The organism is Pseudoclavibacter sp. AY1H1 (assembly GCF_002931055.1).
Lineage (GTDB): Bacteria > Actinomycetota > Actinomycetes > Actinomycetales > Microbacteriaceae > Pseudoclavibacter.
Genome location: NZ_PSXX01000001.1, coordinates 113,597 through 171,267 on the forward strand (window position 1 = coordinate 113,597; position 57,671 = coordinate 171,267).

General features: G+C 68.6%; 46 protein-coding genes and 1 tRNA gene (2 of these 47 running past the window's edge). 26 read left to right on the forward strand and 21 right to left on the reverse strand.

Annotated features, from left to right (window positions below; translation table 11 throughout):
* The 3 genes in view from C5E05_RS00530 to C5E05_RS00540 are tightly spaced (at most 5 nt apart) and all read right to left on the reverse strand, a layout consistent with a single transcriptional unit that may run on beyond the window.
* A protein-coding gene (locus C5E05_RS00530; protein ID WP_104341185.1) for an Mrp/NBP35 family ATP-binding protein crosses the window boundary here: on the reverse strand, positions 1-654 show its 5' portion. Its footprint begins 471 nt before the window's first position; only the first 654 of its 1,125 coding nucleotides appear in the window; it begins with the start codon at positions 652-654; its stop codon lies beyond the left edge, outside the window.
* A 5-nt stretch (positions 655-659) separates the two neighbouring features.
* A complete protein-coding gene (locus C5E05_RS00535) occupies positions 660-1,337 on the reverse strand; it encodes a DUF1003 domain-containing protein (protein WP_104241594.1) in 678 nt (225 codons plus the stop codon).
* Complete coding sequence (locus tag C5E05_RS00540) at positions 1,324-2,664, reverse strand: magnesium transporter MgtE N-terminal domain-containing protein (protein ID WP_104242117.1); 1,341 nt, start codon at positions 2,662-2,664, stop codon at positions 1,324-1,326. Before C5E05_RS00540 ends, C5E05_RS00535 begins: the two co-directional genes overlap by 14 nt.
* 96 nt (positions 2,665-2,760) lie before the next feature.
* Here C5E05_RS00540 and C5E05_RS00545 point away from each other — a divergent pair, with 96 nt between their 5' ends.
* Positions 2,761-3,534 (forward strand): general stress protein, encoded by a 774-nt coding sequence (locus tag C5E05_RS00545; RefSeq protein WP_146080978.1) that lies wholly within the window; start codon positions 2,761-2,763, stop codon positions 3,532-3,534.
* Positions 3,535-3,555: 21 nt separating this feature from the next.
* Here the strand turns inward: C5E05_RS00545 and C5E05_RS00550 are convergent, their stop codons facing one another.
* Positions 3,556-5,136 carry an aminopeptidase P family protein gene (locus tag C5E05_RS00550; RefSeq protein ID WP_374953438.1) on the reverse strand — a complete coding sequence of 527 codons (1,581 nt, stop codon included), beginning with the start codon at positions 5,134-5,136 and terminating at the stop codon, positions 3,556-3,558.
* 67 nt (positions 5,137-5,203) lie between these two features.
* Complete coding sequence (locus C5E05_RS00555; protein WP_104341187.1) at positions 5,204-6,259, reverse strand: endonuclease/exonuclease/phosphatase family protein; 1,056 nt, start codon at positions 6,257-6,259, stop codon at positions 5,204-5,206.
* Positions 6,260-6,345: 86 nt separating this feature from the next.
* Here C5E05_RS00555 and C5E05_RS00560 point away from each other — a divergent pair, with 86 nt between their 5' ends.
* The gene (locus C5E05_RS00560; RefSeq protein ID WP_104340820.1) at positions 6,346-7,221 is read left to right on the forward strand and encodes a PHP domain-containing protein; all 876 of its coding nucleotides are present in this window, start codon (positions 6,346-6,348) and stop codon (positions 7,219-7,221) included.
* Between the two features lie 107 nt (positions 7,222-7,328).
* On the opposite strand, the gene C5E05_RS00565 is transcribed toward C5E05_RS00560, so the two are convergent.
* A complete protein-coding gene (locus tag C5E05_RS00565) occupies positions 7,329-8,828 on the reverse strand; it encodes a DEAD/DEAH box helicase (protein ID WP_104340821.1) in 1,500 nt (499 codons plus the stop codon).
* Positions 8,829-9,027: 199 nt separating this feature from the next.
* On the opposite strand from C5E05_RS00565, the gene C5E05_RS00570 reads away from it, so the two are divergent.
* A complete protein-coding gene (locus C5E05_RS00570; RefSeq protein WP_104241590.1) occupies positions 9,028-9,759 on the forward strand; it encodes a ferritin-like fold-containing protein in 732 nt (243 codons plus the stop codon).
* A gap of 138 nt (positions 9,760-9,897) precedes the next feature.
* On the opposite strand, the gene C5E05_RS00575 is transcribed toward C5E05_RS00570, so the two are convergent.
* Positions 9,898-10,221, reverse strand: coding sequence for a hypothetical protein (locus C5E05_RS00575; RefSeq protein ID WP_146080979.1), 324 nt, complete (start codon positions 10,219-10,221; stop codon positions 9,898-9,900).
* 8 nt (positions 10,222-10,229) lie between these two features.
* Positions 10,230-10,454: a DUF3107 domain-containing protein gene (locus C5E05_RS00580; protein ID WP_104241588.1), complete on the reverse strand. Its 225-nt coding sequence runs from the start codon at positions 10,452-10,454 to the stop codon at positions 10,230-10,232.
* Positions 10,455-10,619: 165 nt separating this feature from the next.
* On the opposite strand from C5E05_RS00580, the gene C5E05_RS00585 reads away from it, so the two are divergent.
* Together C5E05_RS00585 and C5E05_RS00590 are read left to right on the forward strand one after the other, a co-directional pair.
* Positions 10,620-13,976 (forward strand): UrvD/REP family ATP-dependent DNA helicase, encoded by a 3,357-nt coding sequence (locus C5E05_RS00585; protein ID WP_104340822.1) that lies wholly within the window; start codon positions 10,620-10,622, stop codon positions 13,974-13,976.
* Complete coding sequence (locus C5E05_RS00590; RefSeq protein ID WP_104340823.1) at positions 13,973-17,275, forward strand: ATP-dependent DNA helicase; 3,303 nt, start codon at positions 13,973-13,975, stop codon at positions 17,273-17,275. Before C5E05_RS00585 ends, C5E05_RS00590 begins: the two co-directional genes overlap by 4 nt.
* Here the strand turns inward: C5E05_RS00590 and C5E05_RS00595 are convergent.
* Positions 17,250-18,440 (reverse strand): phosphotransferase, encoded by a 1,191-nt coding sequence (locus tag C5E05_RS00595; RefSeq protein WP_104298563.1) that lies wholly within the window; start codon positions 18,438-18,440, stop codon positions 17,250-17,252. The genes C5E05_RS00590 and C5E05_RS00595 overlap by 26 nt on opposite strands.
* A 94-nt stretch (positions 18,441-18,534) precedes the next feature.
* Here C5E05_RS00595 and nudC point away from each other — a divergent pair, with 94 nt between their 5' ends.
* Complete coding sequence (nudC, locus tag C5E05_RS00600; RefSeq protein ID WP_228496606.1) at positions 18,535-19,473, forward strand: NAD(+) diphosphatase; 939 nt, start codon at positions 18,535-18,537, stop codon at positions 19,471-19,473.
* On the forward strand, positions 19,457-21,229 hold the full coding sequence (locus C5E05_RS00605) for an ATP-dependent helicase (RefSeq protein ID WP_258063136.1): 1,773 nt from the start codon (positions 19,457-19,459) through the stop codon (positions 21,227-21,229). Before nudC ends, C5E05_RS00605 begins: the two co-directional genes overlap by 17 nt.
* A gap of 902 nt (positions 21,230-22,131) precedes the next feature.
* Here C5E05_RS00605 and C5E05_RS00610 read toward each other — a convergent pair.
* A complete protein-coding gene (locus C5E05_RS00610; RefSeq protein ID WP_104241583.1) occupies positions 22,132-23,499 on the reverse strand; it encodes a zinc-dependent metalloprotease in 1,368 nt (455 codons plus the stop codon).
* Positions 23,500-23,629: 130 nt separating this feature from the next.
* Here C5E05_RS00610 and C5E05_RS00615 point away from each other — a divergent pair, with 130 nt between their 5' ends.
* The 3 genes from C5E05_RS00615 to C5E05_RS00625 all read left to right on the forward strand — a co-directional run bounded on the left by C5E05_RS00615 (position 23,630) and on the right by C5E05_RS00625 (position 28,555).
* Positions 23,630-24,847 (forward strand): PDZ domain-containing protein, encoded by a 1,218-nt coding sequence (locus C5E05_RS00615; protein ID WP_104298566.1) that lies wholly within the window; start codon positions 23,630-23,632, stop codon positions 24,845-24,847.
* A gap of 158 nt (positions 24,848-25,005) precedes the next feature.
* Positions 25,006-27,945, forward strand: a complete 2,940-nt coding sequence (locus C5E05_RS00620) for a UPF0182 family protein (protein ID WP_181057785.1) — start codon at positions 25,006-25,008, stop codon at positions 27,943-27,945.
* Positions 27,946-28,478: 533 nt separating this feature from the next.
* Positions 28,479-28,555: transfer RNA gene (locus C5E05_RS00625), tRNA-Met, on the forward strand.
* Here the strand turns inward: C5E05_RS00625 and C5E05_RS20660 are convergent.
* The 3 genes from C5E05_RS20660 to C5E05_RS19700 all read right to left on the reverse strand — a co-directional run bounded on the left by C5E05_RS20660 (position 28,512) and on the right by C5E05_RS19700 (position 31,642).
* On the reverse strand, positions 28,512-29,684 hold the full coding sequence (locus tag C5E05_RS20660; RefSeq protein WP_146081029.1) for an IS1249 family transposase: 1,173 nt from the start codon (positions 29,682-29,684) through the stop codon (positions 28,512-28,514). The two genes, C5E05_RS00625 and C5E05_RS20660, sit on opposite strands and share 44 nt — an antisense overlap.
* Positions 29,685-29,867: 183 nt before the next feature.
* Entirely contained in the window at positions 29,868-31,073 is a 1,206-nt protein-coding gene (locus tag C5E05_RS00640) for a hypothetical protein (protein ID WP_104340826.1), read from the reverse strand.
* Between the two features lie 245 nt (positions 31,074-31,318).
* Entirely contained in the window at positions 31,319-31,642 is a 324-nt protein-coding gene (locus tag C5E05_RS19700; protein WP_146080980.1) for a hypothetical protein, read from the reverse strand.
* Positions 31,643-32,325: 683 nt separating this feature from the next.
* Here C5E05_RS19700 and C5E05_RS19705 point away from each other — a divergent pair.
* The 6 genes from C5E05_RS19705 to C5E05_RS00670 all read left to right on the forward strand — a co-directional run bounded on the left by C5E05_RS19705 (position 32,326) and on the right by C5E05_RS00670 (position 36,305).
* On the forward strand, positions 32,326-32,544 hold the full coding sequence (locus C5E05_RS19705; RefSeq protein WP_146080981.1) for a hypothetical protein: 219 nt from the start codon (positions 32,326-32,328) through the stop codon (positions 32,542-32,544).
* Between the two features lie 193 nt (positions 32,545-32,737).
* Positions 32,738-32,977 (forward strand): hypothetical protein, encoded by a 240-nt coding sequence (locus C5E05_RS00650; protein WP_181059256.1) that lies wholly within the window; start codon positions 32,738-32,740, stop codon positions 32,975-32,977.
* Positions 32,978-32,979: 2 nt separating this feature from the next.
* Positions 32,980-33,576: a hypothetical protein gene (locus tag C5E05_RS00655; RefSeq protein WP_104340827.1), complete on the forward strand. Its 597-nt coding sequence runs from the start codon at positions 32,980-32,982 to the stop codon at positions 33,574-33,576.
* A 461-nt stretch (positions 33,577-34,037) separates the two neighbouring features.
* Positions 34,038-34,301 (forward strand): hypothetical protein, encoded by a 264-nt coding sequence (locus C5E05_RS00660; protein WP_104241574.1) that lies wholly within the window; start codon positions 34,038-34,040, stop codon positions 34,299-34,301.
* Positions 34,302-34,587: 286 nt separating this feature from the next.
* Positions 34,588-34,977, forward strand: coding sequence for a hypothetical protein (locus tag C5E05_RS00665; RefSeq protein ID WP_104340828.1), 390 nt, complete (start codon positions 34,588-34,590; stop codon positions 34,975-34,977).
* Between the two features lie 437 nt (positions 34,978-35,414).
* On the forward strand, positions 35,415-36,305 hold the full coding sequence (locus C5E05_RS00670; protein ID WP_104340829.1) for a DUF817 domain-containing protein: 891 nt from the start codon (positions 35,415-35,417) through the stop codon (positions 36,303-36,305).
* Here C5E05_RS00670 and C5E05_RS00675 read toward each other — a convergent pair.
* Positions 36,302-37,831 carry a cell wall metabolism sensor histidine kinase WalK gene (locus C5E05_RS00675; RefSeq protein ID WP_104340830.1) on the reverse strand — a complete coding sequence of 510 codons (1,530 nt, stop codon included), beginning with the start codon at positions 37,829-37,831 and terminating at the stop codon, positions 36,302-36,304. The two genes, C5E05_RS00670 and C5E05_RS00675, sit on opposite strands and share 4 nt — an antisense overlap.
* Entirely contained in the window at positions 37,828-38,607 is a 780-nt protein-coding gene (locus C5E05_RS00680) for a response regulator transcription factor (protein ID WP_104298569.1), read from the reverse strand. Before C5E05_RS00680 ends, C5E05_RS00675 begins: the two co-directional genes overlap by 4 nt.
* Positions 38,608-38,718: 111 nt before the next feature.
* On the opposite strand from C5E05_RS00680, the gene C5E05_RS00685 reads away from it, so the two are divergent.
* On the forward strand, positions 38,719-39,348 hold the full coding sequence (locus tag C5E05_RS00685) for a GNAT family N-acetyltransferase (protein ID WP_160072300.1): 630 nt from the start codon (positions 38,719-38,721) through the stop codon (positions 39,346-39,348).
* Here the strand turns inward: C5E05_RS00685 and dnaE are convergent.
* Positions 39,267-42,641, reverse strand: a complete 3,375-nt coding sequence (gene dnaE / locus C5E05_RS00690; protein WP_104340831.1) for a DNA polymerase III subunit alpha — start codon at positions 42,639-42,641, stop codon at positions 39,267-39,269. The two genes, C5E05_RS00685 and dnaE, sit on opposite strands and share 82 nt — an antisense overlap.
* A gap of 7 nt (positions 42,642-42,648) precedes the next feature.
* A complete protein-coding gene (locus C5E05_RS00695; RefSeq protein ID WP_104298572.1) occupies positions 42,649-42,933 on the reverse strand; it encodes a hypothetical protein in 285 nt (94 codons plus the stop codon).
* Between the two features lie 180 nt (positions 42,934-43,113).
* Here C5E05_RS00695 and C5E05_RS00700 point away from each other — a divergent pair, with 180 nt between their 5' ends.
* From C5E05_RS00700 to C5E05_RS00715, 4 genes are all read left to right on the forward strand, one after another.
* A complete protein-coding gene (locus tag C5E05_RS00700; RefSeq protein WP_104340832.1) occupies positions 43,114-44,262 on the forward strand; it encodes a mandelate racemase/muconate lactonizing enzyme family protein in 1,149 nt (382 codons plus the stop codon).
* Positions 44,263-44,421: 159 nt separating this feature from the next.
* The gene (locus C5E05_RS00705) at positions 44,422-45,738 is read left to right on the forward strand and encodes an MFS transporter (RefSeq protein ID WP_181059258.1); all 1,317 of its coding nucleotides are present in this window, start codon (positions 44,422-44,424) and stop codon (positions 45,736-45,738) included.
* Positions 45,735-48,245, forward strand: coding sequence for a glycosyl hydrolase (locus C5E05_RS00710; RefSeq protein ID WP_104340834.1), 2,511 nt, complete (start codon positions 45,735-45,737; stop codon positions 48,243-48,245). The genes C5E05_RS00705 and C5E05_RS00710 overlap by 4 nt, the downstream gene beginning before the upstream one ends.
* Before the next feature lie 106 nt (positions 48,246-48,351).
* Complete coding sequence (locus tag C5E05_RS00715) at positions 48,352-49,038, forward strand: FadR/GntR family transcriptional regulator (RefSeq protein WP_104340835.1); 687 nt, start codon at positions 48,352-48,354, stop codon at positions 49,036-49,038.
* 11 nt (positions 49,039-49,049) lie between these two features.
* On the opposite strand, the gene C5E05_RS00720 is transcribed toward C5E05_RS00715, so the two are convergent.
* Positions 49,050-49,790, reverse strand: a complete 741-nt coding sequence (locus C5E05_RS00720) for an SOS response-associated peptidase (RefSeq protein ID WP_104340836.1) — start codon at positions 49,788-49,790, stop codon at positions 49,050-49,052.
* A gap of 69 nt (positions 49,791-49,859) precedes the next feature.
* On the opposite strand from C5E05_RS00720, the gene hisC reads away from it, so the two are divergent.
* Positions 49,860-50,927 carry a histidinol-phosphate transaminase gene (hisC, locus tag C5E05_RS00725; protein WP_104340837.1) on the forward strand — a complete coding sequence of 356 codons (1,068 nt, stop codon included), beginning with the start codon at positions 49,860-49,862 and terminating at the stop codon, positions 50,925-50,927.
* Positions 50,924-52,213 (forward strand): ATP-binding protein, encoded by a 1,290-nt coding sequence (locus C5E05_RS00730; RefSeq protein ID WP_104298578.1) that lies wholly within the window; start codon positions 50,924-50,926, stop codon positions 52,211-52,213. Before hisC ends, C5E05_RS00730 begins: the two co-directional genes overlap by 4 nt.
* Positions 52,214-52,384: 171 nt before the next feature.
* Here the strand turns inward: C5E05_RS00730 and C5E05_RS00735 are convergent, their stop codons facing one another.
* A complete protein-coding gene (locus tag C5E05_RS00735) occupies positions 52,385-52,765 on the reverse strand; it encodes a hypothetical protein (protein ID WP_104298579.1) in 381 nt (126 codons plus the stop codon).
* Between the two features lie 147 nt (positions 52,766-52,912).
* Here C5E05_RS00735 and C5E05_RS00740 point away from each other — a divergent pair, with 147 nt between their 5' ends.
* On the forward strand, positions 52,913-53,797 hold the full coding sequence (locus C5E05_RS00740) for a carbon-nitrogen hydrolase family protein (protein ID WP_104340838.1): 885 nt from the start codon (positions 52,913-52,915) through the stop codon (positions 53,795-53,797).
* Between the two features lie 4 nt (positions 53,798-53,801).
* Here the strand turns inward: C5E05_RS00740 and C5E05_RS00745 are convergent, their stop codons facing one another.
* Positions 53,802-55,007 (reverse strand): aminotransferase class I/II-fold pyridoxal phosphate-dependent enzyme, encoded by a 1,206-nt coding sequence (locus tag C5E05_RS00745; protein WP_104340839.1) that lies wholly within the window; start codon positions 55,005-55,007, stop codon positions 53,802-53,804.
* A 139-nt stretch (positions 55,008-55,146) separates the two neighbouring features.
* On the opposite strand from C5E05_RS00745, the gene C5E05_RS00750 reads away from it, so the two are divergent.
* The gene (locus tag C5E05_RS00750; RefSeq protein ID WP_181059260.1) at positions 55,147-56,463 is read left to right on the forward strand and encodes a S1C family serine protease; all 1,317 of its coding nucleotides are present in this window, start codon (positions 55,147-55,149) and stop codon (positions 56,461-56,463) included.
* A 9-nt stretch (positions 56,464-56,472) separates the two neighbouring features.
* Here the strand turns inward: C5E05_RS00750 and C5E05_RS00755 are convergent, their stop codons facing one another.
* On the reverse strand, positions 56,473-57,369 hold the full coding sequence (locus tag C5E05_RS00755; RefSeq protein WP_104340841.1) for a hypothetical protein: 897 nt from the start codon (positions 57,367-57,369) through the stop codon (positions 56,473-56,475).
* A gap of 131 nt (positions 57,370-57,500) precedes the next feature.
* On the opposite strand from C5E05_RS00755, the gene C5E05_RS00760 reads away from it, so the two are divergent.
* On the forward strand, positions 57,501-57,671 hold the 5' end (the start) of the coding sequence (locus C5E05_RS00760) for an ABC transporter ATP-binding protein (RefSeq protein ID WP_308471423.1). Its footprint extends 885 nt past the window's final position; 171 of the gene's 1,056 nt are visible here — the first part of the coding sequence; the start codon lies at positions 57,501-57,503; its stop codon lies beyond the right edge, outside the window.

Consider the following 57,671-nt stretch of genomic DNA (forward strand, 5'->3'; position numbering starts at 1 on the left):
CCCGAAGTAGACGTCGGTGAGGAACTGCTCGATCGTTCGATGCAGCATCGGGCCGCGCCACGCGACGACCTGAGCATCGTCGCCGAGGAACATGCCGATCGAGATGAGCTTCACGCCGTGCGACTCAGGGGGCACGATCATGTCCCCGATCCGCGTCGGTGCCACGTCGTGCCCCAGCCCGAAGAGGCCGGGGATGGAGTAGCCGTGGACGTCGGCGTCGATGAGGCCGACGCTGAGGCCGCGCCGTGCGAAGGCGGCGGCGAGGTTCGCGGTGACCGTGGACTTGCCGACGCCGCCCTTGCCGCTCGTGACGGCGATGACGCGCGTCAGCGAGTCGCGACCGAAGGGATGCACGCGGCCAGCGCGGGAGCCCCGCAGCCGTTCCGTGAGGGCCGTCCGCTGCTCGCGCGTCATGACGCCGATCTCGAGATCGTATCCGGTGTCGTCGACGACCGACTCGATCGCGGAGCGCACCTCCCGCTCGATCTGACGCGCCGCCGGGCACCCGACGATCGTGAGCCGCAGCTCGACCTCGAAGGACCCGTCTGGGCGCTCGTCGACGCGCTCGATCATCCCGAGCTCGGTGACCGGTCGGCGAAGCTCGGGGTCGTTGACGCCAGCGAGCGCGCTCCAGATGCCGTCGGCCGTCGTCACGTCGCTCACACCGACTCTTCTGCCGACTTGGCTGCGCGCTTCCTGTCTCGGATCGCCTCGGCGCGGCGCCTCGCCGAGTCGCTCACCCGCTGCTGCTCGCGCGAGATGGTCTCGGAGCCCTCTTCGTCTGGGTCGTCGAGGTCCTCGATGTCCTCCAGCAGGGCACGCAGCTCGGCACGGATGAAGTCCTTCGACGCCAGGTCCTTCGTGAGCACTCGGAGGGCCACGATCTCGCGCGCCAGGTACTCGAGGTCGGCGGAGTTGCGCTCCGCCCGCTGCCGGTCCTGGGCGATCTGCACCCGGTCGCGGTCGTCCTGCCGGTTCTGCGCGAGCAGCAGCATGGGGGCAGCGTAGGAGGCCTGCAGCGACAGCATCAGGGTCAAGGCGATGAAGCCGAGGTCAGCGGAGTCGAAGCGCAGCTCGATGGGGGCCATCGAGTTCCACACCACCCAGAACACGACGAAGAGCGAGAGGCCCACGAGGAAGGCCGGCGTGCCCATGGCACGCGCGAACGCCTCCATTCCCCGGCCGAATGCGTCGCTCCGGTCGTGGTCGCGGTTCTCCGAGTCATCCCCGCGCGAATCGCGCGGGTCGCGGGAGTCTCGCCGCGGCTTCGGCCGAGGGCGTCGGAGATGCAGGCCCTTCACCTTGGGGCGCTCGAGATCGTCTTCACGACGTGCCATGAGTCCTCCGGGCGGCTGGAGAGTTGGCTGGGGCGGTGACGACGCGCTTGGTGCCCACGCGCTGGGAGACGCGACTGGGGACGACCTCGCCCTCGGCGTCGACCTGACGCCAGTCCTCCGGCAGGAGGTGGTCGAGGACGTCGTCGATGGTCACGACGCCGACGAGGCGGTGCGCGTCGTCGATGACGGGAAGTGCGACGAGGTCGTAGCTCGCGAGGACACGCGCCACCTCGGCGTCACGCATCGTCGTGGGCGCAGGTTCCATCTCGCGGTCCAGGATCGTATCGAGTCGTTCGTGCGGGGGATATCTGAGGAGCCGCTGGAAGTGGACGAGGCCCAGGTAGCGCCCCGTTGGCGGCTCGTAGGGGGAGAGGGTCACGAAGACGCTCGTCGCGAGCGCCGCGGGGAGGTCCTTGCGGCGGATGAGCACCAGCGCCTCGGCGACCGTCGCGTCGCCGGGCAGGATGACCGGGTCCGTCGTCATCAGGCCGCCGGCGGTGTCGGGGGCGAACTCGAGGAGCATGCGAACCTCTTCGGCCTCCTCCGGGTCCATGCGCTGCAGGAGCGCCTCGCTCTTGACCGCGTCGAGCTTCGCGACGAGGTCGGCGGCGTCGTCTGGCTGCATGCGGTCGAGCACGTCGGCCGCGTGCTCCTCGTCGAGCCACTCGATGATCGTGACCTGGTCGGACTCGCGCATCTCCTCGAGCACGTCCGCCAGCCGCTCGTCCGGCAGCATGCTGACGACCTCCTTGAGGCGTGCATCCGGCAGGTCGAGGAGCGCGGTGGCGAAGTCGCTCGGCTTCATGTCCGAGTGCGCGGTCAGGAACTGCGTCGCCGCCTGCTGCTCGCCGATCGTGAGCTCAGGAGTGACCTCTCCCCATGGCGCGAAACGGGTCGGCCCCGTCCCGAACAGCTGCTTGCTCTTGCGGGGCAGGCGCACGAAGAGCTGGCCGACGCTCCAGTTCCCCTGCGCGTCCTCCTCGATCTGCACGTCCTCGATGGTCCCGGATGCCGTGCCGTCGTTGAACGTGACGGCGCGGTCGGCGAGGTCCGCGAGGACACGCACCTCCTGCCCGTGCTGCACGAAGGGCCGAGAGTCGATCTCGCCGCTCACGACGATCTGACCGGACCCGATCGACTCCACCTGGCGGATGGGGATGAAGATCAGGCGTTTGCTCTTCGTCTCGACGACGAGCCCGTTGACGCGCGGAGAATGTGCCGCGCGGTACTCGACGATGACATCGCGGACCTTGCCGATCCGGTCGCCGTCTTCGTCGAAGACGGGGCACGCGGAAAGACGCGCTGTAAAGACCTTGGAGACGCTCACGGGCCAATGGTAGTCGCCGCGGGCGGCTCGCCAGCCAACAGCGAACATGTGACCGGTCCGCCGCCATTCCAAGGCACGTGCTGAGAGAATGGGGGCATGACAACCCCAGGCACGACGACACGTGGCGCCCGCAGCCGGTTCCCCAAGGTTCCCGAGGGAGACGTGATCGCCAGCCTCGACAGCTACGAGGCTGCTCGCGCCGTCGTGGACGGCCTCGCGAAGCAGGACTTCCCGGTCTCGACCGTCTCCATCCTGGGCAGCCACCTGCGCACCGTCGAGCGCGTCACGGGCCGCATGTCGTTCGGCAAGGCCGCGCTCGGCGCCGTCGGCACGGGTGTGATGCTCGGCCTCTTCGTCGGGCTCCTCGTGCTCATCATCACTCCCGGGGTCGGCTTCGAGACGCTCATCGCGATCCTCCCGGTCGCGATCGGCTTCTCCGTGATCTGGAGCGTCATCGGCTACGCGCTCAACCCGCAGCGCCGGCAGTTCACGTCGGTCATGCAGGTCGTCGCGACCCACTTCGACGTCGTCGTTCCCCGTGAGCACGCGGCGAAGGCGCGTGGCCTCGTCGGAACGCCGCAGGGGGCAGTCGGCGTCACGCCAGCCCAGCAGGCGCAAGGCGAGCCCGCCGTCGCTGCACGTCCCGCGCCGCTCGCCCCTGAGGCGCCTCAGCAGGCTCCCGCCGCCGCGCACACCCCCGGTGCCGAGCCGGCACCGGCCGGTCAGGCGGTGCCGACTCCCGAGGCGCATGAGCCGGCGGCACCCCGTCGCACCTACTCGGAGGCGCAGGCGGAGATGCGACGCCTCGAGCGCGAGCGGCGAGCCAAGCAGGCCGCGGAGGACCGCTCCGGGCCGAGCGCGCAGTCCTGACCCGGGCGGCTCGGACCTGAGCTAGTCGGAGTTGCGACTCGCGAACCAGGCCTCGACCTCGTCGACGGTGCGCGGGATGCCGCGCGAGAGGTTCTCCGCTCCGTCGGCGGTCACGAGGATGTCGTCCTCGATACGCACGCCGATGCCCCTGAGCTGCTCTGGCACGGTCAGGTCGTCTGGCTGCAGGTAGAGTCCCGGCTCGATCGTGAAGACCATGCCGGCCTCGAGCACGCCGTCCAGGTAGAGCTCACGCCGCGCCTTCGCGCAGTCGTGCACGTCGATGCCGAGGTGGTGGCTCGTGCCGTGCACCATGTAGCGGCGGTAGAGCTGCTCGGCGGGGTCGCTGCTCTCGACGCCCAGCGGCATCCCCAGTTCCTGCGTGCGCGCGGCGATGACCTCCATTGCGGTGTCGTGGATGGTGCGGAAGGTGATGCCGGGGCGGACGATCGCCAGCGCCGCGTCAGCGGCATCGAGCACGATCTCGTAGACCAGGCGCTGCTCTTCGGAGAAGCGACCAGCGACGGGGATCGTGCGGGTGATGTCCGCGGTGAAGAGCGAGTCGACCTCGACACCTGCATCCACCAGGATCAGCTCGCCCGCGTTCACGGCTCCTGAGTTCTTCGTCCAGTGCAGGATGCACGCGTGGCTGCCCGAGGCGGCGATCGTGTCGTAGCCCACGTCGTTGCCCTCGAGGCGGGCTCTCGCCTGGAAGACGCCTTCGACGATGCGCTCGCCACGTGGGTGCTGAGCTGCCCTCGCCAGGGAGCCGACGATGTCGTCGAACCCGGCCGCGGTCGCGGCGACGGCCTCGCGCATCTGAGCGACCTCGTAGGAGTCCTTCACGAGCCGCAGCTCGCTGAGGTCCTGAGCGAGGAGCGCGTCCTCTGCGAGCAGGGCGTCGAACTCGGCGTCAGGCAGCGACATGGTGCGCCGAGCCTCGTCGACGCGCCCCGTCAGGTCCGGGTCCGCCTCTCGAAGCACCAGGGTGCGGGCGTCCGTCACGAGGCCGAGCTCGGAGAACTCGCTGAGATCGCGGGCAGCGACGTCGAGGTCGGCTGCGGTCTGCGCGAGCGACGGGCGCGGCCCGATCCAGAACTCGCCGATCTCGGAGTTCGCGTAGAACTCATCGCTGTCGCGGCCGGCACGCTCCCGGAAGTACACCGTGGCCTCGTGGCCGTCGTCGACCGGATCGAGGACCAGGACGGCCCCGGGCTCCGCGTCGGAACCCCATCCGGTCAGCTGCGAGAAGGCCGAGTGAGCGCGGAAGCGGTAGTCGGTGTCATTGGAGCGCTGCTTGAGGCGTCCGGCAGGCACGACGAGGCGCTCCCCGCGGTGCCGGGCCGAGATCGCCTCGCGGTGGCCGGCGGCAGTCGGGACGGAGACCCGAGCCTCGGGGAGGGGCTCGTCTCGGTCTGCCCAGCCGCGCATGATCTGCGCGCGGAAGGCGTCGCTCTTCGGAGTCGTGCTGCGGTTCTCGTTCTCGTTCGCCGGCGCTTCGGCGGGCTCGACGCCTTCTGCGGTCTCGGCAGCCTCATCGGTCGCTGGAGCGACGGCGGGGGAGGCTGTGGCGGACAGTGTGCTGGCGCGGTCGGAAGTAGTCACCCCCACATTCTCGCGCGGAAAACTGGGTGGCGCGGTCAGCAGGACCGAACCACGAGAGCGGACAGGCTCAGCCCGAGGAGGAGGGGGTCAGCTGCGCGAAGACGGGACGGTGGTCGCTGCCCGCCGTGTCACGGGAGAGCAGGACCTCGAAGCCCGTGACGCTCCACTCGCTCGTCGCCATGACGCGGTCGATGTTCGCGCCCAGCAGCGGCGGCACACCTGCCGTCCACGTGCCGACGGACCCATTGCCGGTCGCGAGCGCTGCGTCAGCGCAGGCACCGAGCTGGCTCGAATCGTCGACCCCGAGGCCGGAGAGGTGATCGAGGGTCGAGTTGAAGTCGCCCGCCATGATCGTGTTGCTCGAGCACTGCTGGGCGAGCCACTCGAGGTCGGCGTTCCACGCGTTCATGTTGCCGGGAGTCGGGGAGACCGGATGCGCCGCGATGATCGTCGGCCCGTCGCCATCCACGGGCACCGCGATGACGGTCGGCAGCGTGCTCGTGTCGCCCCGATCGGTCACGACCTCGTAGTCGCCGAGCTCAGGGGAGATGAGCAGCGTCGTGGAGGTCGCCTTGTAGTCCTCGTCGACCGTGTGCGTGTGCACCCACATCGGGGAACCCGCCTCGGACATCTGGGCCGCGATCTCCACGCCGAGCTCCTCCGTCGTCTCGGGCAGCACCACGACATCGGCGCCGACCTCGACGGCCAGCTCGGCGATCGAAGGAGATCCGGGCGCATCGCCGCGGGTGTTCCAGCTGAGGATGTTGATGCTCTCCGGCGAATCGCTCCCCGCGACGGGGGAGCCGAGACCCCGGTCGACGAGCACCGCCGCCGTCGACGCGACGAAGATCGCGATGACGAGGGTCGTCATCCCGAGCACCGCACGTGCCTTGCGGGAAGCCAGGACCGGGATGAGGAGCAGCAGCATGATCGCCGTCGCGCCGATCGCCACGGGAAGCCTGAAGGAGATCGCCTGGGCCACGAGCGGCGACCGCTGCAGGTCCAGGAGCTGGGGCCAGCCGAGCACGACCGCCGCCGCGAGCGCGATGAGCCCGAGGACGAGCCCCGCCGCCCGGTAACCGGCGATCGAGGATCTTCTGCGTGGTGGTGAGGTACTCGGCATGACCGCCCCAGCGTAGTCTGCGTCGACAGGGGAGGCTGGGAGGCGCATGGCGATTGCCCATCCGAGCCCTGTGCTTTGATCGGAGCATGACCACCTTCGACAAGCCAGGCATCGACCTCCACACCCACTCGGTGGTCTCCGACGGGACCGAGGCGCCAGGGGAGGTCATCCGGCAGGCGGCGAGAGCCGGCCTCGAGGCAGTCGCGCTCACCGACCACGACACGACGGCAGGCTGGGCACAGGCCCGGGTCGCCGCGCTCGACGTGGGCATCACCTTCATCCCGGGCATCGAGTTCTCCTCGCAGCTCAACCACGCCAGCGTGCACGTGCTCGGGTACCTCATCGATCCCGCAGACGAGGTCATGCTCGCCGAGATGCAGCAGGTGCGCGAGTCGCGTGTCTCGCGAGCCGAGCGCATGGTGCAGATGATCGGCGGTGACCACGACCTCAGCTGGGACGACGTCCTCGCCGTCACGGAGCCTGGGGCGACGGTGGGACGGCCGCACATCGCCGACGCGCTCGTCGCGAAGGGCCTCGTCGAGAGCCGAGTCGCCGCCTTCGAGACGATCCTCCACTGGCGCGGCGGCTACTACGTGGCGCACTACGCCCCGAGCCCCTTCGACGCGGTCAAGCTCATTCGCCGAGCGGGCGGCGTCCCCGTCCTCGCGCACCCGGGATCGAGGGGGAGGCGCGGCATGGACACGGAGACCCTCGAGGGCCTGATCGAGGCGGGCCTCGGCGGCCTCGAGGTCGGGCACCGCGAGAACGACGCAGCCAGCAGAGCGATCCTCCTCGAGGTCGCCGCGCGTCACGATCTGATCATCACCGGATCCAGCGACTACCACGGGACCGGAAAGCCCAACCAGCTCGGAGAGAACACGACCGAGCTCGGGCAGCTGCGGCGCATCATCGAACAGGCCACGGGGAGTGAACCCGTGCGCGGCGCGGGGCTGCGGCTGTAGAGGCCGCCACCCGCTGACCGGCTCCGTCGACCCTTCGCGCGAGACGCCAGACGGCAAACGGCGCCGAGCGGATGCTCGGCGCCGTTGCGCGGTTCGTGCCTCGAACGCTACTCGCTGGCCTGGGACTCCTGGCGCGGGGCGCCGGACTCGCTGCCGGACCCGCCACGACGGCGGCGACGGCGCCGAGCCGGACGCTCTGCCCCGGCCTCGCCAGCAGGCTGCTCGCCGGCGGCGGATGACTCGGTGCTCGGAGCGGCTTGGGCCGGAGCCGCAGCTGCGTCGTCGCTGCGGCGACGCGAGCGCGAGCGCGCCGGACGATCGACGGAGCCTCGTGAGCTGGAGCCACGGTCGCCGCGTTCTCCGCTGCGTTCTCCGCCGCGTTCTCCGGTGTGACGGCTGCCGGGCGACTGCACCTCGCGCTTCGGCGCAGCGATGCGTCCCTTCGTGCCCTCGGGGATGCGCATGTCGGCGTAGAAGTGCGGCGAGGACGAGTACGTCTCGACGGGCTCTTCTGCACCGAGCTCGAGTGCCTTCGAGATGAGCGCCCACTTGTGCAGGTCGTCCCAGTCGATGAAGGTCACGGCGATGCCCGTGTTGCCGGCGCGCCCCGTGCGGCCGACTCGGTGGAGGTAGGCCTTCTCGTCTTCCGGGATGGTGTGGTTGATGACGTGCGAGACATCGTCGACATCGATGCCGCGGGCCGCGACGTCGGTCGCGATGAGCACGTCCTTCTTGCCGGCTTTGAACGCGGCCATGGCACGCTCGCGCTGCTCCTGGTTGAGGTCGCCGTGCACGGCTGCCGCCTTGAACCCACGGTCGGTGAGCTCCTCCATGAGCTTCGCAGCTGCGCGCTTGGTGCGCGTGAAGATGACGGTCTTGCCGCGACCCTCGGCCTGCAGGATGCGGGCGATCATCTCGTCCTTGTCGAGCGGGTGAGCGCGGTAGATGACGTGCTCGATGTTCGCCTGCGTGATGCCCTCATCCGGGTCAGTCGCGCGGATGTGGATCGGCTTCGTCATGAAGCGACGGGCCAGCGCGACGATCGGGCCGGGCATCGTCGCCGAGAAGAGCATGGTGTGGCGGGTCGCCGGCGTCTGCGCGAAGAGGCGCTCGATGTCGGAGAGGAAGCCGAGGTCGAGCATCTTGTCGGCCTCGTCGAGCACCATCTCACGCACGTTGGAGAGGTTGAGCATGCGCTGCTGCGCGAGGTCGAGGAGGCGGCCAGGCGTGCCGACGACGATCTGAGCGCCGGCCTTGAGCTGCTCGATCTGGCCCTCGTAGGCCTTGCCGCCGTAGATCGGGACGACGGTGGTGCTGCGCCCGGTGACGGCGATCTGCAGGTCTTCGTAGACCTGGACGGCGAGTTCGCGCGTTGGCACGACGACAAGCGCCTGGACGCCGTGAGCCGGGTCGAGGCCGAGTCGCTGGATGAGCGGGAGGCCGAAGCCGAAGGTCTTGCCAGTGCCCGTCTTGGCCTGGCCGATGATGTCCTGCCCGCTGAGCGCGAGAGGAATCGTCTGCTCCTGAATGGGGAACGGCTCGGTGATGCCGTGTCCCTCGAGCGCCGAGACGATGTCGGCATCGATGGAAAGGTCGGAGAACTTCACGAGTGAAACGCCCTGTCTGCAATTGTGGGATGCGCCCGGGAAGTCGAAGGGCGCCGAACGGCCGCGGTCGCGGCATCGCCACAGTCTAGCGAATACCTTGAATTCGGTCCTCAGCACGCCCGCGCATCCGTTCTTCGCCCGGAAACGGTCTGCACGGACCTGCGACGAAGGGAACTTCTCTGGCACATAGGATGAGCGTGTGAAGCCAGTATTCGGAAGGCGCGGCGGAGACCGATCCCAGGACGACGCAGCCCCAGCATCCGCGCCGAGGCCAGCGACGTCGCTCGGCGACCTGCTGGTTCCCGCCGACGTGCTCGTGGCGCGCGCAGCCTACCTCGAGCTGCTCCTCTTCCAAGAGCTTTCTGCCATCGTGAATGAAGCCCCCGCCCTTGCCAACAAGCAGCACATCGGCGCTGCGGCGAACGCGGCGCTCGAACGCCACAGGGCCCTGCTGGGCGGGGCGGAAGCCGCCGCGGCTCCCGACGCGATCGCGCGCATCGGCGATGCGGCCACGCACTTCGCCGGCTATCCAGAGCGTGTCCTCGGCCACGACTGGGCGCAGCGGCTCCTCAGCTGCCATCTCTCGTCCGGCTTCTTCCGCGACTTCTTCGGAGAGGTCGCCGAGTACGGCGGCGAGAGCTACCGGGCGGCGCTTGCGCCGGTGTTCCTCACCGACGAGGAGCGCGACCAGCTGGTTCCCGTCATCGATGCAGCGATCCACTTCGAGGACGGTCTCGGCGACCGCCTGGCGATGTGGGGACGGCGCATCGTCGGAGACACGGTGCTCGCGATCCGGCTCGCGCTCGACGTTCCCCTCGGCTCGAGCGGAGACGCCTTGATCCCCGACGGGGAAGCGCAGCTCGAGAAGCTGGCCTCGGTGCTCTACGCCGGCCACTCGCGCCGCATGAACACGCTCGGGCTCGCGGCCTAGGAGCCCGCGATCCAGGAAGCGCGCGGCGGTATCGCCGCGCCCGCAGCCCACGACGAAGGCCCCCGTCCTCGACCGCTCCGATGAGCGTTCCGAGTGGCGGGGGCCTTCGGGGTGTTCGAGTCGAGTGCGCTCGCGTGGCTAGGCGCTCTGCGCGCGGCCGAGGTGGCTCAGCCGGTGCAGGAGATCGTCGTCGTCATGCTGGCGACGGCTGCTGAGCGACCACCCGACGGACACCGTGGCGATCGCCGCGACCGCGAGGGTGATGACCCAGATCCAGCCGCCGTCGTAGGCGAGCCACGGGGCGGAGGCCTGGAGCCACGTCAGCGCCTGCCAGACGACGAGGGCGACGATGCCGCCGAGCGCCGGGAGCAGCACCGGGCCGCGCGTCGATCGGTGCGGTGCCGCGAACTGCACGGCGATGCCGAGGAGGATCCCCGCGAGGCCCGCGAACATGAGTTCCATGGCCGAGGCTAGGCGATGAAGCCGACGCGACGGGCCTGGTCGCCCGAGAGCTCCACGTAGAGGATGCTCTGGGTGGAGACGAGGTACGAGCGTGACTTCGAGTCGTGCAGCTTCACGATCGCTGCGTCCTTCGCGACTGCCTCTTCGATGATGCGCTCGAAGTCATCCTTGGTGAGGTCGGTCTCGAACGAGAGCTCTCGTGGGGCGTGCTTGATGCCGATGCGAACTTCCACTTGGCGCCTTTCGAATGCGAACGGGTGTCTGGCAAGGCTACCGGCAGCCTGCCTGGCGCGCGCACATTGACGGCGCCTTTCGCCGTGGGCGCAACAGCGCGCCCATCGCGCCGTGACATCCCGTGCGCAACCGTCGATGTCGGTGGCCCGAGATACCGTGACTGCATGACTTCAAGCGCCGCATTCGACGCCGTGCCCCTCGACGCCGCACAGCGGGCTGTGCTCGAGGCCTCGATGCGCTCGCATGTCAGCGTCGTCGGCGCGCCGGGCTCCGGCAAGACGACGACGCTCGTCGAACTGCTCGCGAAGCGAGTTCTCTCGGACGGGCTCTCCACCGCCGAGGTGCTCGCGCTGACGCCAGACCGCCGCAGTGCCGCGCGGCTCCGGGAGGTCATCGGCGAACGGCTCTCGGTCAGCACTCCCGGGGCGATGGCGCGCACGCCCGAGTCCGTCGCGTTCGAGATCGTGCGCGCGGACCGCGCCAGGCAGGGCCTGCAGGCGCCGCAGCTCTTCACGGGGGCCGATGAGGACACGATCCTCGCGGAGCTCATCCAGAGCGATCTCGAGGCGCGTTCCGCGACCGGCCACGAGCAGCTGCACGCGGCACCCATCGAGTGGGCGCCGCCCGTCAGCGTCGAGACCATCGGCCTCCGCGGCTTCCGAGCAGAGGTCCGCGACCTCCTGGCGGCGATGTCCGAGTACGACGTGACCCCCGAGCGACTCGAGGAACTCGCGCACCTGAGACCCGTGTGGTCGGGAGCATCGGCCTTGGCCCGCCAATTCCGCGAGAGCATCGCGCAGGCGAAGCCGAATGCGTTCGACACGCCTGGCATCGTGCTCGAGGCCGTCAGCATCGTCCACGCGGCTGAGCGGCTCGACGCCTTCTCTGAGCTCAAGCTGCTCCTCGTCGACGACGTCCAGGAGTTCACCGAGTCGGGAAGGCGGCTGCTCGCCGCCTTCGCGCTGCGCGGGGTGCGCGTCGTCGCCTTCGGCGACCCCGACATCACCACGGGAGGGTTCCGCGGTTCGCGTCCCGAACTGGCTGCCGACTGGCGGGGAGAGACCCGCGGCTCGCTCGAAGAGCCGCTGAGGCTCGTGCTCGGCACGGCCCACCGTGGCGGCGCCGAGCTCCGTGCATTCGTGCGGGGGGTCACCGAGGGCATCGGCGTGCAGCGGGAGCTGCGGCATCGGGCAGCCGAGACACCCCAGGTCGGCGGGCCGCCGGAGTCCGCCCCTCCGGCGGTGGCTCGTCTCTCGGCCCCATCGTCCGCTGCCGAGTGCCGGGGCATCGCCGACTACCTCCGTGAACTGCACCTGCTGCACGGCGTGCCGTGGGACGAGATGGCCGTCATCACGCGTCGAGGCGGGAGCATCGAGTCGCTTCGTCGTCAGCTCGCGAAGCTCGAGGTGCCCACGAGTTCCTCTCAGGCGCTCCCTGCGGCAAGCGACCGCGCCGTGCAGGCCGTCGTCCGACTCGCCGCCATCGCCAGCGGTGCTCAGGAGCTCACGGCGGAGGCGATCTCGGAGCTCGCCGCCTCGCCGGTCTTCGCGATCGACCCCGTGCAGCTGCGGCGGGTCCGGCGCGCACTGCGCCTCGACGAGATCGCGGCCGGTGGGAACCGGCCGGCCGACGATCTCCTCGTCGAAGCCGTCTCCCGCGTCGCAGGGCTGCGCCTCCTGACCGACCCGGATGCCCCCGCCTCCGCGACGTTCGAGCGCCTGCTCGCGACTGGCGGTTCTGCAACCGGCCGAAGCGCCACGCGCGCCCTCCAGCAGCTGGGGGCCCTCCTGCGCACGGTGTCAGGTGAGATCGCGGCCGCGAACGGGCAGCAGCGCAGCATCGCAGCCGACGAGGTGCTCTTCGCCGTGTGGGAGCGTCTCGGCCTCGCCAAATCCTGGCGCGAGCTGGCGCTCGGCTCCGGGCCCCGCGCCGAGCAGCTCAGCGCGCACCTCGACGCACTCGTCACGCTCTTCGACGTCGGCAAGAGATTCGTGGAGCGGCAGCCTGACGCCAGCATCCGCGACTTCCTCGAGCAGTGGACGGGAAGCGAGGTCACGGCAGACTCGCTGGCAAGCCGCACGCACGGTGGCACGGTGACCGTCACCACGCCGGCGGCTGTGCTCGGGCGGGAGTTCAGGGTCGTCGTCGTCGCAGGCCTCTCCGACGGCGTCTGGCCCAACCTCCGTCTTCGCGATTCACTCCTCGGCGCCGGACAGCTCGCGGAGCTCGAACGGGGCATCGACACGACCCGCGACCTCGTCGACCGTCGACTCGAGGTGCTGCACGACGAGCGACGGATGTTCGCGCAGGCCGTCTCCAGGTCCTCCGAGTGGCTCCTCCTGACGGCCGAGGAGAGCGAGGACAGCGCGCCCTCCCCGTTCTTCCTGCTCACACCCCGCACCTGGCCAGTAATCCCCGCGGCAGCCGAGACCGCCGCCGAGGGCGCGCTGACGCTCCGCGCGATCGTGGGGGAGCTGCGTCGCACGGCGATGCTGGAAGGCGTCGACCGGTCAGCGGCCGCTGGCCTCGCAACGCTCGCGCAGGAGGGGGTGCCCGGCGCGGCGCCCTCCGAGTGGTACGGCCTCGCGGGGTCCACCACGGGCAAGCCACTGCACGACCCGAGCGACCCAGAGGCGAACATCCCCGTCTCTCCCTCCAATATCGAGAGCTTCGAGGACTGCGGCGTCAACTGGTTCGTCAGCTCCCACGGGGGTGGGAGCACAAGCGAGAGCATGAACGTCGGCAACATCGTGCACGCTGCGGCCGAATTCGAGTTCCCAGACCTCGAAGCCCGCACAGCATTCGCGCAGGCGAGGCTGCGGTCGAGCGATTTCGACGCCCCCTGGCAGGAGACCGCGGTTCGAGCCAAGGTCGACGAGCTCGTGCGGAACCTCTCCGCCTACCTGCACCGGGTCTCGCTCGGGGGAGGGACGCTCCTCGGCGCCGAGCGAGCCTTCTCCGTCGAAGTCCGGGTCGAAGGCGAGGACACCGCCAAGATCACCCTGCGCGGCAAGATCGACCGCATCGAGAGCACGGCGGCTGGCTCGGTCGACGTCGTCGACTTCAAGACCGGCAGATCCATGCCGTCGAACGACTCCATGTCGTCCAACGCGCAGCTCGCCGCGTACCAGATCGCGCTCACCTCGGGCGCCGTGAGCGACCCCGTCGAGCGTCCTGTCCAAGCCGTCGAACTCCCTCCGCGCAGCGACCGTGGAACGCAGATTCCGGCGGCACCGGTGCACGAGGCCAAGCTCGTCTTCCTGGCGAAGCCCACGAAGAAGCTCGAGTGGAGCGAACGCACGCAGCAGCCGTTCGACGACGAGGCCACTGCCGAGTTCTTCGAACGAGTCCGCTCGGTCGCCCTCGGCATGATCGGCATCCCGGAGCCCCTCGGGTCCGGCTCCAGCTCGGATGAGCTCGCAGACGCCCACTACCAGGCCCACCTCGAGTCGCACTGCCTCGGCTCGTTCGGTGGCGGACGAGCGTGCGCGCTGCACGCCGCATCGGAGGTCACCGAATGACGCACACCTGGCCCATGGGAGCCGTTACCCACGGCGACATCGCTCTGGCGCTCGCCGACAACGATCCGTCCCGCATGCTCGAGCCGACGCCCGAGCAGCGTCTCGTCATCGAGGCGCCCCCGGTTCCGAGCCTCGTCATGGCAGGTGCCGGAAGCGGCAAGACGCAGACCATGGTGCAGCGCATCATCTGGCTCGTCGCTGCGCAGGGCGTGCATCCCACCGAGATCCTCGGCCTCACGTTCACTCGGAAGGCCGCAGGAGAACTCCGCGAACGCGTGCAGCTCGCCCTCGCCCGGCTCCGCAGCGAGGGGTTCGTCGGAGGAGACGAGTTCGCGTCCCCGGAGGTCTCGACCTACAACTCGTTCGCCAACCGGGTGTTCTCCGAGAACGCGCTGCTCATCGGGCAGGAGCCGGATGCCCGCATCGTCGACGAGATGACCGCCTTCGCGCTCATGCGCAGTGTCGTGCTGGCAAGCGACGACACCAGGCTCAGCTCGCTCGACCTGCAGCTCGGAGCCATCACGAGCCTCGCTCTCGGCGTCGCACGTGCGATGCGCGACAACCAGCTCTCTGCCGCGGCCTGCGAGTCCTTCGTCGAGGACTTCCGGAGGGTTGCCGAGCTCCCCGGTCGGGGCACGGCGAACACGCCGTTGAAGCCGGTGGTCGACGCCGTGGCGACCCTGGATGAGCTGCCGATCTTCGTCGGGCTGGCTGAGCGCTACCAGCTCGAGAAGCGCAAGCGGGGGCTCATCGAGTTCTCCGACCAGGTCACCTTCGCGGCAGAGATCTGCTCGAGCACGCCGGCCGTCGTCGAGGAGCTGCGGGCCAGGCACCGGTTCGTCATCCTCGACGAGTACCAGGACACGAGCGTCGGCCAGACGCGTCTGCTCGGCACGATCTTCGGCGACCACCCCGTGCTCGCCGTCGGCGACCCCAAGCAGTCCATCTACGGCTGGCGTGGAGCCAGCCCGGGCAACATGCGTCGATTCCATGGCGACTTCAGGTCTCGCATCGTGCCGCCCGATGAGGAACCCACGTTCCAGCTCTCGATCTCCTGGCGCAACGACGCCAGGATCCTCGACTCGGCGAACCAGGTCGCCGCACGGCTGCCGGAGGCCAACGACCCCGGTGTCACGCAGCTCGGCACCCGGCCAGGGGCAGGCGAGGGGCGGGTCTCGCTTGCCTTCCCCGAGACGCTCGACGACGAGGCGGCCGCCGTCGCGACCTGGATGCGAGAGCGGATCGTCGTCGACGGCGACACCCACGTCGATGCCAGACCGCCGTCCGGCGCCGTGCTCCTGCGCGCGCGGAAGCTCCTCCCGCTCTTCTCCGCAGCGCTGACGCGCGCGGGCGTGCCCAACCGGGTCATCGGTCTCGGCGGGCTGCTCTCGGCCCCGGAGGTCGTCGACCTCCGCTGCGCCATGCGCGTCGCGCACGACTCAACCGCAGGCAACGAGCTCATCCGCCTGCTCGTCGGCGCGAGATTCCAGTTCGGCCTCGCCGACGTCAAGGCGATCCACGACGTCTCGCGCAGCCTCGCCAACCGCGACGTCACCATGGCGTCTCTGGCTGACGAGGTGCGGGCAAGCAAACGCGAGCTCGCGACGGGCGACGACGAGGTGCCCCTGCAGGAGGCCCTCGACTTCCTCGCGTCCCGGATCGCCTCGGAAGATCGCCGAACCGAGCCCGACACCTGGCTGGCCGGTCTCAGCCCCGGCGCCCGACAGCGCATCCCTGCCGTCAGCGAGCTGATCGCCGAGCTCCGCCGGAACTCAGGACTCCCCATCACGAGCTTCGTCGACGCCACGATCGCGCTCATGGGCCTCGATCTCGAGGTCACCGCGAACCCCGGCAACATCGCAAGAGTCGGCAACCTCGACGCCTTCGCCGAAGCGGCGGCCGCATTCTCCTCCGCCGAACCGGATGCCGACCTCGGCGCGTTCCTCGACTGGGTGGAGATCGCCGCAGGCGACGACTCGCTCGCGCCGGTGCAGGAGCAGGCCGAGCCCGGCGTGGTCCAACTGCTGAGCATCCACGGCTCCAAGGGGCTCGAATGGGACTTCGTCGCGGTTCCCCGCAGCGTGGAGGGAGAGATGCCGAGCACCTCGAGAGACGGGCTCGGCTGGATCCGACGCGGCGTCATCCCCTACGAGCTCCTCCTCGACGCGCACGACCGTCCGGAGCTCCCGTGGCGAGACGCTGAGACGCAGAAGGAACTCGCCGACCTGATGGTCGACCTCAAGGAGCGCATCAAGGAGCGCAACGACGACGAGGAACGCCGACTCGCCTACGTCGCCTACACCCGCGCCCGGCACGAGCTGCTCATCGCCGGCTCGTACTGGAGCGCCATCCACAAGACCGCCCGCAAGGTCTCGGTGTTCGTCGACGAGCTGGCTGAAGCCGGCATCATCGACACCCCACCGGAGAACACCCTCGACGAGGCGCCGGCATCACTCGCCGCCGACAGCGTCGCCTGGCCCCATGCCCCCTTCAGCCCGGAGCGTCACGAGCGGGTGACCGAGCTCGCACAGGCCGTCGCCCACGCCCGGGACACCCAGGCCGCACCAGGCGGAGCGCTCGCGAGGCGCATCGAGCTGCTGCTCCGCGAACGCGCCGAGCGCAGCACCGTGATGAGCGTCGAGCTCCCTGCGCGCTTCGCCGCGTCGAAGTTCAAGGACCTCGTCACCGACCCCGCGGAGATCGCGGCTCAGCTGCGCCGGCCGATGCCGCAGAAGCCCTTCAGGCAGACCCGCATCGGCACCATGTTCCACGCCTGGGTCGAGGCCCACTACGCGGCCCCCAACGCGGGAGGGGACCTCCTCGGCATGGCGGAGATCTTCGGCACGGAAGACGGCGCGCTGAACAGCCTCGCCGATGCCTCGAACGCCGACTTCGCTGAGCTCGAACGCCTCCAGGAGGCGTTCCTCGAGACCCCATGGCCGCACCGGACCCCCGTCCTCGTGGAGCAGACGATCGAGTTCCGACTCGGCGATCGGACCGTCGTCTGCAAGATCGACGCGGTCTTCGAACACGAGGGACGCATCGAGGTCGTCGACTGGAAGACGGGCAGGGTTCCGAGCGGCGACAGCGCACGCTGGGAGCGCCAGCTGCAGCTCGCGCTCTACACGCTGGCCTACTCCGAGCACACGGGGGTGCCGCCCGAGCGCATCGGCGCCGTGCTCGTCTACGTCCGAGAGGGCGAGGAGATCCGAGTCCCTGAGGTCACCGGGCGAGCAGAGCTCGAACGGCTGCTGGCGGAAGCCGAGGCAGCCCTCAGCGCAGCGAGTCCGTCCGCATGAAGTCGTTCGGCGGGGTGTCGTCGTCGAGGTCATCCTCGGCGGCGTGATCCACGTCGACGTCCGGACTGTCATCGGGATGCACTCCCGACGGGGCACCGGATGGCGACTCGTGCACCAGACCGGGGAGCACGCCGCTCCCGGTGTCGTGCGCGTCGGGCTGATGAGCCGGACGCCTTCCGGCGGCCTCCTTGAGCAGCTCCTGCACCTCGGCGATGTCGAGCACGGGCAGCGTCTCGTGCACCAGCGGCTGCGCGGGGGCCCGGTGGATGCGGTCGACGAGCGAGTCGAGCATCCCCTCGGCGTCCGAGATGATGTCCGCGTCCCCGGCCTCGACCCCGTGCAGCAGCCAGCGAGCGAGCTCCAGCTCCGCGTAGAGGAGGGCCCGCTGCCGCAGCTGCCGGTCCACCGTTCCCGGCGCCTCGTCCGTGTACTCGTCGAGGATGCCCCTCGCGATCGCCCCGTCCAGCGACGAGATCCAGTGCAGGTCTCGAGCGGGGTCGCCGACGCGGAGGTCACTCCAGCCGAGCACCCCCCTCACCTGGTTGCCGTCGGTGATGATCGAGGACAGGCCGAGCGCCCCGTGGATGACCGTCGGCTGGAACTGCCAGAGCGAATCGTCGTCGATGGCCGCGCTCCAGCGGCGATCGAGGGTGACGGGCAGACGCCCGGTCTCCTTCGCTCGCGCGATCGTCTGGGCGGCGGCCTGCCTGGCCTCCGAGGCGGTGAGCGTCGGCATCCCTGCAGCCTCGACTGGCCCCTTGGGGAGGGAATGGACGGACGCGATGGCGCGCCCGAGGCTCACGAGGAACAGCGTCCCGGGCTCGAGGGGCTCGCGGTCGGCCGGAATGCCTCGAAGGTACGTGTAGACCGCGACGCGCTCGCGCTTCTCGGCGAGGTGACCGAGGACTTCCGAGACCTGGAAGGGGAGCCTGCTGCGCATCCCAGGCGTCAGCACGGCGAGCGCACGGACGTCGGCGAGCTGCTCCTGTGCCGCAGCCGACGAGGTCGGGCGGCGCGCGATGACGGTCTCGCCGTCGGCGAGGGTCAGCAGGGCGGCGTCGAAGTCACCGTGCGCCCCGAACGTGTGCTCGAGGGCCGCAGCCACATCGAGGTCGGGTACAGCGGCCACTGCAAGTGCCGCGAGTTCCAGCGAGAGCTCAGCCATGGCTCCAGGTTAGGAGGCACGGCGAAGCCTGAGTGCGTGCCACGCCCGCACGGCCTCGAGGCGACCTAGGATGAATCCGCCTATGAATCACTTCATGTCTCGTCTCCCTCTTGCCCAGCAGCAGACCGATCGCGACCACGAGCGCCGCAGCGAACCCGGTCTCGTGCAGTCGCTCTTCGCCGACGGCGCCACCCGTGTGCTCGTCCTGAACGGCGGCAAGGCGCTCATGCGGTCGGCGGGTGACGGCCCCAAGCTCGAGCTGCTGTCCGCGACCAGCGAGCGCGCGACGCTCCTCGCGCCGGTTGTCGCCGACGCCGTGTACCTGGGCAGGACGCTCGCCGACGACGAAGACCTGCCGCGCGGCACCTCGGTCGTCTCGGTCAGCGTCGACGACGCACTCGCGGCGGCGATCGAACCGGATGCCCGACTGTGGGCCGGGCTCATGGAGACCGCCGCTCATCTCGGGGCGGTGCACTGCGGACTGTTCACCGAGGCTCTCGCCATCACGAACTGGCACGACTCGCACGCCTTCTCGCCACGCACGGGCTCGGCCACGAGCGCCGGGCTCGCCGGCTGGGTCAGGCAGGCCGAGGGTGAGAAGCACGTGAGCTTCCCCCGCACGGATGCCGCCATCATCGCCGCGGTGCTCGATCGTGAGGATCGGATCCTGCTCGGCGCGAACGTCAGGTGGAACCCACGCCGCTTCTCCCTCCTGGCGGGCTTCGTCGAACCGGGGGAGTCGTTCGAGGCCGCGGTCGCGCGGGAGATCTACGAGGAGGCGCGGGCGCACGTCGTCGAGCCGAGGTACTTGGGCTCGCAGCCCTGGCCGTTCCCCGCGAGCATCATGGTCGGCTTCACGGCGAAGCTCCACCCGGACCAGGATCCGGCCACCGTCGAGCCCGACAACGACGAGATCGTCGAGCTGGGGTGGTTCACCCGGGACGAGGTCAGGGCCATCGAAGATCGCCTGCCCGGTCCCACCTCCATCGCTCGCGCGATCATCGACGCCTGGCTCAGTGGTCACCTCGACTGACGCGGACAGCCTCGCGCAGTCGTCGACGGCGGATGTGAGCCTGCTGGCGTCGCTCAACGATGCCCAGCGGGAGGCGGCGCTCGCTCTTGTCGGCCCCGTCTGCATCCTGGCAGGGGCCGGGACGGGCAAGACGCGGACGATCACGCACCGCATCGCGTACGGCATCCGCGCCGGGGTGTACGACCCCTCGCGGGTGCTCGCCCTGACCTTCACGGCGAAGGCGGCGGGGGAGCTGCGTGGGCGACTCCGAGATCTGGGAGCGTCCGGCGTCGCGGCACGCACCTTCCATGCGGCGGCGCTCAGCCAGCTCGGCTTCTTCTGGCCGCACACGGTCGGCGGCCCCGCCCCGGCCATCGTCAAGGGCAAGGGCAGGCTCATCGCCGAGTCCGCGGAGCGCATCGGTCTGCGGCTCGATCCTGCCGGCGTGCGCGACATGGCGACCGAGATCGAGTGGCGCAAGGTGCGTGAGCTGTCCCTCGAGGAGTACGCCATCCAGCTGCGGTCGTCGCGATCGCTGCCGAAGGGGGTCAGCGACGACGCGGCTCTCGGCCTGCTGCAGGCCTACGAGGACATCAAGGACGAGCGTCGGCAGATGGACTTCGAGGATGTGCTGCTGGCCACCGTCGGCATGCTCGAGCTCGAACCGTGGGTCACGCAGCGTGTGCGCGAGCAGTACCGGTTCTTCGTCGTGGACGAGTACCAGGACGTCTCGCCGCTGCAGCAGCGGCTGCTGCAGCTGTGGCTGGGTGCGCGTCGTGAGCTGTGCGTCGTCGGCGACGCGGCCCAGACGATCTACTCGTTCGCCGGCGCCTCGAGTTCCTTCCTGACGGGGTTCCCTGAGCGGTATCCGGATGCGAGGGTCGTGCGCCTCGAGGACAACTACCGCTCCTCGTCCGCCATCATCGGCGTCGCGAACGAGGTCGCCAGGCATGTGCCGTACGCGCTCACGCTCGAGCCGGCGGCCGAGACGCCCAGGCGCGAGCCCCTGCCCGAGGTGCTGCAGTTCCACGACGACGACGACGAGGCTCGCGGTGTCGTCCACCGGATCGGCGAGGATCTGCGAGGCGGCATCCCCATCGAGAGCATCGCCGTGCTGTACCGGACGAACGTGCAGGCCGCCGCCATCGAGCGTGCTCTCCAGGACTCGGGCATCGCCTACTCGGCCATCGGCCAGCGGCGCTTCTTCGACCAGCCCGAGGTGCGCCAGGCTCTCAGCGCCCTACGTGCCGCCGTCATGCAGGAGACCACGGGGCCGTTGTTCCAGGCAGTGAGCGACGTGCTCCGCGATCTTGGCTGGACCCACGAGCCTCCCGCCGATTCCGGCGCCCTGCGCGACCGCTGGAACTCCTGGGATGCGCTGCTCCGCCTCGCCGACGCCCAGCCGCACGGCACGAAGCTCGCCGAGTTCTCGGCGGAGCTGCAGCAGCGCGCGAAGATGCAGTACGAGCCGGAGCTGCGAGCGGTGACCCTCTCGAGCATCCACGCCGCGAAGGGCCTCGAATGGGACAGTGTGACCATCGTCGGCGTCAGCGAGGGGCTGCTGCCGATCTGGTACGCGGAGACGCAGGATGAGCTCGACGAGGAGCGCAGGCTCCTGTACGTCGCCGTCACGCGCGCGCGGAAGCGTCTGCGTCTGACGCACGCGCAGTACGGCGGTCGGCGCGACGCGGAGCGGCCGGCTTCTCGCTTCCTGGCAGAGCTCGGCACCCGCATTCGTCGTGGAACGAACGGGGCGTTCGGCGGACCTCGCCGGTGAGCGAGTCGATCGTCAGGACCTCCGGACTGCAATAGCGCGAGGCGGTTCCGTCGCGAAGCCACGACGACACCGCGTCGACGACCAGGCTGCGAACGACCTCCCTCGTGAGGCGCGGGAGCTGGGCGCGCGTCGTGAGCGCGAGCTGGGTGGCGATGGCAGCCCAGGCGCGATCGGCGTCCAGTCGGTTCAGGTCCTCGCAACGTTGGCAGGGGGTGCGGCCGGGCACGACGAATGGACCGATGCTCGCGTCGAGGTCGCCCGCGACGACGGCGAGGTGCGGCACATCCCAGGCCATGAGCGGCGTGTACCGCCGAGGCGGGAGGACGTAGTCTCCGCAGTCGACGACGAGGCCGATCTCTGCGGGTCTCGGGGGCTGGTAGTCGCCGCGCGCGCTTCGCACCGTGCAGCCGAGCGCCGCGACGTGCCCGGCGAGGTCGTCGCCGGCGATCGTGCCGCGCACGAGGATGACGGGTGGTCGCGCCTTGCCGCGAGGTGCGGCTGCCCCGGACCTCCGGCGCGGCGAGATGGGTACCGGTTCGAGGAGCGCCCGCACGCGCCCGAGCAACGCCTCGATCTCGTCGCCGTTCAGTCCGAGTCGTGCGCCCCGCTCGTGGAACTGCGCGAGCGTGCCGCCGCTCCGCAGCGACTCGATGAGCCGCTCGGTGGCCGCGCTCGGCTCGCGGATGACCGCACGAGCGTTCACGCCGCCCAGTTGCAGCTCGGTGGGGGAGCGCCACACGAGGGGCACGCCAGGTGGCAATCGCAGTTCCATGCAGAGATCCTGCTGGAACGCTCGAAGCCCCGCAGGAGTTCTCCACAGCCCACGTCGGACGAGGCCGAGCCCGAGCCAGGACCGGGACCGCAGCCATGACCGGTGGCTGCGGTCTGCCGGAGGCGCGAGATCAGCTCGTTGGCGTGTCGCCACCCTCCGGTGCGTCGCCGAACGCCGAGGGGTCGTCGAGGAACTTCGTCAGCGCCTCGTCGTACTCGTCGGCGGGGAGCTCGCCGAATCCGAGCCTCGTGACGAGTGCCTCGGGGTGGTCGATGTCCTCGCTCGTCGGGAGAGCGTCGAAGTGGGCCCAGAGCTCGTCACGGGCGGCCGCTCCGTGCGCTTCCGAGACTGCGCGCCACATGGCGGCAGCCTCGCGGAGGCGGCGTGGACGGAGCTCGAGCCCGACGAGCGAGGCGAAGGCGCGCTCGGCGGGGCCGCCGACGGCGCGACGGCGCCGCACGGTCTCCGCGAGTGCGACCGACTTCGGCAGCCGCGCTGTCGCGTCTTCCGTGACGACGTCGACCCAGCCCTCGATGAGGGCGAGCATGGTCTCGAGGCGGGCGAGTGCCGCCTCCTGCTGCTCCGTGCGGGGCGGGATGAAGGCGCCCTCGGAGAGCGCAGCCCTGATCCCGTCCGGGTCGCTCGGGTCGAGCGTCTGCGCGAGCTCCTCCATACGGGAGACGTCGATGCTCACCCCTCTCGCGAACTCCGTGATCGAGGAGATGAGGTGCAGGCGCAGCCACTTGGCGTGCTGGAAGAGCCTCGCGTGGGCTGTCTCGCGGACGGCGAGGTAGAGCTCGATCTGCTCGCGGTCGACGTCGAGACCCTCGGCGAAGTCGTCGATGTTCTGCGGCAGGAGCGAGGGACGGCTGTGGTCGAGCACCGGCACGCCGATGTCGCCTCCGGCGACGACCTCCTCAGCGAGGTTGCCGACGACCTGGCCGAGCTGCACGGCGAACATCGCGCCGCCGATGCCGCGCATCATCGAGGACGACTGGCCGAGCAGCTGCGCCATCTCCGGCGGGGTCTGCTCGGTGAGCACGTTCATGAGGGCGTCGGCGATGCTCGTCGCGACGGGTTCGGAGAGCGAGGTCCAGAACTGGATGGAGCCGGTGATCCACTCGAGTCGGGTGAGCGTCGCTGGCGACTCGCTGAGCTCCCCGAGCTGGGTCGCCTCGCTGAGCCACAGCTGCGCGACGCGGAAGGCCTGGTCGAATCGGGCGGCCTCCTCGGAGCTGATCTCGCGGTTCTTGGGCTGCGCGACCCGACGGGCCTGGTCGCGTGCGACCTGCCAGTCCAGTCCGTTGCCCGGGTTCGCGACGGCCGCCTGCAGCTGCGCCAGCAGCGCCTGCACCGCGGCAGGGTCGTTCGGGAGCCCAGCGACTCCCGCCAGCTTGGCGGGGTCGAAGCCTCCCTGCCCGCTCAGCAGCTCGCGGAGCAGCTTGCGCAGCTCGTCTTCGGATCCGTCGTCGGGAATCGGTCCCTGTGCATCACTCATTCCGCACCTCCCAGCGCTTGGATCTACGCTAGCTCGTGGCCCCTCCAAGGAAGGGTCGCCGTGACTGCGTATGCGCCGAGTGCCTTGCGCCACGGGCGAACAATAGCCGCAGGACATCGAAACGAGCGCAGTGACCTTCTTCTCCGAACCCTCCTCAGAGGGGGATGCCCGAGTTCGCGAGCAGTCAGAGGCGTTTGCCAGGGCGCACGAGGCGAACCGCCGCCGCAGCGAGGAGGGCTCGAGGCGGGCGCGCGTCGGACTCGTCTTCCTCTCCATCGGGATGCTCCTGCTCGTCGCCCTCGGCTTCAGTCCGGCGCCGTACGTCGTGCGCTCTCCCGGCCCCGTCTTCGACGCGCTCGGCACGGTGCAGGCCTCGCAGGAGGACACGACGCAGGTCGAGGTCATCACGATCGGCGGGGCCGACACGTTCGAGCCGTCTGACGGGCAGCTCGACGTCATGACCGTGAACGTCGGGGGCCGGCCGGAGAACCTGCCCAACTGGTTCGAGGTCTTCATCGCTCTTGTCACGCCATCCAACGACGTCCTCCCCGTCGAGGCGTACTACGCCGACGCGGAGACCGGCGAGCAGCGCGATGCGCAGAACGCCGCGCTCATGCAGGGTTCTGAGGCCGATGCGATCGCCGCAGCGCTCATCAACGAGGGGTACGACGTCGGAACTGCGCTGGCGGTCGTCTCGGTCGGGGAGGACGGGGCTGCGGCGGGCATGCTCGAGCCCGGGGACATCGTGAAATCCGTCAGTGGGATCCCGGTCGACTCGACGGAGGGCCTGCCAGCGGCCGTGGCCGAGGCATCCGGGGGCGACCTCGACAGTCTCGGACCGGTCGACGTCGTCGTGGATCGGGCCGGCGAGAGCAAGACGTTCTCGATCACGCCACGCCCGGGACTCGTCGAGGGGGAGGAGCGGCCGCTGCTCGGAGTCACGGTCGCCACCCAGCACGAGTTCCCGATCGATGTCGACATCGAACTCGGCAACGTCGGCGGACCGAGCGCGGGGCTCATCTTCGCGCTCGCCGTGTCCGACAAGCTCGTCGACGGCGACCTCACACAGGGCCTGCACATCGCGGGCACCGGCACGATGTCGCCCGATGGCACGGTCGGCAGCATCGGCGGCATCACGCAGAAGCTCTACGCCGCCGTGGAGGTCGGCGCCGACCTCTTCCTCGCGCCGGCGGACAACTGCCAGGACGTCCTGGACGGGGGCATCCCAGGTGACATCCCGGTCTACGCCGTGTCCTCGCTGAACGAGGCGGAGCAGGTCATCCAGACGGTCGGGGACGGCGGAGACACCGGCGCGCTGCGCACCTGCGAATCGGTTCTCGGCTCATGACCCACGCCAGTCTCAGTTTTGCCAGGCAGTTGCCAGATAAACTCCTCTAGTTCCCCTTTCTCGGAAAACAAACGGCCCCTCCAGGCAATGACAGGTACGACGTGACAAGCACTGCAGCTCAACAGCCCCAGAGTCCGAAACCCGCCAGCCGACGTCGGATGGGACCGCTCACGATCACACTGCTGATCGTCGTGGCGCTCCTCGTCGTCTTCTTCTGGTTCGCTGGCCGATACGCGGACGTGCTCTGGTACGACCAGCTCGGCGTCCTCGAGGTCCTCCTCACCGAGTGGGGTGCCGGGGCGATCATGTTCGCCATCGGACTCGTCGGCATGGGCGTTCCCCTCTACGCGAACCTGCAGATCGCCTACCGTGCGCGTCCGGTCTACGCCAAGCTCAACGAGCAGCTCGACCGCTACCAGCAGGTCATCGAGCCGATCCGTCGCGGTGCGATGATCTTCGTCCCCGCTATCTTCGGCCTCTTCGCCGGCGTCGCGCTCATCGCCTCCTGGCAGACCGTGCTGATGTGGATGAACTCCACTCCGTTCGGCGAGACCGACCCGGTCTTCAACCTGGACGTCTCGTTCTACATCTTCCAGCTGCCGTTCTTCCGAGGCGTCGTCGCGTTCGTGAGCGCCGTCGTGCTCCTCTCGCTGATCCTGACCGCGGCAACGCTGTACCTGTACGGCGGAATCCGCGTGACCGGTCGCGAGGTCGTCATCTCCAAGAGCGCCCGCACGCACATCGCGATCCTCGCGGGTCTCTACATGCTCGTGCAGGCGGTCAGCTTCTGGCTCGACCGATACGCCGCGCTCAACACGCTCTCCGGTCGCTGGACGGGTGTGCTCTACACCGAGGCGAACGCGACCATCCCCGGTCAGGGCATCCTGGCCGGAGCCGCGATCGTCGTGGCCGTCCTCTTCTTCATCGCCGCGGCCATCGGTCGCTGGCGTCTGCCGCTCGTCGGCACGGCCCTGCTCGTCATCGTCGGCCTCGTGGTCGGCATGGTCTACCCGTGGATCGTCCAGCAGTTCCAGGTCGGACCGAGCGAGCAGGCACTCGAGACCCCGTATATCCAGAACAACATCGATGCGACCCGAAGCGCCTATGGGCTCGATCAGATCGAGGAGATCAACTACGCCGCAGAGACGACGGTCAGCCAGGGGCAGCTCCGGAACGACGCCGACACCACGGCGAATATCCGCATCCTCGACCCATCGCTCGTCTCGCCGACCTTCGCGCAGTTCGAGCAGGAGCGTGCGTACTACCAGTTCCCTGACCGCCTCCACGTCGACCGCTACGAGATCGACGGCCAGGTTCAGGATGCCGTCGGCTCCGTCCGCGACATCAACATCGCCGGTCTTGGCGCTGACGCGCAGTCCTGGGTCAACAACACCATCGTCTACACGCACGGCTACGGCCTCGTCACGGCGTACGGCAACCAGCGTGGACCCGACGGTCAGCCCCTCTTCATCGAGGGCGGCATGCCCAGCGAAGGCGCGCTCGGCGATTTCGAGCCGCGCGTGTACTTCGGGCAGTCCTCGCCCGAGTACTCCATCGTCGGCGCCCCGGAAGGCTCCCAGCCCGCCGAGTTCGACCACGTCTCCGGCGCCGACGGCGCAACGCAGACGTACAACACGTTCACCGGTGAGGGCGGCCCCGACCTCGGGAACTTCTTCAACCGCCTCGTGTACGCGATCAAGTTCCAGTCCGAGCAGATCCTGCTCTCCGAGTACGTCAACGACGAGTCGCAGATCCTCTACGACCGCGACCCTGCCGAGCGCGTGCAGGCCGCTGCCCCGTACCTGACGATCGACTCCGATCCGTACCCCTCGGTCGTGGACGGACGCCTCACCTGGATCGTGGACGGCTACACGACGAGCAACAAGTACCCATACTCCGAGCTCGCCGGCCTGCAGAACCTGCTCGAGGACGCGGACACCCCAGCGTCGTCGCTGCCGCCAGAGGTCATCAACTACATGCGCAACTCGGTGAAAGCGACCGTGGACGCGTACGACGGAAGCGTCACGCTCTACGCGTTCGACGAGACCGACCCGATCCTGCAGACGTGGCAGAAGGTCTTCCCGTCGACGCTCAAGAACGTGTCGGAGATGTCGGGTGAGCTGCTCAGCCACATCCGGTACCCCACGGACATGTTCAAGGTGCAGCGCGAGATGTTCGCCAGGTACCACGTGACCGACGCGAGCACGTTCTACAACCAGACGAACGCCTGGCAGCTGCCGCAGAACCCCACCGGGGGAGAAGCGTCACAGCCTCCGTACTACCTGACGATGCAGCTCCCGGGTCAGGAGTCGGCGTTCTCGATCTACTCCACCTACATCCCGTTGACAAACGCGAACGCGCAGTCGAGGAACGTGCTGAGGGGGTATCTCGCCGCCAACTCCAACGCGGGATCCACGGACGGAACCGTCGCGGATACGTACGGGAAGATAACTCTGCTGCGAGTCGAGAACGACAACGTCAATGGCCCTGGCCAGGTGCAGAACATCTTCAACTCGAACGAGACGGTCGCCAACCAGCTGAACCTGCTTGAGCGAGGCGGTCAGACGCAGGTGCTGCGAGGAAACCTCCTCACGGTGCCGGTCGGCGAAGGGTTCCTGTACGTGCAGCCTGTCTACGTCGAGTCGACCGGTGAGACCAGCTACCCGCTGCTGAGGCGCGTGCTCGTCGCGTTCGGCGACAAGATCGCGTTCCAGCCGACGCTCGACGAGGCGCTCGATGAGCTCTTCGGCGGCGACGCCGGTGCTGATGCCGGTGACGGCGGCGTCGAGGTTACCGACGACCTGCCCGTCGACTCGGTCCCTGACGACACGACCGCGACGCCTGCACCGACCGCGACGACTCCGCCCTCGGGCGGCGGCACGGGAACTCCTCAGGAGCAGCTCTCGACCGCGCTGGCGGACGCTGAGAAGGCCCTCGAGGATCGGACGGCCGCGTACGCGAACAACGACCTCGTTGCGGCCGCCGAGGCCGACCAGCGGCTCACCGAGGCGCTGAACCGTGCCCGTGATGCGGACAGCCAGGTGTCCGGCACGTCGGTGACGCCGAGCGATTCCCCGGAGCCGACGCCGACCACGTAGGCGCCGAGCTGCACGCGCCGACGGGCGTCACCCTCTCGAGGGTGGCGCCCGTTGGCGTCTGCGTGCCCGGACGTCCGCGCCTGCGCACGCTCCCGCTCCCGCGTGCTGGTGCTCCCGCGTGCTCACGTGCCCGCGTGCCCGCGTGCCTGCGTGCCTGCGTGCCCGCGCTCCCCGGCGTCCCGAGGCTGAAGTTGTGGGCAAGAGCTGTTCAGGAGTCCCCTGACGACCTCAGGCCACAACTCTCTGCCCGGTGGTGGGGCAGACGACGCGGGGCGGCGGCGGCGGGTTGGGATGCGGGGTTGGGCTGCGTCGCGAGCGCGTGGTCCTCGCTCGAGGCGCGACGCGCCCGGGATGCGTCTCATGGCGGACTCCGCAGCGGGAATTCGCGCGAAATCGAGGAGATTTGGCCCTGATGCGGGCCCGCGGAGGAGCCTGCGGCAGGTGCCTCATGCCTCCGACACGCCGGGTTTTCCGGGGAAGTGGGGGCCTGAGTTGCACGACGCTAGGACCGCTGGTAATGTTTTCTCTTGTGCCGCGGGGTGGAGCAGTTCGGTAGCTCGCCGGGCTCATAACCCGGAGGTCGTAGGTTCAAATCCTGCCCCCGCAACCAGATCCGCACAAGTTGGGATTGCTCGAAAGAGCAAAATGTAACTGCGGCACAAGGCCCGCTTCCTTTCGAGGAAGCGGGCCTTTCGCATTCCCCGCCACCGCGCGAAGAGGCGTCCACTGAGGCTTATAGGACAAAACGTGTGGATGAGCTCGCGCGTGTAGAGGAACCATTCCGCGGCGCGTTTCATGTGGGCCTCGCTCATCCCGCGGTGGTTGCGCAACGTGGTGCGGATGCCGTTGTTGATGCCGCCCTCGAGCGGGCTCGTGGTGCGCACGTTCCCGTGGGACACGAACGTGAACAGATGCCCGTTGCCGGAGAGGCGGCTCAGCAGCAGCCACGCTTTGCGGAGTCGGTCGTGGGTCCACCATTTGCTCCACCCGTCGGTGGAGCGTTGCTTCGTGAGTTGCCCGTGCTGCTGCCACCAGGCCTGCAAACCCAGCTGCCAAGCGACGGCGGTGTCCGCGTCGACGACCCAGGAGAGCGCTCTGGAGAGCTTCAGCAAGTCGCGGCCGGCATGGGTTCTCGGGCGCAGCGTGAGGTGACGACGGACATTCATCTGCACGTGAAAGATGCAGCGCTGGATCTTCGTGTCCGGCCAGCCGACGCGAACCGCCGACGCGAACCCGGCCCCGCCGTCGCAGACCACCACCAGAGGAGCGGGGATCCGCGTCAAGAGCGCCGTCCAAGCGGCCGCCGACTCGCGGGCGCACCACTGCCATGCCAGCACCTGCAAGTCCTCGGTGACCGCGATCAGCAGACACCACGAACCGACATAAATTCCATCAACGAGCACCACCGGATGCGTCGTCTCGACCGGGCCGAGTGTTGGCTCGATCTCCCAGCACCACGCGGTCCGGCGTCGCAGTTGCCGGGCGGCGCTCGGCCCGCCGAGCTCGTTTTGGGAGTGCTTCCCGAGCAGCCACTGCAGGAACTCCCGAAGCTCGTTGCGGCGAGCGAGGTCAGCGCGCTTCCTGACCGATGACGACCCGCAGTTCAAGCACCGCCACCGCTGCGTCCCCGCGGGAGTCTTCCCGTTCTTCACGAGCCGTTGCCCGCATACCAAACAAGTCGTCGAGTTGGCGTCGTTTCCCACGACTAAGGGTCTCGGACTAAGACCACCCCTCGACACGCCTGCAACGGCGGGCCTAGATCAAGATCCCATACACACGTTCTGTCCTATAACCCGCATGTCGGGGCTTCTTCTTTTCTTGTCCCCGCTCAGATATCCACCAAGAACCCCTCCCGAGTCACAGCATGCCGCGGCGTCTCGGGAGGGGTTCTTTTCGTGTGCGAAGTGCAGAAATGTCAGGTCCTAGCCGATGCTCGCGCCACCCCACAAGAACGTCGCAGATTCGAGCTTCGTCACGTACGCACTGTGCGCGACTTTCATGAGGTCAGGGCCTTCCGGAACGGCAGCGACGATGCCGAGAGGTATGAGCCGACCATTCGCGGGGTCGTAGGCGGCCACAGGTCCTCCGCTATCCCCCTTGATGAAGTTCGCGGGCTGCGCCCAGAAGCGCTGGATCTGGCAGTACCACTCCGAGTCGTAGTACAAGCAGCCTGCTGATGGGATGCCCTGGTAGGAGATGGTGCCCTGGCCAGATTTCTGGCCAGAAACAAGCACCTGAGCACCAGTGGAGAGCGAACTGGCGGGATAAACGCCGTAAGCGGGAAGTGAGTTGCTGGTGTTTGTACCGCCGACCCAGACGCGCTGCGAGTACGAGCTGTCCTTGATCACCATCGCGTCGATCTTTGCCGACACAAGTGAACTCGTCGTCGTTCCCATGTAATAGCCGTTGTGCGTATACGTGCCGTGTGGGCAGTGGTCTGCTGTCACAGATCCCGTTTGGTTGATCCGGAACGCGTTCGAGCAGCCGCTGGTTCGGTTGCCTCCATTGAACGAGGGGTAGTCGTTGTACCGACCGGCTCCTTCGACGCCGAGGCCCTCGATATCGATGCGGACGAGTTTCCCAAACTGCGATGCGTGGCGGCCGATGATCTCGGCGTCGTCTTCGCCCGCCAGGATCTGCAGCTGCCCGGCAAGGGGATCGGGTATGAGGGCCACGTTGACCGTTTCGCCGCTCACAGAACGGACGTCGGTGAACGAATCTTGGATCGTGCAGACTTGGTTCATGCTGGGCGCAGCCTTGGCCTCCACACGAACAGGAACACCTTCGGCGCTCAATGTGTCGAGGGTTTCCTGGATCTTGGGATCACCCTTGGCAAGCACGGCGAGTGTGTTATCCGGAGACTCGGCCCAGCGCTCTGTCGCAACAACAACACCAGCGAAGCGCCCCTCGCCGTTAGGCTCCGTGTACAGATCCATGAAGTCATCTGGATGCGCACGGAGAGTTTGCGCACGCAACGTCAGGAACGCGGCGTCCTTCGCCTCGTACTCGTCGTAGGGGAGCGAGCTGTCCTTGTAGCCGATGCCGCCTGCCGGATAAACTCCCGAACGGAAAAGGCATTCCCCCTGCGTGTCCAGGCCCTCAACGAGTTTGAGATTCGTCGTGTCCATCGGCTCAATGTCGACGTTCTTCTCATCCGCTGCTTCTGATGGCGCGGGGCTTGCTGGCAACGATGGCAGCCCTGCGAATAGCAACGTCGCTACCCCCGTGGCCGCCAAGATGCTCTTTGATACCCATGTTTTCGATGAATAGCCAATGTCAACCCCCGGTCAACAAATCGAGTATCAGCCGCACGTGCGGCTGATACTCAGGAAGATATCGGCGTGAAAGCGGGCCCACAAGAGCAAAGTTGAGATCAGTCGTCAATCTGACCGATGAAGACAACTTCTTCTGGGCTGCAATTCTCCGGGAATCCGGGGACATCCCCTGGGATAAGGTCCGAACGATAGCCACCCCCGCCATTGATGAACTCTCCAGTCAAGAAGTCACGACCGTCGGAGAGGACAATGCCATCGCCCGCAGAGTTCAGCGTCGTTCCGTAGGGAAACTGTGCCACGTAGAATCCCGCGGGGGAGTCAGGAATGTCCAGACCCCAGCAACCGGCTGCGTCCTGGGCCAACGTGCCCGCTGCCTCAGCTGCTCCCATTGCTTCGAGTTTTTCCGGTGCTGTCCAGAGCAAGCTTGCATTATCTGCGTCACCCGGGGAAGTGGGTGCGGGTTGGGGCGCGGTCGGCGTCGCGGAGCACGCAGTGAGCACGACGAAAAGGAGTGCACCGCTGGAGATAGCAATAGTCTTTCGCATGGAATGTGTCTACCAGTCTTCGCGAAGATCCGATAGAGAACAGCGCATCGCGAAACGCCAACCGAGGAGCCTTGCTCTCCAAACTGTCGCGACAGATTCGTCTCAACACGCTGAAACGACACGCGTCGGTCCGGTATCGACATCAGAACGTGTTCGGCGTGGACGAGAACATGGTCAGCGCCTGTCGGGGGCGGCGCGCGTCGCTGTGCGCGCCGGACAAAAGGATCGCTGCGCAAGCACACCAACACCGAGGAGGGGTGCCCATGACGGGTACATCGGATGTCTTTGATCGAACGAAGCTACCGGCCGGAGGGTCGATGCTGGCTGTGCCTACTGTACCTAATGGGGCATCCGGGACACATGAGGCTGCGGCTCTCCCGGTCCGGGTCGAGATCGGGCTCGCAGTCCTGGGCCGCGTGCACAGCGTGCCGCGCACGCACCACAGCGATGAGACTCAGCTCTTCATCAGCGCGGGATCTCGACGAGAATGGCTCCGCGCTGCTCGCATCGCAAAGACGCCTCAGCTGTGGCGTCGGGGATACCCCGCTGTCGGGGCTGTCATGGCTGCGATTCGCGAGGGCGGATCGCTGCTCGAGGAATACGCCGTCGTAGCGAGCTCGCGCCGGCTCCTCCGTGGTCTCGGTCGTGGCAAGCTGCAGCCGAACTGCAACTACAGATTGCTGCCGGGCGTGACGGCCACTGTCGAGGCCAGCAACGCTGACGGCAGCGCCAACCTCGTCAGCCTTCGGTTCCGATCCCACGCACGTGAGGTGCGCTGACTCAACTCGCGGAAGCTTGCCCCGACCTCGACGTGTGATAGAGAAGTCCACCGCGTCGGGGCTTCTCCTGTTCATCAACATGGCGATCGCAGGCCGCGTCAGGCTCAGAAAGAACCCGAGTGGCGCGTGAGAGCGAATTTGACCTCGCCGTTCCATCCTCGATAACGTCGAGAAGACCAGCCACGGAAGCCAGGTGCCCCGCAATGGTGCACGGCGCAACGATTGGAGCACGCCTATGATTCGGCGCTGGTTGCCTTATCTCCTGGTGGCGATTGTCTTTATCGTCAGCGTTATCTTCATCTTCGACCGGCTTGATCCACCATTTAATGTCCTGGTCTCAGTCTTCATTATTTTGCCGCTGGCAATACTGGTGCGATATGTCACGCAACGACTGCGGCCCAGGGACGTGATCGAGGAAACAGAAGAGGTATAGACGTGCTGAAGACCACCACAAAGACTGCCCTCGCAAGTCTTGCCATCGCATCGGTGTCCATCTTCGGAGCGACAGCCGCATCAGCAAGTCCGCAAACGACGCAGCAAGCCCAGGTCCAGTCGACGAACACCATCCAGGGGGATGGATTCGAGATCGTGAACGAGTCGTCGACGTCAGCGCTCATCACCGTCCCAGACGGCTCCATCACGGAGTCGAACGGCGTCTTCACGCTCCAGACAGGCAGCGGCTTGCAAGCGCTTGCCAACGAAGTCACCACGGATGCCGGTACGTACGCCCTGACGATTGAGCGCGTGTCGGACAACCAAGTTCGCGTCATCACGCCAGAACCTTCTGCGTCATCCGCCGAAAGCAGCAGTAGCCGCACCGACAATCAGCGCGCTGTCGAGGGTTGGGAAGGCAGCTGGGATCAGTGCGTCAGCAAGGCCATGACGACCGGCATCATCTCAGGTGCTGTGGGAGGCATGATCGCGGCCGGACCTGCTGCCGCTGCAGCCGCTGCAGCCGCCGGCATGATCACCGCTGGTACCGTCGCGGTGCTGGTCGATTGCTGGGGTAAGCCCTTCATCTCCGCGAGCTAGCTTCGCCCCGTGCCCCGAGCACACATACCCAGGAAAGCCCTCCCGGCGCAGTATCTCTGCTGCGCCGGGACGGCTGGTTTTCTCGCATGTTCTCGTCACAAGGTGCTCGCCGGCGGCGTATCTGCCGATTGCAGCGAACCATACGCAGCAACAAAACGGCTGCCCTTCGACGAGGCGACAGAACGCCTCCCGTTCGCTGCACCGAGCGGCGCGGGGGACTGGAGTGAGCTACCAACACAGCGGCTCGCGCACCCGGACGATGTACCGACGGAGCGACTCGACTTGTAGTTCATCTCGATCGTGGACGAAGCCTTCTCGGCGCAGATCACGTTGCTGCCCGGGAGGGCTCTTTTCTCTCGGATGTTCGGCAGAGCAACTCTCTCAGAGCATCACCCCGCCGCCGCAGGATTCTGCGTTGCAGCGCGCCGCGGTCGGGCTCGTCTCGCTGTCAGAATCAGCACATGACTGCGCCTGGTCCTCCTGAGCTCAACGCGAGCATGAACCCCCTGCACCGCGACGTGAGGATGGCGATCCTCGAGCGCATCTTGATGCTCGGCGATGAAGCAGAGACGGGGTATCTCGAAGTCAAGAGCGACGTCGACCTCAACAAGCCATTGGGCCGGGCGAAAGTAGCAGAGTTCCTGCTCGGTGCAGCGAACCGCGACCCGAAGTCGGCGTCACGCTTCTTCCACGGACATGCCGTCATGGTCATCGGCGCTCACTAGGGCAGCGCTCTGGGCATACCCAAGGGCATCGAAGACCAGGAGCTGCTGCGCTCGCTGCAACCGTATATCGGCGAGCACTTCCCCTTGCCTGAGATCTTCCGGTTGCCAGCTGGCGAGGATCCAACCCGCGAAGTACTCGTTGTCGTCGCGCTGCCTCCTGAGCCAGGGCAGACCATGTTTCCGTGTCACAAGGCGTTCCAGCCCAGCGACAAGCAGGACACGAAGCACAGCCTCGCGAACGGGGCGATCTATGTCCGCACATCGACCGAGACACGAGTCGCTCAAAATGGGGGAGATCCAAGCGTTGGTGCTCCGTGCGCAGGCTGGCGGGCAGCCTGAACGGCCTCCAATCGATCTCGAGATCAAGATCGGGTCGATCAACCGCCCACTGAGCGTCGACCACGGGCTGAGCTTCGCCTACGGCCGTGAAGAGTCGAAGTTCATAGAGGCTGCCGAGCAGCGTGCCAATCAGCGCCGCAACGATCCGATGTCGACCATCCTGGGGTCAGTCCCCGACGCCCAGTTCGGGAACTCCGAAAAAGTGCGAGCAAGGCACTACACGGACCCGACGAACCCCTCGGACCTTCGGAATCGAACCCAAGAACTCCACGCTGAAGCAGGGATTTCCAAGCCCAAGAAGACGCACAAAAGTACGCAAAGGCTCCGAACCTTGTAGGTCCTGAGTGATCCCGCTACTGCCGCTCATTCAGTTCGAAACTGCAGGCTGACCTGGGATGAGTACCGGTCATGCTGGGCAACTCGGGTGCGGCGTCACATAGCCCGGAGGTCGTAGGTTCAAATCCTGCTTCCGCAACCAGATCCGCACAAGTTGGGATTGCTCGAAAGAGCAAGATGTAACTGCGGCACAAGGCCCGCTTCCTTTCGAGGAAGCGGGCCTTTCGCATTCCCCGCCACCGCGCGAAGAGGCGTCCAGTGATCGGCCCGGGATCCCGGTCTCTGCGGATCGATCTCTTCCCCCTCTCCCTGTCCCCGTCGACGCGGACGGTTCCCGGGCGTCATGGCCAGCCTCAGCGGGCTCGCGGACAGGTGCCGCTAGTGTCGGCCATTCGACGTGCGCCGATCGTTGGCGCTGGAGGAGAGCGGCGGTTCCAGGTGGCCAGATTCACGAGCCTCGAGCAGCGCATCGACGACGTCGCGGGGCGCCTCCTCGAGCGTGCCCCCGCACACGGCCTCAGGGCCGGCCTCGTTGAGTTCCTGGTCTTCGGGCTCAAGCAGGCCTGGGCGTGCATCTTCGGGGCGCTCATGCTCGTCGTGATCATCGCCGCGAGACTCTGGTATCCGGATGATGCGCTGCTGGCACGCAACGATGCCCTCGTCATCGCCGCCGTCGCGATCCAGATCTTCATGGTGGTGGCGAGGCTCGAGACCGGCCGCGAGCTGCTGGTCATCCTCGCCTTCCACGTCGTCGGCACGGGAATGGAGCTGTTCAAGACGAGCGTCGGCTCGTGGAGCTACGCGTCCGGGGGAGTGCTGCACATCGGCCCCGTTCCGCTCTACACGGGCTTCATGTACGCGGCGGTCGGCTCGTACATGTGCCGCGTCTACCGGCTCTTCGACCTGCGGTTCTCCAGGTACCCGCGCATCTGGCTCACCGTGGTCGCGGCCGTGGCCATCTACGTGAACTTCTTCACGCACCACTACGCCTACGACTTCCGGTACGTGCTCCTGGTGTTCGTTGCCGTGCTGTGGGGCCGCACGTGGATGCACTTCCGCGTGTTCCGGAGGACGCTCCGGATGCCGTTGCTCGTGGCGTTCCTGCTCGTCGCCCTGTTCATCTGGTTCGCCGAGAACATCGGCACCTTCGTCGGTGCGTGGGTGTACCCGAATCAGGAGCACGGCTGGGAGCTCGTGTCGATCACGAAGCTCCTCTCGTGGTTCCTGCTCATGATCATCTCCGTGGTGATGGTCACGCTCGCGTACCCGCCGAGGCCGCCAGGCAGCGGAGAGGGCGCAGTTCCCGTGTCTCGTGAGGTGGCGGGCTAGTCCCAGGCCTTGGCCGCGGGGATACGCACGATGAAGGCGGCGCCGTCCTCGGACTCGGCGGCGATCTGTCCGCCGTGCGCCTCGACGATGGACTTCACGATCGCGAGTCCGAGGCCAGTGCTGCCGGACGCGCGGGTCCTGGCGGAGTCGCCGCGGGCGAACCGCGAGAAGAGATCCTGGCGGAGTGTCTGGGGGATGCCCGGCCCGTCGTCGCGAACGATGAGGACCGCCTCGCGCCCTGTCGCCGACGCGGCCGCGAGCTCGTAGCGCACGGAGACGTTGACGTGCGTGCCCTTCGGGGTGTGCAGGCTGGCGTTGGAGAGCAGGTTCACGACGATCTGGTGGAGGCGCTCCCAGTCGCCGAGCACCGAGACCTCGCTGGGTGGCACGGTCGCGCTCCAGTGGCGGTCGGCGTCGCTTGCCTGCGCGTCGCTGACGGCGTTGATGACGAGCTCGGACAGGTCGACGGTGTCGAACTGCAGGTCCTGCCCCTCGTCGAGGCGGGCGAGCAGGAGGAGGTCGTTGACCAGCGAGCTCATGCGAGTCGCCTCGGACTCGATGCGTGCGAGAGACCGCTCGGTGGTGTCGGGCAGCGACGCCGAATCCTGCCGGGTGAGCTCCGCGTACCCCTGGATCGCGGCGAGCGGCGTCCGCAGCTCGTGGCTCGCGTCCGTGACGAAGCGACGCATCCGCTGGTCTGCCGCCGTGCGCACGGCGAAGGCCTCGTCGACGTGCGCGAGGAGCTTGTCGAGGGCCTCGCTCACCTTGCCGACCTCGGTGCGGGGGTCGATGTCGTCGAGCTTCACGGCCCTGCGGAGGCCGACCTCGCCAGAGGCGAGGGGCATCTGCGCGACGTTCTCGGCGGCCGTGACCACGCGCGACAGGGGACGCATGGCGACTCGCATGACGAGCGCGACGAGGAGGACGATGAGGCCGATCCCGAGCGAGGAGAGCACGAGCGTTAGGACGGTCTGGTTGAAGGTCGCGTCACGGGCGGTGTCGAGGGAGACAGCGGAGATGAGGGCGTAGCTCGGGTCGCCGTCCCACTCGTGGATCATGACGCGGAAGTCGCCGGCGGCGTCATCGAGCTTGATCGTCTCGAGCAGCGAGTGCTGGGTCGCGAAGCCGGGCGACTGGACCAGTGCCGTGAGCTCGTTCTTGATGGTCTGGTCGCATTCGACCGCGGAGGTCTCGCTGAACGATGCGGAGTCGATGATCTCGCCGTCGTGGGCGAGGGCGATGATGGTGCCCGGCGCGTGGCCGACGAAGTTGATGAGGGGCTTGACCTTCGGCGCCGCCGAGTCGCCCATCTTCGAGGGGTGCGGATGCGTGCCCGGGACGTCGACGCGGTACTTGTCGACGGAGTTCTCCAGCACCGACATGGAGGCGGCGAGCTGCGTGTTGACGACGCTCGTGATGGCGGAGTTGAGGGTGACGACGTTCATGATGCCGATCGCGCTCATCACGAAGGCGACGACGAGGGTGACGCCGACGATGATGCGCGCGCGCAGCGTCCACGGCCTCATTCTGCTGGCCTGATGACGTAGCCGACGCCGCGCACCGTGTGGATCATGGGGGTGCGGCCGGCGTCGATCTTCTTGCGCAGGTAGGACACGTACAGGTCGACGATGCTCGCCTTGCCGGCGAAGTCGTAGTTCCAGACGCGGTCGAGGATCTGGGCTCTGCTGAGGACCCGCTTCGGGTTGCGCATGAAGTAGCGCAGCAGCTCGAACTCGGTGGTGGTGAGCGCGACGGGGTCGCTGCCGCGGCGCACCTCGTAGCTGCTCTCGTCGAGGAAGAGGTCGCCGACCCGCAGCTGGGAGGCGTCGTCGGCGACCGCCTCACCGGCGCGCTGGATGAGGCCGCGCAGTCTGGCGACGAGCTCCTCAAGGCTGAAGGGCTTCGTCATGTAGTCGTCGCCGCCGGCGGTGAGCCCGATGATGCGGTCGTCGATGGAGTCCTTCGCGGTGAGGAAGAGCACCGGTGTGGCGTGTCCCTGACCTCGGAGGTTCCTGAGAATGCTGAGGCCGTCGATGTCCGGGAGCATGATGTCGAGCACGACGACGTCCGGCCGCTCGGCGGTGAACTTCGCGAGCGCATCCCGGCCGTTGTTGGCGACGTCGACCTGCCACCCCTCGTAGGAGAGGGCGAGGCTGACCAGGTTCGTCAGGGTCTCTTCGTCGTCGACGAGCAGCACGCGGATGGGGGTGCCGTCTGGGCGGTGGAGTCGGGGGAGCTGCGCGAGGACCGCCCGACGGCGACCGGGCTCGATGATCGGGTCAGCGGCGGCGGAATCGGGCATTCCTTCATCGTGTCATGGGAACGGCGTCGTGGCGGGGTGTTCGCTGCTCCTCATAGGAAGCTCAAATCTTCTCTCACGCGGGGCATGAGAGGAGTTCGTAACCTGCGACGCATGACACTCCAGCGAATCCAGCAGCCCGACCTCGGGAGCCGTGCGCCGGGCGTCAAGAAGGACCTGCAGGGTGGCCTCTTCCACCGTCCCCGTTTCCTCCGCGGCCCCCGCACCGAGCGTCCGTTCGACGCGCCCCAGCTGTTCACGGAGCGCCTGGTGCTCCGCCCCCACGACGTGCGTGACGCGGAGGCCTGGCACGAGATCGTGTCCGACGCCGAGGTCGTCCGCTACCTGCACTGGAAGCAGCGCGACCTGACGGAGGCGACCGAGCACCTGAGCCGCCGCACGACGCACACGCGTCTCTGGCAGACGGGCGACTTCATGGCCCTGGCCGTCGAGCACGACGGCAAGCTCATCGGGGACGTGTCGGTGCACCTGCGCGACGTCGAGCCCGAGCACCGCTCTGCGGAGCTCGGCTGGATCATGCACCCGGGATGCGCGGGGCAGGGCTTCGCCACCGAGGCGGCGGATGCGCTGGTCGAGTACCTGCGCGACTATGTCGGCGTGAAGCGCGTGCTCGCGGTCATGGACCTGGAGAACGAGGCGTCCTACGCGCTCGCGAGGCGCCTCGGGCTGGCGGAGATCTCCCGTTCGGACGACTCGAGGACCACGGCGCTCGACCTCGTCTGAGCGGTTCCCGCGGCACCGGACGCGGACATGAGCTGTGCGACCTCGAGGAGGTCCCACGCCATGTCGCCCGTCACGGAGATGCCCTTGGCGCCCGACCGGCGAGTCTTTCCCCGCGCCAGCATGTAGTGCGTGCGGAACACCCGGTTGCCTGCACGCTCCTGCGCGTCGTGGAAGAACACGATCTGCGAGAGTCCGGTGCTGTCGTCGAGGGAGACGAACACCGTGCGCCGCCCGCCACGCATGGGCGGGGTGTTCGTGGCACGCCGCACCCCCGCGATGAGCACATCGGTGCCGCCTGGCAGGTCCATGAGCGAGCTCGCTGGAGTGACTCCGAGCTGACGGAAGAGCGGGAAGAAGCGCTCCATCTGGTGCCGGCTCACGCCGAGGCCGAGCTCCTGCAGCTCCAGGTCGGTCTGCGTCTTCCCGTGCAGGTCCATGGTGGTCACCCCGCGAAGCTCCGGGATGGGCAGGGGGAACGCGAACGCCTGCTGGTGCTCCGGCACTCGCGTCGGCGTGCTCGTGAGCGAGCGGATGAACGCGAGCAGCTCGTGCCGCCTGCGCGGCTCGTAGTCGATGAACACGTCGAGTGCCCCCACTCTGGCGAGGGAGTCGAGCGTGCTTCGGCGTGGTCGGACACGAGCGCGGAAGTCGGCGAGCGAGTCGAACGGCTGGTGCTCGGCGACCCTGTCGCGTTCCGCCGATGACATGCCGCGCACATCCGCGAGGGACATGCGAACCCCGTCGCGTCCATCCGGGAGCGGCTCGACCGTGTACTCGAGGCCTGAGCGCTGCACGTCGATCGGGAGGAGCGGGATGCCCAGATGCCTCGCCTCGGCGATGATGAGGTCCTTGCCCCACATGCCGGGGTCGTGGGTGAGGAGGCCCGCCCAGAAGTGCGCGGCTCGATGGGTCTTGAGCCAGGCGCTCTGGAAGGTGGGCAGGGCGAACGCAGCGCCGTGGGCTTTCGCGAAGCCGAAGCTGCCGAAGCCGGCGAGCACCTTCCATGACCGGTCGATGATCTCTGGCGGGAACCCACGCTCTGCGGCCCTGCCGCGCACGAGCTCCTCGATGCGCGGCACGAGCTCCTCGATGCGCGGCACGAGCTCGGGCTTCGCGAGCCAGCGTCGGTACACGTCGGCGAGCTCGAGGCCGCACCCCGTGAGCTCGTCGAAGATGCGCATGACCTGCTCGTGGAAGACGACGACGCCTTTCGTCTCGAGCAGGATCGGCTTGAGCCTCGGATGGATGTAGTCGGGCATCACCTCCCCGTGGCGGGCCCTGAGGAAGTGGAGGGGCATGTTGTTCTGCATGGGGCCAGGGCGGAACAGGGAGATGTCGATGACGAGGTCGTTGAACACCTCTGGCTGCAGCTTGCCGACGAGCTCCATCTGCCCCGGGCTCTCGACCTGGAAGATGCCGAGGGTCTTCGTCGAGCGGATGGTCTCGTAGGTCGCCTCGTCGTCGAGGGGAAGCGCATCGAGGTCGAGTTCCTCACCGCGGGTGCGCTTCAGCTCCTTCACGGCGTGGGCCATGGCGCTCTGCATGCGCACCCCGAGGATGTCGAGCTTGATGAGCCCCATCGGGTCCATGTCGTGCTTGTCGAACTGGCTCATGGGCAGGCCGATCCCCGACATCTGCACGGGAGTGCGGTCGAGGAGCGAGACGTCGGAGAGGATGACCCCGCACGGGTGCACGGAGATGTGCCTCGGCAGGGAGTCGAGCCGCTCCGTCGCCTCGACGAGCACCTCGAGCTGCCGTGAGCGACGCACCTCCTCCGCGAACTCGCGAAGCTCGGGCTTCTCGGCGAGGGCCTGCCTGAAGCGCTTCGCGGAGAAGCGCCACAGCTCCTTGGCGATGCGGTCGACCTCGCCGTCGGCGAGCCCGAGGGCGAGGCCAGCATCGCGGACTGCGCCCCTCGACCCGTAGGTGTTGACCATCGACATGAGGGTGACCCGCTGCCCGCCGAACTCGTCGAAGATGCGGTGGTAGACGCGGTGGCGCTCTGCGCTCTCCACATCGAGGTCGATGTCGGGGAGCGTGCGTCGCTCATCGGAGAGGAAGCGCTCCCAGATGAGCCCGAGGGAGACGGGCTCGACGTGGCTCGTGTACAGGAGGTAGTTGAGCAGCGATCCGACACCTGAGCCTCTGGCCTGCACGCGGACCCCCATCTCCTTGATGAGCTCGACGACGTGCGAGACGGTGAGGAAGTAGGGAGCGAAGCCCAGCTTCCGCACCGTCCTGAGCTCGTGGGCGAGGCGGTCCTGCAGCTCCCGCTCGTGGGCGGCGGATGCACCCGGGTAGCGCGCGGGGATCGCGGCTTCCGCCTTCGCCCTGAGCACCTCGAATGGGTCGCCGTGGATGCCGAAGCGGGTGACCTCCGGCATGCGCGGGGTGCCGATACCCGCATCTCGCTCCGGGTCGATGACGCAGCTCTCGGCGAGCAGCCTTGTCTGGGCGAGGAGGTCATCGGCGGCCGAGGCTGCGTGCCCGCCGGCATCCGCCACCATGCGCGCGACCTGCCGCATGAGGTTCGCCGGCTTGAGCCAGGCCTGCGCCGTCGGCGCCAGCTCGATGTCGTCGAGCGCACGCCTCGCCCGCACGGCATCGGCGATGTCGACCGTCGCCGCCTCCTCGGGGGAGGCGTAGCGCACGGCGTTGGTGAGCACTGCCCGCAGCCCGGACTCTGTTGCGAGGCCCAGCATCCGCGTCGCGGCCGTGACCGACCCCGGGGTGCCAGGCTCGGCGAGATGGCAGACGATCTCGACGACGAGCGAGGCGCGCGGGAGCCCGTGCCGCCAAGCACGCAGACGCTCTCTGGCCAGACCCAGCTGGGCAGCTGAGGCCGCCGTGCCGACGTCGCTCGTCGGGCCGAGCAGGACGGTGAGTCTCGTCGCCCCCTCGTCGGTGCAGGCGAGCTCGGCCAGGCGGGCGAGGGGGATGCTCGGCTCGTGGATGCGCGTGGCGGCGCTCGCGGTGGTCTCGTGGGCGGCTGAGACGGCCCGGCAGAGCGCCGCGTACCCGGAGCCGCCGTCACCTCCGGCTGCGAGCACGACGACCCGGCCGAGGGGCTCGCCTCGCTCGTCGTGCACGGCGAGTTCGCTGCCGAGGACAGCCCGAAGGCTCGCGGTCCGGCATGCGAGGAGGTGCTTGACCGCGCCGGAGATGCCGTCGCGGTCGGTGAGCGCGAGCGTGTCGAGGTCTCGCTCGGCGGCGGCCTGGGCCAGCACCTCGGGAGGCGAGACCGCATAGTGCGCGCTGAAGCCCGACGAGACGTGCAGGTGCGGGAAGCTCATCGCGTCGTCACTCCCAGCTCAGGGCGAGTCGCCAGCCGCCTGGGGCGCGACAGAGGTCGTACAGGTGCTCCCCGTGCTGTTCGCGGGGGCTGTCGCGAACGGCGGTGACGCGCCACAGCTCCTGGTCGATGCGCGTGGGGGAGGAGTCTCCGTGCCACCACGGCGGGAGTCTGCGGAAGTAGGCCTGCGGCTGGCCGGTGACGGTGTAGAGGAAGCGCTGCCACACGAAGGAGGTCGGCTGCCCGTCGCCGCTGATGGCGACCTCGATGGTGTCGTCGATGACGGTCGGCATGGGCTCCTCCTTCGCTTCTTCGAATCTGTATTCGAACGTGCATCCAGCGTAAATCGCACCACCGACAGTGGCAACCGCAAGCCTCAGTCACAGGATGAAGGTGGGGGAGTTCAAGCTAGACAGATTCCAAATCTGTCTGATAGCTTTCGGGAAGAACGTCACCCTCAAGGACGAAGGACTATGACTCACACCCCAGACGCCACCCGTTCGGCAGACTCCATCCGTTCGATCGAGCTGTCCACGCTCCGCCTCCCGCTGGCCACTCCGATCTCCGACGCGAAGGTCTTCACGGGGAGGCAGAAGCCCATGACGGAGGTCGTCTTCCTCATCGCCGAGATCCAGACAGCGCAGGGCTTCTCCGGCCACGGCTTCAGCTACTCGAAGCGCGCCGGCGGCGCCGCCCAGTACGCCCACGCCCGCGAGGTCGCCGAGGCCGCGCTCGGCGAGGACCCGAACGACATCCAGAAGCTGTACTCGAAGCTGCTCTGGGCCGGAGCATCCGTCGGCCGCTCCGGCGTCGCGACCCAGGCGCTCGCGGCACTCGATATCGCGCTCTACGACCTCAAGGCGAAGCGGGCCGGCCTGCCCCTCTCGAAGCTGCTCGGCGCGCACCGGGACTCGGTCCGGACGTACAACACGTCAGGCGGGTTCCTGAACGCGTCCCTCGACGAGGTCCGCGAGCGTGCGACGCAGTCGATCGCGGAGGGCATCGGCGGGATCAAGGTCAAGGTCGGGCTGCCGGACACCGCCGAGGACCTCCGTCGAGTCCGCGCCGTCCGCGAGCACATCGGCGCGAGCGTGCCGCTCATGGTCGACGCGAACCAGCAATGGGACCGCGCGACCGCGCTGCGCATGGGGCGGCGCTTCGAGGAGCTCGACCTCGCGTGGATCGAGGAGCCACTCGACGCCTACGACGCCGAAGGGCACGCCGACCTCGCACGCGCGCTCGACACCCCGATCGCGACGGGGGAGATGCTCGCGTCGGTCGCCGAGCACCGGCAGCTCATCGCCGCGAGGGCCTGCGACATCATCCAGCCGGATGCGCCCCGCATCGGCGGGATCACGAACTTCCTGCGCCTCATGACCCTCGCCGACGAGGCGGGCCTCGACCTCGCCCCGCACTTCGCGATGGAGATCCACCTGCACCTCGCCGCGTGCTACCCGCGTGAGCCGTGGGTCGAGCACTTCGACTGGCTCGACCCCCTCTTCGAGGAGCGCCTCGAGACGCGCGACGGGCGGATGCTCGTCCCCGACCGCCCAGGGCTCGGCTTCACCTTCAGCGAGCAGGCCCGCGCCTGGACGACCGAGAGCGTCACGCTGACCGCCTGACCGCCTGACCGCCTGACCGCCTGACCGCCTGACCGCCTGAGCGGACACCACCACCACTTCCTCGGCGCGCGTCGCCGAGGCCATGAGTTCGACTGCGCGGCCTGAGCCGCGCGCTTGCCGACGATGTCGTCGGCGATACTGACAGAGAGGTCCTCGAACATGTCCAAGAAGCCAATGTCCACCCGCAAGATGTGGTGGATCGCACTCATCTCGGGAATGGCGTCCTATATCGACGCCGCCGCGATGACCTCGAGCGGGACGGCCCTGGTGCTCCTCAAGGACACCCTGGCCCTGACCCCGGAGACCATCGGGGTGCTGTCCTCGGCGCTCACGTTCTCGGTTGCCATCGGCGCCCTCTTCGGCGGGCGCCTCGGCGATCTGCTCGGCCGCAAGGCGGTCTTCATCGCGACCATGGTCATGATCGCCGCGGGTTCGGCGCTGCTGGTGTTCGTCGAGGTGTTCCCCGGGCTGCTCGCCGGCATGATCCTCGTCGGGCTCGGCGCGGGCGCTGACCTGCCGGTCTCCCTCGCGACGATCTCGGAGATGGCCAAGTCCGGACTGCGCAGCAGCATGATCGGCTTCACCCACTTCCTCTGGAAGATCGGCAGCATGGTCGCGCTCGGGCTCGCGACCATCGTCGGCAGCATGGGCCAGCTCGGGGCGCAGATCCTGTTCGGGCACATCCTCGTGGTCACCCTGCTGACGCTCGTCGCGAGGTTCGCGGTTCCGGAGTCGACGCTGTGGCTCGAGCAGCGCGAGGCGGAGAAGGCGGGTGCCACGAGCCGCTCGGATGCGGCGCTCGGGTGGAGCACGCTGAAGACGCTCCTCAGGGCGCCCTTCGCGAAGTACTTCATCGTGCTCGCCGTCTTCTACACGCTCATGAACCTCGGTTCGAACACGGTGAGCCAGTACGGGGCCTACATGTACACGGAGGTTGCCGACTCCACGGTCCAGGTCTACTCGACGGTGAAGCTCATCACCATGTTCCTCGGCGCGATCCTCGTCCTCCTGTTCATGCGGATCGTCGGGACACGGTGGCGGATGAGCTGGTTCGTGGGAGGCGCGATCTGCACGATCACGGCCATGTGCGTTCCGCTCGTCTTCGGCGTGACCGAGTCGACGCTGAACATCATGATGTTCCTGTGGCTCATCGGCACCGTGTTCGCTGGGGAGGGCATCATGAAGATCTGGACCCAGGAGTCGTTCCCGACGCTGCTGCGCTCCTCAGCGCAGGGCGCGATCATTGCCATCGCGCGCTTCGGCTCGTCAGCGCTCGTGCTCGTCACACCGGTCGTCCTGGCGACCGGGCCCGGGGCGCTCTTCGGGTTCCTCGCGGGCTCCTGCCTCGTCGCGGTGGTCCTCGCCTTCGTGGTGTTCGCGCGCCAGCGCACGACCGTCATCGACCAGGAGGAGGCGGATGAGGCCGCCGAGCAGAGCGCATCCGCCGAACGCGCGCACCTCCAGGTGCGGGGATGAGCGGCACGATGCAGGAGGTCGTGCAGGCGCTCCGGGGCGAGACCGGTCACGCGGCACCGCTCATGCGCTGGTGGTGGTTCTCGACGCACGTGAGCGAGGCGGCGATCGATGCCGACCTGGACGCCATGCTGGCCGCTGGGATCGGCGGGGTCGAGCTCGCGTTCGTGTACCCGGTGGACGAGGGCGGGCTGCGTTTCGGCGATCCGGAGTTCCACTCGCTCGTGGGCTTCGCCGCGCGAGGGGCGCGGCGGCGGGGGCTGCGCTTCGATCTCACGCTCGGCGCGGGATGGCCGTTCGGCGGGCCGCACGTCGACGCGTCGACGGCAGCTCGGGGGCTCCACTGGGAGCGGATCGAGCTCGCCCCCGGCGCGACCGAGCTCGTCTTCCGGCCCTCGTTCGAGGGTGATGCGCTGGTGAGCGCGTACGTGGGCGCCGGCTCCATCCAGGAACTGCCCGCCGAGTGGGTGCTCGCCGAATGCGGGGAGCGCATCCACGTCCCGGCCCTGGGCGGCGGGCCGAGAGTTCTCCTGGTCGCGGTCTCTCGCCTCACCGGCCAGAACGTGAAGCGCGCGCCCCGAGGTGCTGAGGGGCTGGTGCTCGACCACTACTCGGCGGTCGCCGTGCAGGCGCACCTGGAGGCGGTCGCGACGCCGCTCCTGGCGGCAGCGGGGGCAACGCGTGTGCACGCGGGGTTCTGCGACAGCTTCGAGGTGTACGAGTCCGATTGGACGGCGGAGCTTCCCCGGGAGTTCCTCGCTCGACGGGGCTACGACCTGCTCCCGGAGCTTTGGCAGCTGGACATCGACGGCGCCGGTACGGCTCAGGTGCGCACCGACGTCATGACGACGCTCAGGGAGCTGTTCGAGGAGCACTTCGTGCAGGCGTTCGGAGACTGGGCGCATGGACACGGCCTGCTCTTCCGTGCGCAGTGCTACGGGGAGCCGCCCATGCTCATGAGCAGCTACCGCGACGTGGATCTCATCGAGGGTGAGGGGTGGGGATGGCGGCGATGGACGAAGAACGCGTGGGCGGTCTCCGCGGCCGGCGCCTACGGCAGGTCGCCGGTGTCCTCGGAGACGTGGACCTGGGTGCACTCCCCATCGTTCCGGGCGGGGCCGGCCGACCTCCTGGGGGAGGCCTATGAACATCTGCTGAGTGGCGTCAACCTTCTCGTCGGCCACGGCTGGCCGCTCGGAGGAGCGCTCGGTCGAGGACAGCCGGTGTTCTACGCGTCCGGTGCTCTCGACTCGAGGAACCCGTGGTGGCCGGTCGCGCGTGAGCTGTTCTCTGGGCTCGCTCGCGTGAGCGCCGTCCTCCAGCTGGGCGAGCGGACCGCGCAGGTCGCCATCTACCATCCGGTGGCCGAGCTGCTGGCGAGCGCCGAGGGGGAGCGTCCGTTCGACCTGTGGCGGCAGACTCGTCGCTACGTGGACGACGAGTTCGTCTCGGCGGTGCGCACCACCGGCCTCGACTACGACCTCGTCGACGACGCGCTCCTCGAGGTCGGCGGCGCAGACCGCTTCGAGGTGCTGCTCGTGCCGGCGGGCTGCGCGCTCTCCGCCGGGGCGGTGCAGCTCCTGTCGTCGGCGGGTGTTCGCGTGGTCCACATCGCGGCGTCCCGCGGCCAGGAGCGGCGGGCAGAGATCCGCGCCGCCGTGCACGGGATGGTCCCGCCGCTCGCGACGAGCGCACCGGACACCGTCGGGGTCACGACCCGCCAGCTCGATGGCTCGCGCATCTCCCTGCTGGTGAACACCGGGGAGCGTTCGGCCGACGTCGTGCTGAGAGCCTGCGACGACAGCACGCTCACCGTGTGGGACGCCGTCTCCGGGCGGAGACGAGCGGTGGTGCGGGACGACGCCAACCGCACCGTGCGCCTCGGTTCCTACGAGGCCGTGCTCGTCGGTCAGACTCAGGGAGAGGGGCCGGTGGGCGTCGACGAGCTGGAGACGACCGGCCCGGTGCTGGGCCACGGCCACGAGGAGCCCCTCGCGGCCGGCTGGTTCGTGCGCACATCCAGCGGACGTCGGCCCGTCACGCTGCCTCACACGTGGGAGGACGATCCGGAAGTCCCCCACGACGACGAGCAGCTGGCGTACGAGACGACGGTGGAGCTCGAGCGCCCCGCCTCCGCTGCGCTCGACTTCGGCGACGCCAGCGTGCCCGAGGTCAGGGCCGAGCGTCGGGAGAACTCCTTCGCGCTCCCGGCTGACCCGCCTGTCGGCGCGGCTGCGAGCGTCGAGGTGGACGGTCTGCCCGTGGGGAGCGTCTGGCGGGCGCCATACTCCGTCCAGCTCGGACGGCTCGCCGAGGGGCGCCACACGATCACGGTGACGGTCTCCTCGCTCGGGGTGCGAGGGGCCGCGGCGCGGGCGATCGATGGGACGAGCCCCGCGGCGCGAGCCGCGAACGGCGTCAGGTTCCGAGTGCAGGATGGGAGCCGAAGGCGGGACGGGGTGCGCTCCGGCATCCTCCGGGTGCCGACCCTGCGGCTCAGCGCTGACTGACGCGCGTCGGACGCGCACCGTCGCAGACTGCGCCCCAAGGAGCTTCCTCCCCGAGGCCCCCGCCCGCCCCGCGCGATGCCCGGGCGAGGGATGGCACGATGTGTGCATGAGCATGACGCGCGCCGAGGAGATCGCCAAGGTCCTGGCCGACCGCATCGTCGAGGGAAGCATCGCCCCCGGCGACCGGCTGCCGAGCGAGGGCGGCCTCGTCGAGGAGTTCGGGGCAAGCCGGAGCGTCGTCCGCGAAGCGCTGCACCGCCTGCAGTCGCGCGGCCTCGTGCGCACGCGTGTCGGCTCGGGAAGCTACGCCCTCACCCCTCCCGTCGCGACGACTGGCGACGACTGGCTGGGCGCGCACTCCGAAGCGGAGCGCGCAGAGCTCCACGCCTTCCGAATCGCCGTGGAGGTCGAGGCCGCCGCGCTCGCGGCCCGCTCCCCGTCAGCGCAGGAGATCGCCGAGATCGACGCGGCCCTCGCCGCCCTCGCGAAGGCGAGCTTGCCGAGCGAGACCGTCGACGCGGACTTCGCCTTCCACCGTGCGATCGCCGCCGCGTCCGGCAACCGCTACTTCCTGACGGCCCTCGACCGGATGGGCGCGCGCGCCATCATCCTGCCTCCCGCGCGCATCTCCGACGTGGACCGCAACGCGGCCGAGGCCGCCGCCGTGCTCGCCGAGCACCGGGCTGTCGCCGACGCCATCCGCCTCGCCGACCCCGTCGCTGCCGCAGCGGCAGTGCGCACCCACCTCGCGGCGTCCACCGCGCGCCGAGCCGCCCGCGGCACCGGCTCCTGACTCCTCGCTGACTACCCCGGCGTGCTGACGGGGGCCATCAGCTGCGGCCCCGTGCTCGACACCCGACCCACCTCGGGGCCGACCTCGTGCATGGCGAGCGTCGACGCCAGCTCGACACCCGCCTGGCTCGCCTCGTCGAGCAGCCCCTGCGTGCCCACCACCGACTGGTCGAGCCACGCATCCCAGAGCGCGCGCGGCAGCATGAGCGGCATGCGGTCATGGATGCTCGCCAGCTCACCCGTCGACCCCCGCGTCAGGATCGTCGTCGTCAGCATCCACCTGGACGGATCATCGCCGGGCTTCGTGGGGTCCGCCCACCAGGAGTACAGGCCAGCGAACGCGATGAGCTCGTCGTCGTGCTCCGGGTGGATGAAGAACGGCGTCTTCGACCCGGACTTCGTGCCATCTGCCTTCTTGCGCCACTCGTAGTAGCCGACAGCGGGCACGATCGCTCGCCGCTGCTTCACCGGCCCACGGAACGTCGGCTTCTCCAGCACCGTCTCGATGCGCGCATTGAACGCCTTCGACGAGAAGCTCGGATCCTTCGCGAACGGCGGCAGCAGCCCCCACCTCGCACGCTCGACGCGGCGAACCGCGGCCCCACCGCCCTTGGGCTCGGGCTCCACCACCACGGGGACCGGGTCGGTCGGGGGAGTGTTGAACGACGGCTCCGGCAGATCAGCGCCGAGGGCCTCGATATCGAAGAGCGCCTCGACGTGCTCGACTGCTGGGGTGACATAGCGACCGCACATGGCCCAACGCTACGACAGCGCCGCCCACGGCGCGCGCTGCAAGCTTCGGATTCTCTGTACGCTCAGTGCATGGTCAAGCAGCGCAGCGCCCTCGACAGCATCCCCGCCTACAAGCAGGGTGCCATGCCGAGCACCAGCGACGTCGTCAAGCTCTCCTCCAACGAGAACCCGTTCCCGCCGCTCGCCTCCGTGCGCGCGGCCGTTGCCGAAGAGCTCGAGCGCATCCACCTCTACCCGTCCATGGCGGCACCGGAACTCACCTCGCGCGTCGCGACGCTCCAGGGCGTCGAACCCGAGAACATCGTCTTCGGAGCAGGCTCCGTCGAGGTGGCCACACAGCTCGTCCAGGCCAGCGCGGGACAAGGCGACGAGGTCATGTTCGCCTGGCGCAGCTTCGAGGCGTACCCGATCATCGCGATCGGCGCAGGAGCGACGCCGGTGCAGGTGCCCCTCACCGCCGACGAGCGCCACGACCTCGACGCCATGGTCGACGCCATCACCGACCGCACCGCGATCATCTTCGTCTGCAACCCCAACAACCCCACGGGAGCGACCCTCACCCACGCCGAGGTCCGTGCATTCATCACGCGCGTCCCCAGCGACGTGCTCGTCGTCATCGACGAGGCCTACGAGCACTTCAACCGCGACGCGGAGACCGCCATCGGCATCGACCTCTACCGGGAGTTCCCCAACGTCGCCGTCCTGCACACCTTCTCCAAGGCCTACGGCCTCGCAGGACTCCGCATCGGCTACGCCGTCGCCCAGGCAGACGTCGCAGCCAACCTCCGCAAGGTCTCCGTGCCCTTCGCGGTCTCCGCCCTCGCCCAGACCGCCGCCCTCGCCTCCCTCGACGCCGAAGCCGAGCTCGGTGAGCGCATCGACGACATCGTCAGCGAACGCGCCCGCGTCACCGAGGAGCTCCGGGCCCAGGGCTGGAACGTGGGCGAATCCCAGGCGAACTTCGTCTGGCTCAGGCTCGGCGACGACACCGAGCTCATCGACGCCGCACTCACCCGCTCCGGCGTGCTCGCCCGCGCCTTCCCCGGCGAAGGCATCCGCATCACCATCGGCTCGCCGGAAGCCAACCGCCGCGCACTCGCCGCGCTCGCGGGAGTCAGACAGGAGGCGACACGATGAGCACCTGGCGCATCCGCGATTTCCAGCCGACGGACATGGACGCGCTGCTCCGCCTCTGGGAGCAGCACCGCCGCTCCGGCACGGAGCCCGTGTACGGCCTCAGCGAGGTCATCGCCTCGACCCGCAAGGACACCGCCGTCGTCGCGGTCGCCGGCGAGAAGATCGTCGGCGTCGCGGTTGCGCGGGCGGCCCACGACCAGGGCTGGATCGTGTTCTTCGGGACCGACGACGAATGGCGCCGCCGCGGAATCGGCGGCGCGCTGCTCGCCTCCCTCGAGCAGCGGATGGCCCAGCACGGGCTGCAGAAGCTCACGATCCTCGTTCCTGACGAGCAGACGCAGGTGGGGGCGCTCACGAAGGCAGGGTTCGCCGACAAACGCCACCTGCGCTACTTCGAACGTGAGATCCGCGTCAAGCAGCAGGAGATGGTGGCCCTTCGCGAGCTTGGCGGCCGCATCCTGCCTTCCGACCGCTGGGACGCGATCGGCGGCATGCAGCACGAGAAGGACGTGCTCGAGCGACGACTCGTGCTGCCGCTCAGCGACCCCGACCTCGCCGAGGAGTACGGCGTCGTGCCGCCTCGCGCGATCGTGCTCTTCGGCCCTCCGGGCACGGGCAAGACGACCTTCGCCAAGGGCATCGCCTCCCGTCTCGGCTGGCCGTTCGTCGAGGTCTTCCCGTCCCGCCTGTCGGCGTCGCCGCGTGGCCTCGCCGGCGAGCTGCGCGAGACGTTCGAGCAGGTCGAGTCGCTCGAGCATGCCGTCGTCTTCATCGACGAGGTCGAGGAGATCGCGTCGCACCGAGGCGGGGAGCCGCCGTCGCCCACGCAGGGCGTCACCAACGAGCTCCTGAAGATCATCCCAGCCTTCCGGGAGAAGCCAGGGCGACTCCTCATCTGCGCCACCAACTTCATCCGCGCCCTCGACCAGGCGTTCCTTCGCCACGGCCGCTTCGACTACGTCATCCCCATCGGGCTGCCGGATGCCGCCGCGCGACGCGCGATCTGGGAGCGGTACGTGCCCGAGTCGGTGAGCGACTCCGTCGACGTGCCCGCGCTTGTCGAGCAGACGAGCGGATACTCGCCCGCCGACATCGAGTTCGCCGCGCGCCGTGCTTCGCAGGTCGCGCTCGAGCGTGCCGTCGCCGCGCGCAACTCCGGCGACGTGGTGCCGCTCGGCCCCACCACGGACGACTTCCTCGCCGCCATCTCCTCGACGCGAACGACCGTGTCGAGTGAGGTCGAGCGTGAGTTCGAGGAGGACATCTCGGCGATCGCCCGCGTGTAGCGGGGCTCGGCTGTCCAACATCAGTGCACAACGGCGTCGAAGGCCGCGGTTCCGGCGCCATCGGCCGAATATCGCACCGAAGTTGGACAGCGGCCGGCCGCGGACCGCGCGTTCAAGCGAAGAAGAGGGGCCGGATGCGATGCATCCGGCCCCTCTTCCGTGCAGCTGAGGCTAGGCCTTCTTGGCTGCGCTGTCTTCGTCGTCGGACGTGATGTCGAAGTCGTCGACCTCGTCATCGCCGGCCGGGTCGAGCTCTGCTTCGACCTCGTCGAGGTCGTCGTCCTCGTCGGAGTCCTCGAGCTCGCTCTCGATCTCGTCGATCCACTCGTCGAGGAGGTCTTCTGCGGCTTCGTCGTCGGAGGCGGACTGCACCTCGAGGGTGCCGTCGCCCCACAGGCGGGAGGAGACGCGGACGTCGTCGGTGTCCTCGACGGCGTCGTGTGCCTCCGACTCGAACTCGTTGGCGATCTTCGCCGCTTCGTCTTCGGATTCGGCTTCGATGACGAGCGCCGAGACGACCTCGTATTTCAAGAGCACGGCGTAGGTAGGCATGGGGCGACTCCTCGTGACTGCGAGCGCACCGCTCGCAGAATGAAGGTACTCGTGACCGAGCGCCCAGACAAGCTGAGGCCGGTGCGTCGCGGATGACACCTTGGTGAAGAGTTTCCCGCGTCCCGGCGCTCGACGTAGGCTCGCGTCATGCCACTCGACGCGCCTGCCCCCCTCGATGCGACCGCCAGTGCACGCGGCGGCGCGGCCAAGCGGTCTCCGCTCGCCGTCGCCGTCGCCCAGTACGCCCCGGGCTCGGATCTCGCGGAGAACGAGCGGCTGCTGCGCGAGAACGTCGCTCTCGCGGCGGACCGCGGGGCCCAGCTGATCGTCGTGCCCGAGTACGCGAGCTTCTTCCTGCCGGAGCTCGGGCCGGAGTTCGTGCGGAACGCGCAGGACCTCGATGGGCCCTTCGTCTCGCTCATGCGCTCGCTTGCGGCAGAGCACGGCGTGACGATCGTCGCGGGGCTCGTGGCGACATCGGAGGACCCGCAGCGCTTCGCCAACACGCTGGTCGCCGTCGATGCCACGGGCGAGGTCGTCGCCCAGTACCGCAAGGTGCATCTCTACGACGCGTTCGGGGCGAAGGAGAGCGACTGGGTCGTGGCCGGCGATACGGCCGCGCCGCAGACGTTCGTGGTCGGCGGCGTCCGGGTCGGGTTGCAGACCTGCTACGACCTTCGGTTCCCCGAGGTCTCGAGGACCCTCGTGGATGCGGGGGCCGAGCTCATCGCGATCCCCGCGGAATGGGTGCGCGGACCGTTGAAGGAACATCACTGGACGACCCTGCTCGCGGCCCGCGCCATCGAGAACACGGTCTACTTCGCTGCGGCCGACCATCCAGCCCCCATCGGCGTCGGTCACAGCGCCGTCATCGACCCCAGGGGTGCGACGATCGCGGGCGGGGGCATCGAGGCTGGGCTCTCCATCGGCTGGGTGTCGCTCGAGGTGCTCGACTCGGTTCGCGAGCAGAACCCGGCGCTCGAGCTCCGGAGGTACCGGGTCGTGCCGGTCGAGGCAGCGCCGACGGACTGAGCCGCTACCGGCTGAGCTCGCCCAGCCGGTCGAGCCTGCGCATGCCCTCATCGAGCACCTCGTCGCTCTTGCAGAACGCGAAGCGGACCAGCGAGCGGTAGTCGCCCTGCCGCTCCGGGGTGCACAGCGCGGCGACGGGGATGCCGACCACCCCGATCTCGCGCGGCAGCCGCCGGCACAGCTCGGTCGCATCCGTGTACCCGATGCTCGCCGCGTCGGCGATCGCGAAGTAGCCGGATGCCGGAGTCGCCGTCTCCAAGCCGCGGCTGCGCAGCGCGGTCACGAGCAGGTCGCGCTTGGCCCGGAGGCGCTGGCGTTCCTCGTCGAAACGACGCTCCGGGATTCTGAGCCCGACAGCGACGGCTGGCTGGAACGGCCCGCTCCCGACGTAGCTGAGGTACTGCTTCACCGCGAGTACCGCCTCGATGAGAGCGGCGGGCCCGGTGACCCAGCCGACTTTCCAGCCGGTCACGCTGAAGGTCTTGCCTGCCGAGCCGATGCTGAGCGTGCGCGACGCCGCCCCCGGGAGGCTGGCGATGGCGACATGCGCTCCGTCGAAGACGAGGTGCTCGTAGACCTCGTCGGTGACGATGATCGCGTCGTGGCGCGCGGCGAGGTCCACGATGAGCTGGAGCGTCTCGCGGGGGAGCACGGCACCCGTCGGGTTGTGCGGCGTGTTGACGATGATGAGGCGGGTCCGGTCGGAGACCGCGCGCCGCAGCTCATCGTGATCTGGCCGGAACGCGGGCCACCTGAGCGGGACGGTCACGAGGCGGGCATCGGCGAGGCGAGCGAGCGCCCCATACGCGTCGTAGTGGGGTTCGAGGACCACGATGTCCTCGCCAGGCTCGACGAGCCCGAGCACCGTCGCGGCGAGTGCCTCGGTGGCGCCGACCGTGACGAGGACTTCCCGGTCGGGGTCGAGCGCGACGCCGCGGAACCGCAGCTGGTGCTCGGCGATCGCGGCGCGCAGATCTGCGGTCCCCCGGGGCGGCGGGTACTGGTTCTCGCCGCGCGCGATCGCCTCGATCGCCGCATCCAGCAGCTCCCGCGGTCCGGCGTAGTCCGGGAAGCCCTGCCCCAGATTCACCGATCCCGTGGTGCGGGCGAGCTCGGTCATCTCGCCGAAGACCGTGCCCTGCAGTTCGCCACTCGGGGAGAGGAGGCCAGCCCCCTGGGCCGCCCGGAGCCATGGTCCGTCTCTGCGCATGCATCCAGTCTGTCATCGGCCGGTCACGATCGAATCTCGAACCGCGACGTGCCGCCGAAACCAGAGCGATCGCTCCGTCCGCTCCCTAGACTTGCGCCACGGATGCGCCCCGACGCATCGAGAGAACGTCAGGATCCTCATGCTCGACTCATCACCCGCTGCGGGCGCCGACGCGAACAGCGCGCAGACCCAGTCGAGCGCCGCGCGGGCTGAGGAGCACGGCCGCCACCGAGCCGGGGCCCACCTGCACTCCATCCACGACGATGCACCCGTGATCAGCCGGCGCACCGGCCTCCTCGTCGTCGCGGGCATCGCGGTGGTCGCGGCGGTCGTCGGCGGGCTGAGTGGGGCGCTCATCACGGCGAATGTGCTCAACCAGCCCAACCAGGACGCCCAGCGTCTCACGCAGCCGCTCGGCTCCCCGAGCGAGCCGACCGCCCCGCTGCCGGGAGAGGCCAGCGCGGCGATCGTCGGGGCCGCCCCGAGCGTGGTCACGCTCACGGTCTCGACGCCGACTCGCACCGAGACGGGGTCTGGCGTCGTCTACTCGGGCGACGGCCTGGTCATCACCAACGCCCACGTCGTGACGCTCGACGGCACGGTCTCGGATGCGCAGATCACGGCGACGACCAGCGACGGTCGGGTCTACACGACCACTCGGGTCGGCTTGGATGTGCTCGCCGACGTCGCCGTGCTGCGGCTGACCGACGCCAGCGGACTCCAGCCCGCCTCCTTCGCCGACTCCGACCAGGTCGTCGTCGGCCAGTCCACGATCGTGCTCGGGGCTCCGCTCGGACTCGCAGGCACCGCGACGACGGGTGTCGTCTCCGCGGTCAACCGCAGCATCGAGATCGCGTCGGCCGCGGTGCCGCCGACGGTCGACGAGAACGCCGCCACCGATTCGCCCCTCAGCTCCACCACCGATCCGGGCAAGAGCATCGTCCAGCTTCCCGTCATCCAGACGGACGCCGCCATCAACCCGGGCAACTCGGGCGGTGCCATGCTGAACGCGAACGGCGAGGTCATCGGCATCAACGTGGCGATCGCGGGCACCAAGTCCGGTGGCCAGGGACAGGCCGCCTCGAGCGGCAGCATCGGCCTCGGCTTCGCGCTGCCCGCGAACTACGCCGTCCAGATCGCCGCGCAGCTCGCGGCCGGGCAGACGCCGTCGCACGGCGCGCTGGGGGCGACGGTGCGCAACGCGGCGACCGTCGCGACGAGCAGCCAGAGCATCGTGGGCGCCTACGTCGACAGCGTCGTGGAGAACGGCGCCGCCTCGATCGCGGGCCTCAGCAGGGGAGACATCGTCACGTACATTGGCACGGTCCCCGTGTCGAACGCCAACGACCTCATCGCGCACGTCCGCGTCTACGAAGCGGGTGAGGTGGCCACGCTCACCGTCGTCCGCCAGGGCGAGGTGATCGAGGTCGAGGTGTCCCTCGACGCGGCGGCCTAGGCGGACTCCCTAGGAGACCCCGTCGGTCTCCTTGCCCTTGCCCCGCGTGAGCGCGAGGGGCACCCGGAAGAAGCTGAACGGCCCGCGCGTCAGCGCCTTGTGGTCGTCGCCGTCGTCCGGCTTGAAGCTGGCGAACTGCGGGTGCAGCTCGATGGGGAAGCTCGCGGGGGCCACACCGAACGCCTCGCGGGACGTGCGCACGACCTCGTTGCTGAGTATCCGGTTGCCGGCACCCCCGATGACGGCGCCGATGCCGAACGGCACGAGCCGCCCGACCGTGCTCGCCGACTGGCGAACGACGAAGCGCTTGAGGAACATCGACTGGATGCGCCCGGACAGCTCGCCGACCATCGCGCGCGGGAGCCGCTTCGTCACGATCTCGCCCCAGAACACCTGCTTCGCCGGGCCCTTGCCGAAGGCCTGACCCGCGAACTGCTGGATGAGGTTCTTGCTGGCCTTGCCGAGCATGAGGGACTGGATGAGGGTCCGCGCGCGCACGGGGTCGGAGATGGGGAGCCCGTGGATCTCGGCGACCGCCTGGCCGAACAGGGAGGTCATCTCGAGGAAGCCAGCGGTCTCGACACCCGTCACGGCGAGGGACGCCGCCGTGCCGACGCCCGGCACCATCGCGGCGGCGCCAGCTGCGCCTCCGCTCACGGTCGTCGCGTTGAGGTACTGCTGCTCGATCTTCTTGATGAGCTCGCTCGGGGTCGCATCCGGGTACTTTCCGCGGAGGATGCGGATCTGTCGCAGCACGATCGGGCGCTGGATGGCCATGAGCCGGTCGAGCCAGATCTTGTCCTGCTCTCCGGCTGCCGCAGCCTGCTGCTCGTCGCGCGGCGGCAACGGGGCATAGTTCGCCGCGTCTGCACCTTCGTTGACGCGCGGAGTGCTGGAATCTGACACTGGACCTCCTCGTGATGGCACGGCCGAGCGCGGAGCGCATGGCGACGCGAGCAGTGTATGAGGACACGCCTGGGGGGAGCTTGGAGTCGCGGGGGCGGCGTGGCACGCCGGATCGTTGGTACGGTTGAGCGATGTCTTCGAAGAGCTCAGACGTCGGCGATGGCGCCGCCGACGATGTGAACGAGAGTGCTGCCAGCCCAGACGTACCGGAGGGCGACGCGAGTCGACCCCAGGCGATCATGGTCGAGGCGATCGTCGTCGACGACAGCGTGACCGCTTCATCGCTCGCAGAGGAGGAGGCC

What these genes read in the sequence shown, in the direction of transcription:
- C5E05_RS00555 (WP_104341187.1), bottom strand. Translation starts at nt 6,259, where the DNA reads ATGCCGAGTACCTCACCACCACGCAGAAGATCCTCGATCGCCGGTTAC.
- C5E05_RS00685 (WP_160072300.1), top strand. Translation starts at nt 38,719, where the DNA reads ATGACACTCCAGCGAATCCAGCAGCCCGACCTCGGGAGCCGTGCGCCG.
- C5E05_RS00595 (WP_104298563.1), bottom strand. Translation starts at nt 18,440, where the DNA reads ATGGCTGAGCTCTCGCTGGAACTCGCGGCACTTGCAGTGGCCGCTGTA.
- C5E05_RS00680 (WP_104298569.1), bottom strand. Translation starts at nt 38,607, where the DNA reads ATGCCCGATTCCGCCGCCGCTGACCCGATCATCGAGCCCGGTCGCCGT.
- C5E05_RS00560 (WP_104340820.1), top strand. Translation starts at nt 6,346, where the DNA reads ATGACCACCTTCGACAAGCCAGGCATCGACCTCCACACCCACTCGGTG.
- C5E05_RS00640 (WP_104340826.1), bottom strand. Translation starts at nt 31,073, where the DNA reads ATGGACACGACGAATCTCAAACTCGTTGAGGGCCTGGACACGCAGGGG.
- C5E05_RS00705 (WP_181059258.1), top strand. Translation starts at nt 44,422, where the DNA reads ATGTCCAAGAAGCCAATGTCCACCCGCAAGATGTGGTGGATCGCACTC.
- C5E05_RS00535 (WP_104241594.1), bottom strand. Translation starts at nt 1,337, where the DNA reads ATGGCACGTCGTGAAGACGATCTCGAGCGCCCCAAGGTGAAGGGCCTG.
- nudC (WP_228496606.1), top strand. Translation starts at nt 18,535, where the DNA reads ATGTCTCGTCTCCCTCTTGCCCAGCAGCAGACCGATCGCGACCACGAG.
- C5E05_RS00735 (WP_104298579.1), bottom strand. Translation starts at nt 52,765, where the DNA reads ATGCCTACCTACGCCGTGCTCTTGAAATACGAGGTCGTCTCGGCGCTC.
- C5E05_RS00620 (WP_181057785.1), top strand. Translation starts at nt 25,006, where the DNA reads ATGGGACCGCTCACGATCACACTGCTGATCGTCGTGGCGCTCCTCGTC.
- C5E05_RS00660 (WP_104241574.1), top strand. Translation starts at nt 34,038, where the DNA reads ATGACTGCGCCTGGTCCTCCTGAGCTCAACGCGAGCATGAACCCCCTG.
- C5E05_RS00675 (WP_104340830.1), bottom strand. Translation starts at nt 37,831, where the DNA reads ATGAGGCCGTGGACGCTGCGCGCGCGCATCATCGTCGGCGTCACCCTC.
- C5E05_RS00730 (WP_104298578.1), top strand. Translation starts at nt 50,924, where the DNA reads ATGAGCACCTGGCGCATCCGCGATTTCCAGCCGACGGACATGGACGCG.
- C5E05_RS00665 (WP_104340828.1), top strand. Translation starts at nt 34,588, where the DNA reads ATGGGGGAGATCCAAGCGTTGGTGCTCCGTGCGCAGGCTGGCGGGCAG.
- C5E05_RS00610 (WP_104241583.1), bottom strand. Translation starts at nt 23,499, where the DNA reads ATGAGTGATGCACAGGGACCGATTCCCGACGACGGATCCGAAGACGAG.
- hisC (WP_104340837.1), top strand. Translation starts at nt 49,860, where the DNA reads ATGGTCAAGCAGCGCAGCGCCCTCGACAGCATCCCCGCCTACAAGCAG.
- C5E05_RS00745 (WP_104340839.1), bottom strand. Translation starts at nt 55,007, where the DNA reads ATGCGCAGAGACGGACCATGGCTCCGGGCGGCCCAGGGGGCTGGCCTC.
- C5E05_RS00545 (WP_146080978.1), top strand. Translation starts at nt 2,761, where the DNA reads ATGACAACCCCAGGCACGACGACACGTGGCGCCCGCAGCCGGTTCCCC.
- C5E05_RS00750 (WP_181059260.1), top strand. Translation starts at nt 55,147, where the DNA reads ATGCTCGACTCATCACCCGCTGCGGGCGCCGACGCGAACAGCGCGCAG.
- C5E05_RS00740 (WP_104340838.1), top strand. Translation starts at nt 52,913, where the DNA reads ATGCCACTCGACGCGCCTGCCCCCCTCGATGCGACCGCCAGTGCACGC.
- C5E05_RS00720 (WP_104340836.1), bottom strand. Translation starts at nt 49,790, where the DNA reads ATGTGCGGTCGCTATGTCACCCCAGCAGTCGAGCACGTCGAGGCGCTC.
- dnaE (WP_104340831.1), bottom strand. Translation starts at nt 42,641, where the DNA reads ATGAGCTTCCCGCACCTGCACGTCTCGTCGGGCTTCAGCGCGCACTAT.
- C5E05_RS00585 (WP_104340822.1), top strand. Translation starts at nt 10,620, where the DNA reads ATGACTTCAAGCGCCGCATTCGACGCCGTGCCCCTCGACGCCGCACAG.
- C5E05_RS00695 (WP_104298572.1), bottom strand. Translation starts at nt 42,933, where the DNA reads ATGCCGACCGTCATCGACGACACCATCGAGGTCGCCATCAGCGGCGAC.
- C5E05_RS00590 (WP_104340823.1), top strand. Translation starts at nt 13,973, where the DNA reads ATGACGCACACCTGGCCCATGGGAGCCGTTACCCACGGCGACATCGCT.
- C5E05_RS19705 (WP_146080981.1), top strand. Translation starts at nt 32,326, where the DNA reads ATGGCTGCGATTCGCGAGGGCGGATCGCTGCTCGAGGAATACGCCGTC.
- C5E05_RS00710 (WP_104340834.1), top strand. Translation starts at nt 45,735, where the DNA reads ATGAGCGGCACGATGCAGGAGGTCGTGCAGGCGCTCCGGGGCGAGACC.
- C5E05_RS00715 (WP_104340835.1), top strand. Translation starts at nt 48,352, where the DNA reads ATGAGCATGACGCGCGCCGAGGAGATCGCCAAGGTCCTGGCCGACCGC.
- C5E05_RS00700 (WP_104340832.1), top strand. Translation starts at nt 43,114, where the DNA reads ATGACTCACACCCCAGACGCCACCCGTTCGGCAGACTCCATCCGTTCG.
- C5E05_RS00575 (WP_146080979.1), bottom strand. Translation starts at nt 10,221, where the DNA reads ATGGAACTCATGTTCGCGGGCCTCGCGGGGATCCTCCTCGGCATCGCC.